Genomic DNA, 57,671 nt, shown 5'->3' with positions numbered 1-57,671 from the left:
GTAAATCATCCATCATCAGCTCGTAGGCCGGGAAATAGGTTATCCAATCATTCCATACAGTCAGTTCGTGCGAAATGACCCGAAGTATCGATTTGCTGACGTTGTTTAGTGGGAGCGTATCGCGAGTATGCCGAACGGGACTAACTGTCAGCAATACTTTCAATTTTGGATTGACTTTATGAAACGTTTTTAACAATCGAGTCATATCGTCGCGAAGGTGGTCAATCTGGTAGAGGTACTTTTCAAACAGCGCACCTGGCATTTTATGGCAATTGGCAACGACTTTCCCGGTTTCGATGTGTCGGTAAACCATGGCCGACCCAAGCGTAAGAAACAAGAAATCGGCCTTACGAATGGCTTCAGAAGTGTGCATTAAACACGCAATCAGTTTGTCGCGAAGTTCAGCCTGATTGTTCGCCCAGAGTGATGAATGGAAATCGTAGTGAAACCAAACGCCATCCCGTTCAAGGTAGCCATTTTCATCAGGAGAAGTTCCCGATAAAGCCATTGTTACCAGTTTTGAAATGGAGACTGGATTGAAGATAGTGCCAAATGGATTGTTTAGCACGCTTAATTTAGCATCGACTAATCGCTGCCCCATAACTTCGGCAAAACAGGAGCCAATGGTCACAATTTGGCTATTCAAGCCAATGCGATGGGGGAGTACTTCGGGCGAAAATTCGGTATGAAATTGCATACCTATTTAACAAGAAAACAGACCGATTAGGTCCGTTTTGATAGAAAAGTTTTCAGTGGTAAGTAGCTGATAACTAGGATGTAAAGTGCCTTATTTTTGGCGTAAATTTGCCACAGAAAGCATGAGATGAGAATTGTATTCAATAAAAAAAACCGACCAGATTCGCAAGGTAGCGAGCTGGTCGGTTTAATCTAAAATCGAGTAGCTTATTCAGCCGAAACGACTTCGAATTTCACTTTATGCTTAACATCCTTGTGAAGGTCAATTGACGCTTCGTAGGTGCCAAGAACTTTAACATCTTCAACCGTGATTTTCTTACGGTCAATGTCAAAGCCTTTCGTGCGTAGCGCATCAGCAACCTGCGTGTTGGTCACACGGCCGAAGATTTTGCCGCTGTCACCTGCTTTTGCTGGGATCGTCAACGTCATATCGCCGATACCGTCAGCGATAGCCTGCGCATCGTTTTTCAGTTTTTCAGCTTTGTGAGCTGCTTGGCGAATGTTTTCGGCAACGATCTTCTTATTGGAATCGGTCGCCATCATCGCAAATCCCTGGGGAATCAGGTAATTGCGGCCGTAACCAGGCTTCACCGTAACGGTGTCGTTCTTATAGCCCAGGCCGGCAATATCGGTTTTTAAAATGATATTCATTTTTTGAAAAGTTGTATGATTGTATAGTCATAGAGTTATATAGTTCAAGAATGCATTAGCAAACTTTATAACTATACAACCGTATAACTATACAACTCTATTTTAGAGAATCGCCTACGTATGGGAGGATGGCTAAATGACGAGCGCGTTTGACGGCCTGGGCCACTTTACGCTGGTTTTTAAGGCTTGTACCCGTTAACCGACGAGGTAAAATTTTACCTTGTTCGTTCAACAGTTTCAGCAGGAAGTTGCCATCCTTGTAATCGATATATTTAATGCCGGCTTTCTTGAAGCGGTCATACTTTTTGCGGTTCTCGCTTTTCGAAACTGATTCGTTTTGCAAACTCATGGTTACTGTGCCTAGGCGTTTTCGGTTTGTTTTTTCTTACCCACTAAGCCATTGCGTTTACGATCGTTGTAAGCAACAGCATGCTTATCGAGCGACACCGTCAAATGACGGATAATACGCTCGTCACGGAGATACTCAGTGTTGAGCTTCTCGATGATCGTGCCGGGGGCCTTAAACTCGAAGAGTTGGTAGTAACCCGTGTTCTTATGCTGAATTGGATAGGCTAGTTTGCGCAAGCCCATGTTGTCTTCGTGAACAAGCTCCGCACCGTTATCGGTCAGCACTTTACGGAACTTGTCAACGGCGTCCTTCATCTGAGCGTCAGATAAAACGGGAGTTAAAATGAACACCGTCTCGTAGTTATTAAGAAACATTTTTTTGAATTGGTTTGAAATTAGGGCGCAAAGGTAAGAAAAAAAAAAGCACGGTGCAAGGAGCAGGGAGCAAAAAATGCCTACCCTGCTCCATGCACCGTGCTTTTTCAGTGCTACCTACTACTTTATCGTAAACTCACCTTCGCCAATGCGGAAGCCTTCGCAGTAGATTTCAATTGTATATTTGCCTTCATTAAAGCGCTGACCGCCCCGGCCATAATAATAGTCGATGCGTTGGCGGCTATTGTCAAAAGTAAAGCGCTGCATGGCTGTATAAATCATGCCCTGACCGTTGTAAGTAAATTCGCCGGAACCCGTGGCTAAGTCGGAAACGACTGCCCCGTTAGGGTCCAGAATTCGCATGTAAAGTACTTTTTCGTCCTGTTTAGCCAGACCGTTTGGAGCCAGAAGAACCGATACATGCACTTTATCGACTTTCTTGGCTTTATAAGTACCGCCATCGGTTTCTTTTCCTTTTGCGTTAACGCCATTGACTGTAACGGCCTCAGCCCGGAGGGCAGCTGCTATCGTGACTTTTTCTTCCAGTTCCTTATTTTTGGACGTAACAGCCACAACCGAATCACTTAAGGTTTGTCGTTCGGCTTTCAGACCACTATTTTCCTGATTGAGGCTTGCATTTTGTTGCGTCAATACCCCATTTTCTTCTTTTAAACGGGCAATTTCCTGGTCTTTCTGAGCCAGAATTGTCTGATAATTACGGATTTTCTGGTCGTACTTTTTACTATCGAACGTCCCAACATTCTTCAATTCGCGTTTATCGACTTCCAATTGCGCTTTCACTTTCATGAGCGAGTCGATACTACCGCCTAATTGCTGTATTTCAGCAATTTTAGCATCTAACTGAGCTGAGATCGAATCGAGTTTCGTTTTGGCGACTAGTACCTCTTCCGTTTTAGCCGCAATGGTAGCATCTTTTGTTTTATTGTCCTGACGCTCCTGATAGTAGAAATACAGGAGAAGCACGTTGAGCGCTGCCAGAATTAATAAGGCGGCTAATAAATAACTACGGCTGTTATTATTGGGTTGAGGTCGGGGTTCCATTGGTGTCATAAATTGCGAGGATGGGTATTCATTTAATCGTTACCAAAACCAGAGTAGTCGCGAAATTATTGTGTTACTGTATGGTTTCCCATGAATTTTGGGCAAAAACTACGGGTTTCTGCGTAGTTCTCAAACCTATCTTTGCACAATATTAATAAACGGTTGCTTTTGACCACTATATTGAATAGTATGATTGCTGATACGATTCGCCTGATTGAGAATGAATTAGCGGGTAAAGCCAAACTAATTGCTGTAACCAAAACAAAACCTGTGCCTCTATTACAGGAAGCATATAATGCTGGCTGTAAACGCTTTGGCGAAAATAAAGTGCAGGAAATGGTTGATAAACAACCACAACTGCCTACCGATGTGGAATGGCATCTAATTGGTCATTTACAAACTAACAAAGTCAAATACATTGCCCCGTTTGTAACGCTTATCCATTCGGTCGATAGTTTAAAGTTAGTGCAGGAGATTAATAAACAGGCTGCCAAACAAGGACGCGTTATTGATTGCCTTTTACAGATTTATATTGCCAATGAGGAGACCAAGTTTGGTCTTTCGCCCGATGAAGCCGAAACGCTCCTTAACGCACCTGAATTGAACGATCTGGCTAATATACGCCTTATTGGTTTAATGGGATTGGCCACGAATACAGATGATGAAGGCCAGATCCGACAGGAGTTTCGGGGATTGAAACAGTTGTTTGATAAACTGGCCCAGATTCAGCATCCGCGTGTTCAGTTTAGTGAACTCTCGATGGGAATGAGTGGCGATTACCGTATTGCGCTTGAAGAGGGCAGTACCATGGTTCGGGTAGGGAGCGCTATTTTTGGGAGCCGTTTTTAACCGGGATTTTTGTGATTTTATTGATAGACTTTGATTTTGCTGCTAGTGCTTTACCAAAGTAGATTCTGTAGATTCCATCGTCAATATTCTACTGATAATCAGTATATAAGTCATCAATTAGAATCCCAAGAATCTCTAGAATCTAAATTGGACAAGTACTAGTGTAGTTAGAAACAGTACGATTCAGATAATCGCATAAAGAATAAAAGACTAATCAGTTACATCATAAGAATCACAGTTCAGATACTATGAAATTCTTTATTCAGGCAGGGGCCGCTTTAGGATTATTGGGCGTTGCTTTAGGCGCATTTGGAGCGCATGCATTACGGGCTATGCTTGAGGCTTCGGGCCGAACCGCAACCTTCGAAACGGCTGTTAAATATCAATTTTATCACGCATTAGGACTGGTGCTAGTGGGCTTACTGATGCACACTTTCGGCTCTAATGAGACAATTGTGAAGCTACTCAACTGGTCGGGGTATGCGTTTCTGGGGGGAGTACTTATTTTTTCCGGTTCACTCTATATCCTGTGCTTTACAGGCATTACCTGGCTCGGTGCCATCACGCCTATTGGTGGTCTCTGCATGATTGTAGGCTGGGCACTGCTATTGTGGGCGTTTTTGTAAAGCAGGGAGCATGGTGCGCGGAGCATGGGCAGGCTGACCCAGTCTAACATTCCCTGCTCCACACTCCCTACACCCTGCATTTTTTTTCGTATCTTTGTCGTCTGATTCTGAGAATAATGCAAACCAATATACAGGCTGAAACCGCTCGTCGGCGGACATTTGCCATCATTAGTCACCCCGATGCGGGGAAAACAACACTGACCGAAAAACTTCTCCTGTTTGGAGGAGCCATCCAGACTGCCGGAGCTGTTAAATCCAATAAGATTAAAAAAACAGCTACGTCAGATTTTATGGAAATTGAGAAGCAGCGGGGTATTTCCGTGGCTACCTCGGTGATGACTTTCGAGTACGACAATTTGAAGATCAATATCCTCGATACACCTGGTCACAAAGATTTTGCCGAAGATACCTACCGCACATTAACCGCCGTTGATAGTGTTATTCTGGTGATTGACTGTGTAAAAGGCGTAGAGGAACAGACTGAGCGGCTCATGGAAGTTTGCCGGATGCGCGACTCGCCGGTTATTATTTTTATCAATAAACTTGACCGCGAAGGCCGCAATCCGTTCGACTTGCTGGATGAGTTGGAAGAGAAACTAAATATACGGGTGCGGCCCATGACCTGGCCGGTCAATATGGGGTCAGATTTTAAAGGAGTTTATAGCCTGATCGAGAAAAAGTTATATTTCTTCAAAGTCAATAAGACCAAAGTCGAAGATGATGTCCTGGCTATTGATTTAGCCGATGATCTACTGGATCAGAAAGTAGGGGCTCGGGATGCGGCTCAACTTCGTGAAGATGTTGAATTGATTGAAGGCGTATACGACGATTTTGATCGGCAAGCGTATCTGGATGGGAAATTAGCGCCAGTATTCTTCGGTTCAGCCGTCAATAATTTTGGTGTTAAGGAGTTGCTCGAAGGGTTCTGCGATATTTCGCCGGAACCCATTGCTAGACCAACGGATAAACGGGAAGTCTTTCCAGATGAGAAAAACTTCAGCGGGTTTGTCTTTAAAATCCATGCCAACCTCGACCCGCGTCACCGCGATCGGATTGCCTTCCTGCGGATTTGTTCAGGGGTATTCGAACGGAATAAATTTTACCACCATACGCGCCTGGATAAAAACGTGCGTTTTGCCAGCCCATTTAGCTTTATGGCCGATAGCAAGAGCGTGGTGGAAGAAGGATTCCCTGGAGACGTAGTTGGGTTATACGACACAGGTACGTTCAAAATTGGCGATACGCTGACCGAGGGCGAAGAATTACAATTCCAGGGTATTCCGAGTTTCTCGCCCGAAATTTTTAAGGAGCTTGTCAACCTCGATCCAATGAAGTCGAAGCAATTGGATAAGGGGATTCAGCAGTTAACCGACGAGGGGGTAGCTCAGTTATTTACACTTGAGTTGGGTAACCGGAAAATTGTTGGCACCGTGGGTGAACTTCAGTTTGAGGTAATTCAATACCGATTAGAAAATGAATACGGAGCTAAATGTCGTTGGGTACACCTGAACTACACCAAAGCCTGCTGGATTACAGCGGAGAACCCGGTTAAACTGGCTGAATTTATCCGATTAAAAGGCAATCAGATTGCTTACGATAAGGATCAGAACCCTGTTTTTCTGGCCGAATCGGATTGGATGCTACGGATGAACCAGCAGAACAACCCCGATATTCAGTTCCATCTCACATCAGAATTCAAAGTGGCAGCCTAAATCGTTAGGCCCATACGCTTAGATTCTGACCTTCGAATAAAACTCATTTTGAGCGAGTGGGTTGTTATAGGTATTACTCACGTTAAAACGGATTATACTATGACACGCTCACTCGCAACCCTTGGTCTGGTGTTGCTACTTGCCGGGTCGGTCTCGGCTCAGGAAAAGCAACCGAAACGGTCTTCTGGTAAGAAATCGTCTGCAGGGACGGTATCAGCAACGGATGCGGCCCGTTCAAATCCATCAGCAGCTAATACACATGATGGTACCAACGGAGCATCTATTGGTGCCGGAACTGGTTTAACAAATGACCAGGCGCAGGCTTCACAAAATCCGACGAATAGTCCGGCAAAGGTGGATGCCAGTAGTAGCATTAAAACTGGCGCATCGTCCGTAAAAGGCCAAAAAAGATTGCCTAAGAAATCGAATTAGCAGATGGCTTTGTTTTCTATTATTTAATCGAGGTTTAATAACTATCTTGATCACGAGAGGTTCTATCTGGGTATTGTAAACTACTTAAACCAGATGGACTAATGAAAAAATTAATGATTGCCGCCATTGCAGTTTGCTTAATGTCGGGTGTTGCTTTGGCACAGGACGACATGAAAAAAGATCAGAAGAAAATGAAGCATGACGCTAAGGCAATGAAGCATGAGGCCAAAAAATCTGGCGACGACATGATGGCTGATTCGGCTAAAATGATGAAGAAAAACGCCAAAATGATGAAAAAGAAATCGAGCTAGTGCATACTCGCTACTACTTTTACCTTGAAATAGCCTCCTAACCGGGAGGCTATTTTTGTGTCTAGACAATTCAATCGCAGTAGAAAACATATAACTTTTTTGCCAATAGGTAGTTTATCTAAGTAATAGTCCCAATAATTTAACTACTAACGGTATGAAAAAGCTAATGATAGCCAGCGCAGTTGCACTGCTCATGGTAGGTTCTGCAGTTGCTCAGGACAACACGAAAAAAGAAGCTAAGATGGAGGCCAAAGAACTAAAGCATGATGCTAAAATGGCCAAGAAGGAAGCTAAATTAGAGAATGACCATTTGAAGGCAGATGCTGCGAAAGACCTGAAGCACGATGCTAAAATGCTGAAGAAAGACGCAAAAAAAGCACCTTCGAATTAATACATAACCGGTGTGTAAGCCTGAAAGCCTCTCATTTCGAGAGGCTTTTTTTGTGCCCTCTAAATAAATTTTGTTAAAAGCTTGACATGTAGCTAAAAAGATAACTACTATTGCAGTGTACTATTTAACTAATACACTAGAGCAATTGACGATTTATGATCAAGCTAAGTAATGTATCGTTTGGTTATCAACGAGGGAGGCCGCTTTATGAAGGCCTTGACTTAAGCCTGTCAACAGGGTCAATTTATGGATTACTAGGCCCTAACGGAGCCGGGAAATCGACCTTACTGCGTTTGGTATCCGGCTTATTGTACCCAAAATCAGGTACTATTCACGTTGGTGACTATGTACCCGGCAATCGGCAGCCAGCTTTTCTGGAAGATATGTTTCTGGTACCTGAAGAGTTCTATATGCCCTCGGTTCGCATTCGGCAGTTTGTTGATTCCAATGCACCATTCTACCCTCGTTTCGACCGAGAGCAAATGAAAAGCTATATTCAGGAGTTCGGTTTGACCGACAATCAGAAACTGGATGAACTCTCGTATGGGCAGAAGAAAAAAGTACTGATTGGATTCGGTTTAGCCACGAATACGGCCGTATTGCTGATGGATGAGCCAACCAATGGGCTTGACATTCCTTCAAAAAGTCAGTTTCGCCGGTTGGTTGCTGGAGCGGTTGATGAGCGTCGGACAGTAGTAATTTCAACCCACCAGGTTCGCGATCTCGAAACATTGATTGATCCGGTTGTGATTCTAGCCGAGAATTCCCGGTCGCACATGACAGTAGCGCTGAAAGCTAGCGTGGAGGAAATTACAGCAAAATTATGGTTCGGCATGGTTTCGGAATTGGATACAAACCGACCGATTTTGTACTCCGAACGAGCGATAGGCGGGTATGCCATTGTTGCCGAAAACCTAACGGGTGAGCCCAGTCGACTCGATTTGGAGCGGCTTTTCAATACGGTTCAGGCCGAACCACACCGAATTAACCAATTGTTTTCAGACACCTCAATTTATGCAACCCTATGAATCAGATTTTTTCTGCAAGCCGTTTTGGACGGTTGCTACGCAAATACTTTACAGATAACCGGGGGCAGTTGCTGGCTAATATGGGCTTACTCGTAGGCTGCTTACTCGTGTTGGGTATCATTGTATATAGAGGTTGGCCTTCAGAGGTGAAAGAAACGCGGACAATTCTGTTTTTTATGTTAGGCTGGCCCTGTTGGTATATTTTCACAGCACAGCAGATCACAATAATAAATCAGAAGGAGCGCGCGATAAATTATCTGATGCAGCCCGCTTCTCAGTTTGAGAAAATCGCTCTTGTTTGGCTTATCTCAGGCGTGGGATTTATACTGTGCTATGTACTGCTTTTCTTCTGTCTGGATACTGTAGGAGTATCGTTCGTTAATAATCGAAATTGGTCCCCAGTTCAACTCGGGATGATTCGAGACCAGGGCGGATTATTTAATATTACGTCTTTTTTTGATGACCTGAGTATTCGTGATGTTCGTAAGGAAATGTGGGTCTTTACGGCTTTACTGCATTCGTTCACAATGGCGTTCGCCCTTCTTATTCGGCGTTATACGTTACCACTTGTTGTGATTCTGGCGTTTGGGCTACTTTGGGTTGGTGTTATGTCCAACAATTTTCTATTACAAAGCCTTACTGGTTCTGACACTATCCGGAGTAGCTTCCCGTTTGCAGAGGGATTTGCTGAATCGCCTATTCAGAAGTATCAATATCGAAAAATACAACTCACCAGTTCAATAGGCAGTCAATTACGATATATAGTGGGTTTTACGGCAGTTGTTCTGCTGTACATAACGGCCTATGTTCGACTTAAAGAGCGGGAGGTATAGCGATGGATTTTCGAGACAAACAAGCCATTTATCTGCAAATTGCTGAGTATGTAAGCGAGCAGATACTGCTAGGCCGCTGGCCAGTGGGGGAGAAGATTCCGTCGGTTCGCGAGCTGGCTGCTGAATTGGAAGTAAACCCGAATACCGTTATGCGAACGTATGAGTTTTTAAGTCAGCTGGAGGTTATTGCGAACAAACGCGGCATCGGCTACTTTTCTGCCAACGATGCGCTGGACAAGATTCGCTCATTTCGCCGGGAACAGTTTCTGCAAAATGACCTGCCTCTGTTCTTTAAAAACCTAACTCTTTTGGGAATCAGCCTGCGTGAAATAGAAACACGCTACGATGAATACGTAAATGCAACCACTAACGCACAATGAAAACAAGTTATATTCTTTTGGCTGTTATTGCCTTCGTCACGTTAACCGGCATGGTCGCTACTGATGTATTGCTCAAGCAGCAATTCGAGAAAATCGACTGGAAAAATCCGTATCAGGAATTTGTCGTACAGCCGCTGCCAACGACTAAACACTGGGTAGTAGAAGGAACACCGAATGACGAAATCATCGTTTTAAAATCGACTGATAAATCTCAGGCATTAGTTGAGCCAGAACGAGCAAAATTCTACCGGGCTCGTCAGCAGGGCGATACTGTATTTGTGACATTCAAACCAGATTATAGCGGTTATCAGAATGAACCCAGGCAGGATGCTGGCTATGAATTAGCGGTTCGATTGGTTTTGCAATTGACTGACCCGCAATCGCTTCGAATTGAAAATGCCCGGTTGACGTTGCGTGAATTTACAACGGATAAACTAATGGTTTCACTGCAAAAAAGTCGTTTGCGAACGGTGAATCTGTCGGTTTCAGATTCACTTACGTTAGTAGCCAATCAAAATAGTTTCGCTGCCCTGGGTAATGATCAAGTTAAATCGTTACGAGCAATTGTACAGGATTCGAGTGGTATTGGTCTGAAAAACACGCAGATAAATGCGTTCAATATGCAGGCTTCGCCAAAGGCTCAACTAGATTTGCAAGGACAGGCGTTGAAATGGCTGAAGTGATTAGACTATTAGTGCTTTTTCAAAATAGATGCTATGCCCTTCTTTCGATTCTATTGGTTATCAGAAAAAAGAATCAAAAAATCTGATTTGGACAAACACTAGCTAGTTGTCTCCGATTGAGCGTGTTCGTCGGTAGAATAAGTGGCTTCCGGGAGCTTGGCTGAGCGATAGGGGATAGGCAGCGTTATCCAGAATTTAGTGCCTTTGCCAACAACCGACTCAACTTTGATAACCCCTCGATGGAGTTCGATAATTCGTTTAGTGAGGGCCAGACCAATACCGTGGCCTTTGATGGTCATGGTTGATTCGGAACGGTAGAAAGGCTCAAAAATGTGGGGTAAATCGGATTCTGGAATGCCATAACCCTGATCGGTAAACGTGAGTTGTACGAACCCTCGCTCAAACGAAATCCTAACGGACATACTCTCATCGGGCGAATACTTACAGCCGTTTTCCATCAGGTTCTGGAAGGCCGTCTGGAGTAGCGATTCTTCACCGTTGATAACGAGTTCCTCTTCCTGATTAGGTAAATTGTCGAAGTCAATGTCAATCTGGTAATCGGGCTTTGTATGGACCACGTGGCTCTGAGCTTGCCATAATAGTTCGTCAATACGCAACGGTTGATGATTTAACATGACTGCATCTGAACTGGCACGCGCCAGTTCAAGCAAACCATTTACGAGCCGAATCATACTTTTAACCTCATCAAGCAAAGCGTCCAGAGAAGACTCATATTCATCCGTCGAGCGCGCCATAAGTCGGGTTACCTCAACCTGCCCCATCATGACGGTTAAGGGCGTTCGTAACTCGTGAGATGCATGCGAAACGAAACTCTTTTGCAAGACGAAGGCTTCTTCGAGTCGGCTGAGTAGATCATTGAATGTATTCGCCAGGTCCGCTAATTCATCGCGTTGTCGTCCTACGCGTAATCGCTCATGGATGTTGGTCGCCGAAATTGCATTTACCTGGCCAATCAGCTCAGCAACGGGACGGAGGGCGTCAGTGGCAAATAAATAGCCAGCAATGCCGACGATCACCAGGCTCAATAACCAGCCAGAAAACAGAATTTCACGGAGTCGGTCGAGTTTGGTAAGACCATAGCGATCGTTACCCGATGCCACGATCAGCAGAATCTGTCCCTTTGAGTTCAGGTGCCGAACACCAACGGCTTCCAGATCGCCAATGCGGCTATACTGTGGGTGTTTAAATGTGATTTTGCTAAGGAAACTCGGTGTTACTGGAAAGTGTGGTCGTTGATTTCCCTGGTTGTACAGGACTGCGCCTTTAGAATTGTATACCGTTACTTGTTCATTGACCATGACAGGTAAATCGGCCTGAGGCACTTCGCCTACATCTTCACGAAGCCGTACTGTGGTAAACGCTTTTTCGGAGAGTCGTTGCTCAAATTCCTGTTGTCTGAACTGATCGTACAGATAGTAAACAGAAACCGTAAAAAGCAGCATGATCGAAGCGACCAGCAGTACAAAAAGTAGCGTTAGGCGAGTGCGGATATTCATTTTTTTAGGATCGAGGAGTGAGGAGTGCGTAATGAGAATGGCTGACGCGTCTATTTTTGCGTCAGCCATTCTCATTACGCACTCCTCACTCCTAATTACTCTTCCTTTAACATATATCCCATTCCAATTACGGTATGAATGAGTTTTTTCGGAAAATCTTTGTCAATTTTTTTGCGAAGGAAATTCACATAAACGTCAATGACATTGGTGCCTGTATCGAAATGAATATCCCAAACTTTCTCCGCAATATCGACACGGGAAACAACGCGACCGCGGTTACGCATCAGGTATTCGAGCAGGCCAAACTCTTTAGCCGTCAATTCGATTCGTTTATCGCTCCGACGGGCTATTTTTTCGTTCAGATCCAACTCAAGGTCGGCCACTTTCAGAACATTGGCCTGCATGCCTGCTTCACTGCTTCGCTTGGTGAGTGCACGTAGCCGCGCCATCAGTTCCCGAAACTCGAAGGGCTTAACCAGGTAATCATCGGCACCGGCTTCAAAACCGGTCAGTTTATCATCAACGGAGCCCATCGCCGTTAGCATGAGCACAGGCGTACGATTCTTTTCCTGACGAATGGCCTGAACCACATCGAAACCGTTCATTTTAGGCAAATTGATGTCCATAATAATCACATCATAGGGATTATTAAGGGCCATTGTTCGCCCAACCTGACCATCGAAAGCCACATCAACTTCGCAGGATTGTTCTTCCAGACCTTTCCTTACAAACGAGGCTAATTTGGGCTCGTCTTCTACCACCAGAATTTTCATATCGGCAACATACATAGCTATTGTCTGATTTAAAAACGACAGAATAAATTATTAGTTTACACTAGTAGCTATGCGTTCCGGCAAAAGTAATTTAAGGTGCATCCCTACTTCACTGCTCAAGGTCGCCTAGGTGAATTAAAAGGACTTGAAAACAGCATTAAAAGTAGGTTAAACCAGTTTGAGTGGTACTCGTTAGAAAACAAAAAAGCCGCTCCGAAAATCGGGGCGGCTTTCCGCTTCTATCCACACCATTTCAAGATCGACGACCGGGCGGCCGCCTGATCTTGATGTTCAACCTTCCCTTTGTAAAGGATTGTTATGCGAAACTACGCAATTTCTTTTATCAGCACAAAAAAGCTTTGTATTTGGGCCATATTACACCACAAATCTTATAAAATATTTCAATTTATAACGCGTTGCGATAGCTAAAATTACCTAACGCATATAAAATTCACCGAATCTTAATGGTCTACAGATTTCGCTCGATAGAACGCATAGAAGATCAGAGGAAAAATAAACAGGGTCAATAAAGTCGCTGTGATTAATCCGCCAATGACAACTATGGCCAGAGGTTTAGCCGTTTCGGAGCCTATACCATGAGAAACAGCCGCTGGAATTAAACCGATGCCTGCCATCATCGCCGTCATGACAACGGGTCTGATTCGAGAAACAACGCCTTCTCGAATTGCTTCGTTTAGTGGCAAACTATTCCGAAGATTCTTCTTAAAGACCGAAATCAAAATTACACCATTCTGAATACAAATACCAAACAAAGCAATGAAACCAATACCCGCCGAAATGCTAAAGTTAACGTGCGTAATCAGCAACGCTGCAATGCCACCAATGATAGCAAACGGTACATTAAACAGCACCAAACCGGCATCTTTAACATTGCCAAATAAGACAAACAGGATAAAGAAGATGGCCAGCAGGCTGATCGGTACTACCTGCGCCAGCCGAGCTGTTGCGCGCTGTTGGTTCTCAAAATCTCCTGCCCATTTTACCGTGTAGCCAGATGGTAATTTAACGTTGGCCAGGACTTTTTGTTGTGCTTCGGCAACAGCACTACCCATGTCTCGTCCGCGAACCGAGAATTTCACCGCTCCGTAGCGTTGACTGGCTTCCCGGAAAATTAATACTGGGCCCATTTGGGTGTATACCTTTGCAATTTCCTTAACCGGAATCATGCTACCCGTTTCGGTGGGTACCATTAACTGACTGATCTGTTGCTCATTCGAGCGGAATGGGCGGTCGTAGCGAATCCGTAAATCGAACTTCCGTTCTCCTTCATAAATTTGTGTAGCTGCTTTACCGCCAATAGCCATCTCAATTACAGCTTCGGCATCCGCTTTATTAACACCATATAAGGCCAGCTTTCGTTCGTCTAATTCGACCCGCATTTCGGGTTGGCCCGTCGTACGAATAACGCCTAAATCCTCAATGCCATGTACGGTTGCCAGTTGCTTCTGGATTTCGACCGCTTTAGTTTCCAGAATAGTTTGATCTGGACCATAAATTTTAACAGCGATAGAGCCTTTTACACCCGAAACGGCTTCCTCAACATTATCCATAATGGGTTGAGAAAAGTTGAAGTTTACGCCCGGAAATACAGCCAGCTTCTCCTGCATTTTATCGACCAGCTCTTCTTTCGTTAGCTTACTCTTCCAGTCATCCTGCGGATAAATGTCGACCAGGAATTCAATGTTATAAAAGCCGGTCGGATCGGTTCCATCGTTGGGGCGCCCTGTTTGCGAGATCACACCTTTTACTTCGGGAAACTGCTCGAAAATATGACGCATCTGGACCGTTTGTTTCACCGACTCAGGCAGCGAAATGCTCATCGGCATAGTGGCCCGTACATAGATAGAACCTTCGTTCAATTCAGGCAAAAACTCGGTTCCCAGCAAACTAAAACCTGATAAGCCAACGGCTACAATAATCGTTGTTACGAGTAAGCTCATTTTTTTGTGAGCAAACGTAAATCCAAATGCTTTCGTCGAATATTTCGTCACGACGTTGACAAAAGGGTTATGTTTTTCGCGAACGTTTTTCTTGAGCAGAATACTGGCTAATACAGGTACCAGGGTTAATGTGAAAATCAGCGCGCCGAGCAGCGCAAATCCGAGCGTCCAGGCTAACGGAGAAAACATCTTGCCTTCCACTTTTTGGAACGAGAAAATAGGTACCAGACAGGTAATGATGATCAGCTTGGAGAAGAAGATCGCCTTACCCATTTCGGTGCCTGTTTTCCGAAGCACCCCTAATTTGGCCAGTTTGTTAAACTTCGCCATGCCTTCTTTGTGAGCCAACTCGTCAAGCGTAACAAATATGCCTTCGACCATTACTACGGCTCCATCAACAATGATCCCAAAGTCGATAGCGCCCATCGACAGCAGGTTTGCCGACATACCTTTAAGGCGCAGGCAGATAAAGGCAAACAAGAGCGCTAGCGGAATAACAATCGATACCGTGACGGTGGTACGCCAGTCGGCCATGAAAATAAACACGATGACCGTTACAAAGATGATCCCTTCAATAAGGTTGTGCGTAACCGTATGCGTCGCAAAATTGATCAGCGTTTCGCGGTTGTAGAAGGTGTTAATCTGCACGTCGGAGGGCAAAATCCGGGTATTTAGATCGTTGATTTTATCCTTTACACGGGCAATAACTTCACTGGGATTTTCGCCCTTCCGCATAACGATGATACACTCAACAACGTCATCTTGCTTATCACGCCCCGCCTGACCAAGCCGAGGTAAAGCAGACTCCGATACTTGAGCCACATTGCGTACCATGATCGGCGTTCCCTTGATGTTCTTAACCGTGATATTCTGGATATCCTGCTGGTTTCGCAATAATCCAATACCACGTACCACGTAAGCCTCTGAGTTTTTCTCAATAACATCGCCCCCAACGTTCACATTGGAGTTGGCAACTGCCTGATACACCTGTAGTGGCGTGATATTATAATCCATCAGCCGGCGCGGATCGACCGAAATCTCGTAGGTTTTCACCTCGCCACCGAAGCTTACTACATCGGCTACACCCGGTACGCTTTTCAATTGGCGATCAATTACCCAGTCCTGAATGGTTTTCAGTTCACGGGCGGTGCGGGTTGGCGATTGAAGCGTGTACCGGAAAATCTCACCTGTGGGGCCGTATGGAGGTTGCACATCAGGACGAATACCTTCTGGTAGCTCAACACCACTCAACAGGTTATTGACTTGCTGCCGAGCGAATGTATCATCGACACCATCGTCAAAAAGTACTTTAATAACGGACAAACCAAACAGGGAGGTCGAACGGATATCAGTACGTTTTTGAACCGAGTTTAGCCCAATTTCAATAGGGATCGTAACGAACTTTTCAACCTCCTCTGCCGACCGACCAGGCCATTGGGTGATCAGCGTAATTTGTGTATTGGTAACGTCAGGAAAGGCTTCAATGGGGGTATTCTGGTAACTAATAACGCCGGCTACTACGGCTAAAGCTGTTAGAAAAAATATGAAAAATTTGTTCTTAAGCGAAAATGACAAAATACTCTTAATGAACTTATTCATGCCGGTGGTGTACAGCGCAGATATTGGTACAGTCACAAAAGTCCATTCTTAGACTTAAATCCAGCTTAATCTATTGTTAAAAAAAGGTTAAAACGTAAACTTATAAATTGGACTAATTTTATGAGAGATGCCCACAATTCTATAAGCATTCTGGCAGGTCTTGGGGTGATATTTGTTGAATAAACTTTGTTAGCCATTAAACGAAGAATCATAAAACTATGGAATCCCTAAAATTCAAAACCAATATTAAATGTGGCGGCTGTATAGCTGCTGTTACTCCTTTTCTGAACGAAGCTGTAGGTGAAGGCCATTGGCAGGTTGATGTTCAGACGCCTGATAAAGTATTGACCGCCGAGGCTAGTAACGCATCGATCGTTAAACAGGCCATTGAGAAAGCCGGCTACAAAGCCGAGCCGCTGAATTAATAGCTACGTCAATGACTACGAATACGATTGAGCAAAGTTCACTGCCCAAAGGGGCGAAGGCCACTGGCATTCGGAAAACCTTTCCGGTGCTTGAGATGAGCTGCGCGGCCTGTGCTGTCAGTGTAGAATCCATACTGAAAAGTACTCCAGGAGTGAGTGATGCGGGGGTAAACTACGCCAATCAATCTGCCTGGGTGCAGTTTGACCCCAAAGTCGTACCTGTAGAGGAGTTGCAAAAGGCAGTTCGCTCTATAGGTTACGATATCGTTATTGAATCTGAAGACCCCAACCAGGCCGACCCGCAACAGATACAGGCCGAAGCGCAAAAGCAACACTATCGTCAGCTAAAACAACGAACTAGCTGGGCGTTGATTCTATCATTACCGATTGTTGTTCTGGGCATGTTTTTCATGGACCAGCTTGAAGCCAACGGCTGGTCTACCTATGCCAATTACTTCATGATGGCGTTAGCGGCAACGGTTGTTTTTGGATTAGGCCGTTCCTTCTTTACAAATGCTTGGAAACAGGCTCGCCATGCCAGAGCGAACATGGACACATTGGTGGCGCTTAGTACAGGCATTGCTTTTTTGTTCAGTGCGTTTAATACGTTTTACCCTGAATTTTGGCATCAACGGGGGCAACATCCGCATGTTTATTTTGAAGCCGCATCGGTGGTGGTCGCGTTTATTTTGTTGGGCAAAGTGCTCGAAGAACGTGCCAAGTCAACTACCTCATCAGCTATTAAAAAGCTAATGGGTTTGCAACCTAAAACAGTTCGTCTGGTCGAAGGGAATACCGAACGCGAGATTCCCATTTCATCCGTAGAGGTTGGTCAACTGCTGCTCGTTCGCCCTGGGGAAAAAATTCCGGTTGACGGACAAGTCGAATCGGGACAGTCGTATGTCGACGAGAGTATGATCAGTGGCGAGTCAATACCTGTTGAGAAACAGAGCGGTGCCGACGTTTTTGCCGGAACGATCAATCAAAAGGGTAGTTTCCGATTTCGGGCGGAAAAAGTGGGTGCCGATACATTGTTAGCACAGATCATTCGTATGGTGCAGGATGCTCAAGGGAGCAAGGCGCCTGTACAACAGCTGGTTGATCGGATTGCTGGTATTTTTGTGCCTATAGTTCTTGGTATTGCCCTGCTGACGTTTGTGATCTGGCTGGCATTCGGACACTATCTGGCTCCTCATACCGATCCTTTTACAACAGCGTTACTGACCTCTGTAACGGTGCTGGTTATTGCTTGCCCCTGTGCGTTAGGACTGGCTACACCAACGGCCATTATGGTGGGTATTGGTAAGGGCGCGGAAAATAACATACTTATAAAAGATGCTGAAAGCCTTGAGATGGCTCATCGAGTCAATGCCATCGTTTTGGATAAAACAGGCACTATTACTCAGGGAAAGCCAGTCGTAACCGATTGGCAGTGGGTTATTTCCGGAAATGAGCTGATTCAGGCCCAACGCATAGTATATACGATAGAGTCTCAGTCCGAGCATCCGTTAGCGGAGGCCGTGACAACAAAACTAGCCAATACAGAATCAATCGTATTAGATTCTTTTGATAGTATAACGGGACGTGGGGTAAAGGCCTGCTATCAGAATGAAATCTATTTGGTAGGCAACCAGCGCCTGTTGGCTGATCATCAGATCGAATTGCCCGAAGCCTTTGCAAAACAGGCTACGGACTGGCAAAGTCTAGCTAAAACGGTTGTGTTCTTTGCCCGATGTAGTGTTGACGGAACGAAAAATGAACTATTAGCGATCATCGCCATTGCCGATCCCATTAAGGCCAGCTCGAAGCAAGCCATTGACTTGTTGCAAAACCGGGGCATCGCGGTCTATATGCTAACAGGCGATAATGTCCAGACGGCTACTGCTGTTGCAAAACAAGTAGGAGTAGAGCACTTTAAAGCGGATACAATGCCTAGCGATAAAGCCAATTTTGTCAAAGAATTACAGACTGAAGGGAAAATAGTAGCGATGGTTGGCGATGGAATTAACGACTCACAGGCAATGGCTCAGGCCGATGTGAGTATTGCCATGGGCAAAGGGTCTGATATTGCAATGGACGTAGCCCGAATGACGCTGATCACATCCGACCTTACCAGCATTCCTAAAGCATTACAGCTTTCGAAACAAACGGTTCAGGTTATTCGACAGAATCTGTTTTGGGCATTTATTTATAACATGATCGGTATTCCTGTAGCGGCTGGGTTGCTTTATCCTTCGTTTGGCTTTTTGTTAAACCCAATGGTGGCTGGCGCGGCTATGGCGCTGAGTTCGGTATCAGTTGTTACGAACAGTCTCCGTTTGCGAGGAATGAAGCTTTGATGGTTTAAATACTTAGATACTATTGATTCTTTGGATGCTATAGATGCTATTGTACTACGATTTATGAATCTATAGTATCTAAAGAATCTATAAAATCTAAAACTCCACTGTATGCCTACAAAAAATCCCCACCAGTTCTCTGGTGGGGATTTTTTGTAAATCTATTAGTATAAAAAGTTGGCAGTATACCAGATTTATTTGGCCGAAACCGAACCACGCAGTGCACGTGGAATTTCGATGCTAGCCACTGGGTTTGATGCCTGCTCGAGCATTTCGATGTTTTTTACAGCGATCTGACCAACACGAACAGATTTACCCAGATCAAGACCTGATACATCAACATCGATGAAATCAGGGATGTTTTCAACAGTACCTTTCACGCGTAATTTCCGAACCCGCGTAACAAGTTTACCACCTTTTTGTACACCTGGAGCTGAACCTACCAAACGAACGGGAACGGCAATTTTAATAGGCTTACTATCGGTTACCAACAGGAAGTCGGCGTGCAGGAGCACGTCACTTACTGGGTGGAATTGAGTTTCCTGAAGAATAGCCCGGTATTCAGCGCCTTCAATGTTGAGGGCAACTTCAAAAATATTGGGCGTATAAACTAAGTCGCGGAACAGAATTGCTGGTGCATAAAAATGCACTTGCTCTTCGCCACCATACAACACACACGGAACATTACCCTCGGCCCGAATCGCTTGTGACTCCGTGCGGCCGAGATTCGCTCGTTGATACCCTACAATCTCGATTTTTTTCATGATTTTGAAACTTTAAAGAGTGAAAGAGCGAGAGAGCGAAAGAGTGATTAGCTGTTGACGCTCTTTCACTCTTTCACTCTTTCGCTCTTCAATATTTTATAAACAATGAACTAATAGATTCGTGATCTCGAATACGGCCAATGGCTTTGGCAAATAACTCAGCCACCGATAGTACTCTAATTTTGTCGTTGACCTGCTTGAGTGGCAGCGTGTCAGAAACGACTAACTCTTCCAATACAGAGTTCGCAATGTTTTCGTGCGCTTTCCCCGACATAATTGGGTGCGTACAAACGGCCCGCACCGATTGAGCGCCCTTGTCCATGATAATCTGGGCCGCTTTCGCCATCGTGCCACCTGTGTCAATTAAATCATCGACCAGCACGACGTTGGCGCCTTCTACATCACCAATGACCTGCATCGAGGCAATTTCGTTGGCCCGCTTGCGGTGTTTATCACAGAGTACGATGTCGGCATTGAAATGCTTGGCGAACGTACGGGCACGATTGGCTCCACCCACGTCAGGCGAGGCAATGACCAGATTCTCTAGATTCAGGCTTTTAATGTAGGGTACAAACACGGATGTTCCCTCCAAATGATCGACCGGAAAATCGAAGAAACCCTGAATTTGCCCTGCGTGAAGGTCTAAAGTCATTAGTCGATCTGCTTTCGACGCGGCCAGCATGTTTGCCACCAATTTAGCGGCAATTGACACACGGGGTTTGTCTTTCCGATCCTGACGAGCATACCCAAAATAAGGAATGACAACCGTTACGTAGTGTGCTGAAGCCCGGCGAGCGGCATCGACCATGAGCAACAATTCAAGCAGGTTATCAGCGGGTGGGGGAGTTGACTGAATCAGAAATACATCGCAACCCCGAACCGATTCTTCAAAACTGGGCGACATTTCACCATCGCTAAACCGTCGGCAGGTGTACCCGCCCAGGTCTTTGCCGTAGTAATGCGCGATTTTTTCAGCTAAATACGTAGACTGACTTCCTGAAAAAATCTTAACCGGATTAAACGATGCCATGTGTGCCAGACAAATTTTCCGCAAAGGTACGGAAAAAATGGCCAGAATAGATGATAGGAGTAAAGTTTCTTTGTGAAAGCACTTATTTATAGTGCGACTAAGTATATCAATTCAAAGACCTAATAGTGATTGGCTTAGATAAAGCTATTGATGAAAGCTCACCATTTTCGGCGTAAACACTATCTTTGCGGTATCAGTAACTGATTATGACAGAGCAGAAAATTTCCCCGGCTACCTCCTTACAAGACATTATTGCCCACGCCAAAGAATATGGCTTCGTATTTCCATCGTCCGAAATTTACGACGGGCTACAGGCCGTGTATGACTATGGCCAGAATGGCGTTGAACTGAAAAATAACCTCAAAACGCTGTGGTGGAAGGCCATGACGCAACTCCACGACAATGTTGTTGGAATTGACGCGTCGATCTTCATGCACCCGCTGACGTGGAAAGCGTCGGGCCACGTTGACTCGTTCAATGATCCGATGATCGATAATAAAGACTCGAAGAAACGCTACCGCGCCGACCAATTGCTGGAGCTAAAAGCCGAAGCTTATGCCAACGCAGGCGACGAAGCGAAAAGTACAGCCTTGTTGCAGGAAATGGGACGCTTATTAGGTGACAATGACCTCGAAGGCGTTCGGAATTTAATTATTTCCGAAGGTATTAAAGATCCTGTTTCGGGTACTGATAACTGGACCGAAGTTCGCCAGTTTAATCTGATGTTCTCGACGCAAGTGGGTTCGTTGGCTGAAGACGCTAGTCTGATTTATCTGCGCCCTGAAACGGCACAGGGTATTTTCGTTAACTTCCTGAATGTGCAGAAAACAGGCCGGATGAAGGTTCCGTTTGGAATTGCCCAGATCGGTAAAGCATTTCGGAACGAGATCGTAGCCCGACAGTTTACGTTCCGGATGCGCGAATTCGAACAGATGGAAATGCAGTTTTTCGTGCGCCCTGGCACCGAAATGAAGTGGTACGAAACCTGGCGCGATACGCGGATGAAGTTCCACGAGGCCGTTGGATTACCCGCCGAAAAACTCAAATTCCACATTCACGAAAAACTGGCTCACTACGCCAACGCAGCGGTCGATATTGAATATAAATTTCCGTTCGGTTTCCGCGAAATGGAAGGGATTCACTCTCGTACCGATTTTGACCTGAAAGCACATCAGGAACTGAGCCGTAAAAAGCAGCAGTATTTCGACAATGATATCGATGAAGCAACCGGCAAACCTTACGGTAATTACATCCCGTATGTGGTTGAAACATCGGTTGGTGCCGATCGCTTGTTCTTAGCCGTTTTCTGCAATGCCTTTACTAAGGAGGTTGTGGGCGAGGGAGATCAGCAGAAAGAGCGGACCTATTTGAAACTGCATCCAGCATTGGCTCCTGTAAAAGCGGCTGTATTCCCGTTGGTTCGTAAAGATGGTCTACCCGAAAAAGCGGAAGAAATCGTGAAGAGCCTGCGTTCGGAGTTTAGAGTGGTTTATGAAGAGCGTGATGCGATTGGTAAACGCTATACTCGTCAGGATTTAATAGGAACGCCATTTTGCATCGCCGTCGATTACCAAACATTGGAAGATAACACTGTTACCATCCGCTACCGTGATACAACCGAACAAGTTCGTATTCCTATAAGCGAGTTAAAGGCTAAAATTGGTTACGAGGTTTCGATGGAACGAGTGCTGGAGAAAATGTAGAAAAATAAACTTTAGAAAATAGAAAAGCTCAGAAGTTGATTTCTGAGCTTTTCTATTTTCTAAAGAGTAATGATTATTAGACCAATAGTGTACGTAATGTAGTCACGTTCGCTGTTGCATCGAAGACTGCTTTCACAGGAATTGTAAAACCATCTAGATAAAGACTACTGACGGTTTCACCCATTCTAAATAAACCATTTAATGCATAAGCCTCTGTGTCTGAATCAAATGTGAAAAGCTCAATCGTTTGACGGGTTGGGTCAACGAGCCAATATTCAGTAACACCGTGTGCTGCGTAATCTTCAAACTTGATTTCCCGATCGTTCTTCTGCGTACTTTTTGATAATACTTCCACTACCAGATCAGGAGCTGGGTAATAAAGCAAATCAGGTTGAATACCTGCTGCTTTAGTTGACCCAAAATAGCAAATATCTGGCTCGTAACTGTTACGCGTCAGTTCAACCAATGCTTTTTCGACAAGCACAATGCCTAGCTGTCGCTTGCTGACAAAGGCATTTAATAGCGTACCAAGAAGCATAACGGCTGAATTGTGCCTGTGTAGAGCTGGCGAATGAACAACGATTTCGCCATTGATAAACTCGGCTTTCATGTCATCATTCAACCACTCATAAAATGCCTGTCTACGATTTTTTTCGTCGTTGAGAATCGCCTGTACTTGCTGAATAATCTGCGGAGCCTTGGGCGATTCAAGAAGTTGAGCAGCTAATTCGGTCATATAGTATCAGGTCTTTACTCAAATATACGAAAAAGGCCGTGTTGTTACGCTTCGCCTAGTAGCATCAATGCTCCTACCGTTACGTTCGATGTTTCGTCGATCAGGATTGCGCCACCCGAAGCACGGTTGGTTGCGTAGGGATCAAAACTGATAGGTTGGGCCGTTCGTAAAACAACTTTGGCCAGATCGTTTAACCGTAGCTGCTCTACACCTTCAATCTGTTCGTATGTATTGACGTTCAGTTGATAGGCAATCTCGCGAACGGAGCAACGAGTACGGAACGTCCCGACCTGTAACACGTATTTATTCCCTACCTTGAACTCCTTGGAATCCATCCAGCATAGCATCGCTTCAACCGTTTGGCTACTCAGTGGCTGGCTTTCTGAACGAACAATTAGGTCACCCCGACTAATGTCTACATCGGTTGCTAAATGCAGCACGACCGACATAGGTGTTGTTGCTTCCTCCAGGTGAGTTTCGGCGATTTCGATAGCATCGATGGTTGAGGTCTCGCCCGATGGGAATACCGTTATTGCATCACCTTTGCGGAACTGGCCACTGGTAATTTTTCCGGCATAACCCCGATAATCATGCAGTTCAGCGGTTTGCGGCCGAATGACGTATTGCACAGGAAAACGAGCCTGAGTCAAATTAATATCATCGTCAATCACAACTGTTTCCAGATGTTCCAACAATGTTTGCCCATCATACCACGGCATTGATTCTGAGCGATCAACCACGTTATCTCCGTTGAGGGCACTCATCGGGATATAAGTTACCTGCTTCACATTCAGGTTTTTGGCTAATTCGGCGTAGTGAATACAGATATCCGTGAATACATCCTGCGAATAACCAACCAAATCCATTTTATTGACAGCCACCACAATATGGGGAATGCCCAACAGCGACGCGATGAGTGAGTGACGTCGGGTTTGTTCAGCTACTCCATGTCGTGCATCAACCAATACAATAGCCAACTGACAGTTCGATGCCCCTGTAACCATGTTACGGGTATATTGAATGTGTCCTGGCGCATCGACAATGATAAACTTGCGGGCTGGCGTCTGAAAATAGCGATACGCTACGTCAATGGTGATGCCTTGTTCCCGTTCAGAACGGAGGCCATCTGTCAGCAGCGCGAGGTCAATTTCACCATCGTCACGGCTTTTGCTGGCGCGCTCAATAGCTTCCAGTTGATCGGCCAGAATGGATTTGGAATCGTAAAGAAGACGCCCAATGAGCGTACTTTTGCCGTCGTCGACCGAACCGGCAGTTATAAAGCGTAAGAGATCCATATTTTAAAGAGTGAAAGAGCGAAAGAGCGAAAGAGTGGCTAGCGCGTCATTTATCGCTCTTTCACTCTTTCGCTCTTTCGCCTTTTAAAAATACCCGCCTTTCTTGCGGTCTTCCATGGCAGCTTCGCTGAGTTGATCGTCCATGCGGGTTTCGCCCCGTTCGGAGATGCGCGTAGCCTGAATTTCGTCAATAACGGCGTCCAGCGTGTCGGCGCTTGATTCTGAGGCCGCTGTGCAGGAAATATCACCAACGGTACGGAAACGGACCCTACGCGTAACCAGTTGATCATCGGCTTCGGGCTTGATAACGCCACCGGCGGTAGCCATCAATTTGCCATCCCGGATGAGCAACTCGCGCTCATGGGCGAAATAAATGCTGGGGAGTTCAATTTTTTCGCGCCGGATGTAATTCCAGACGTCCAGTTCGGTCCAGTTCGAAATCGGGAATATGCGGACGTTTTCACCTTTGTGAATCCGGCCATTGTAGAGGTTCCAGAGTTCAGGGCGCTGGCGCTTGGGGTCCCAGGAGCCAAACTCATCACGGACCGAAAAGACACGTTCTTTTGCCCGTGCTTTTTCTTCATCTCGACGAGCACCACCAATGCAGGCATCGAACTCGAATTCTTCGATCGTATCGAGCAATGTGAATGTTTGCAGGCCATTCCGGGTTGCATTCCGGCCTGTTGGCTCCTTCAATTTCTTTTCCCGAATGGTGTCTTCTACATAGCGAACGATGAGTTTTTCACCGATCCGTTCAGCCAGATTATCACGGTAGTCGAGGGCTTCCTGAAAGTTGTGGCCCGTGTCGATATGTACGAGTGGAAACGGGAATTTACCTGGCCGAAACGCTTTCAATGCCAGGTGTACGAGGGTAATGGAATCTTTGCCACCTGAAAAAAGCAGCGCAGGCCGCTCAAATTGACCGGCTACCTCCCGCATAATGTGGATGGCTTCCGATTCGAGCTGATCTAAATAATCGAGTTTCATTTTTTAATGAGTGATTGAGCGAAAGAGTGAAAGAGCGAAAAAGGTAGGGTAACTTCTATTTGTTACAGCACTCATTCGCTCATTCACTCATTCACTCATTTAGCATGCAAACCACACTCTTTCTTGGAGTTATCTTCCCACCACCAGCGACCTGCCCGGAAATCTTCACCTTCCTGAATGGCGCGGGTGCAGGGCTGACAGCCGATGCTTACAAAACCACGGTCGTGGAGTGGGTTGTAAGGCACATGATGATCTTTTATGTATTGCTTTACCTCGTCGAATGTCCAGTCCATTAGTGGGTGGAACTTGAATAGGTCGTGCGAGGTATCCCATTCGAGTTGGGTCATACTCTGGCGGTTGGCCGATTGCTCAGCGCGAATACCCGTAATCCAGATTTTCTGACCCTTCAACGCCCGGTTTAAAGGCTCAACTTTCCGAATGCCACAGCATTCTTTCCGATTCTCCACAGAGTCGTAGAAACTATACGGCCCTTTGGTGGTCATTAACGTTTCTTCGGCGTTCCTGTCTGGAAAATAAGCTTCAATTTTGGTTGCGTATCGATCATTCGTCTTTTTCCAGACCGAATACGTTTCGGCAAACATTCGGCCTGTATCGAGTGTGAAAATTTTGATCGGAATGTTATTCGCCAGAATCAAGTCAGTAATAACCTGATCTTCATAACCCAGGCTGGTCGAAAAAATGACCTCGCCGGGAAACAATTCAGCTAGCGTACGTAAGGCGTCAACATTGCTTAGCCCTGACAATCGGTCAGTTAGGCCTTCAAGCGTGTATGAGGTGGACTCGGCAATCATGTTAGTTGGGCAATTTTATCGCCTTGCCGGTTTTGGTCAACTGCCGGGCAGCGTCCAGAATCTTCATGACGATGATCGTATTCTTTAATGACGTTAATCTGTCGGATTTAGTTTCGCCATACCGACTCAAGCGTTACCCCACATTTACCTTTAAAACCTCTGCCGATTTCGCTGCTGCCTGCGCAAAGTCTTCAATTAAATCCTCTACGGCTTCCAGACCTACCGAAATCCGAATCAGGCCCGGCGTGATGCCGAGTGCTGCCTTTTCTTCGGGTTTCAGTTTAGCATGAGTTGTTGTATTTGGGTTTGTCACAATGGTACGTGAATCGCCCAGATTAGAGGAAAGGGTAGGAATAGTTAACGCGTCAAAAAAAGCTTTTACCCGATCAAAGCCGCCTTCCAGTTCGATAGTGACAATAGCCCCGCCCGCGCTCATCTGCCGTTTTGCCAGATCATATTGCGGATGGGAGGGAAGGAACGGATATAATACACGCTCAACATCCGTATGAGCATCCAGCGCTTCGGCCAATTGCAGGGCGTTCCGGCAGTGGCGCTCCATGCGCAGGTCCAGCGTTTCCAGGCTTTTTGACAAAACCCAGGCATTGAAAGGCGATAAAGAAGGGCCGGTGTGACGGGCAAAGAATCGAATAGGCTGAATCAGATCGGCGCGACCTACTACAATGCCACCCAGTACCCGACCCTGTCCATCCATATATTTCGTTGCTGAATGCACCGACAAGTCTGCCCCAAAATCGATGGGTGTTTGCAGAATGGGCGTTGCAAAGCAGTTATCGACGTTCAGAATAAAGCCATACTTCGCCTTTAAGCGAGCCAGCATTCTGAGGTCAACTAACTCCAAACCAGGGTTCGATGGCGTTTCCAGATAAACCATGCGGGTGTTCGGCTGCATAGCAGCTTCCCACTCGGCTTCGGTGGCCGTTGCATCGACATACGTATGGGTGATGCCCCACTTGCTCAAAATTTGCGTAATGATCTGGTGTGCCGAACCGAACAACGCCCGGCAGGCAACCAAATGATCACCGGATTTCAATAAAGCCGCCATACTCGCAAAAACGGCCGCCATACCCGTTCCTGTGGCAATGCCATCTTCGGCATTTTCCAACATACAGACCTTCTCAACAAATTCCGTTACGTTAGGATTAGAGAAGCGCGAATAAATATTGCCCTCTTCAGTTTCTTCAAACAATGCTTTACCTTGTTCTGCACTTTCGAAGGTAAAACTTGAGGTCAGATACAGCGGTACAGAGTGTTCGCGGTTGAGCGATTGCTGTGTCTGAGTACGGATGGCTTTGGTTTGCTTTTGCATAGACTTATTTTGACAGGATTAACAAGATGTACAGGATTTCTCCTCAGCACTCTAAAATCCTGTACATCTTGTTAATCCTGTCAGAAAAACTTTATAATCTTCCGCAAACTTACGAGGATAACGACAATTCCGACGAGTATCATCATGGTTTTAACGGGTAGTTTTTGCGCCAGACGGGCAGCAATGGGTGCGGCAATCATTCCGCCCAGAATCAGACCGATGATTACCATACCATAGTTATCCAAACCAGCATATAAGGCGAATACAACAGAACTGGCAAAAGAGACAAAAAACTCCGCCAGATTGACCGAACCAATGGTATAACGAGGATGGCGGCCAGACGCAATAAGCGTTGAATTAACAATTGGGCCCCAGCCTCCACCACCAATGGCATCGACAAATCCACCAAACCAGGCTAGCAGGCCAATTTGGCGAACGGGCTTTTTCTTGGTCTGTTTCGCTAGCGCTTTTTTCAGAATCAAAATACCCAAAATAGCGGTGTAAACTGAAATCGCTGGTGATAAATAAGTTGCCACTACTTCCATATCGGCCAGCTTGGTAATTAAAAACGCCCCTAGTGCTGCGCCAATGACGCCCGGAATCAACACAATCTTGAACAGGCGACTGTTGACGTTGCCAAACTTCAAGTGCATATAGCCCGATACGCCCGATGTGAAAATTTCGGAGCTGTGTACACTGGCAGTAGCAAACAAAGGGCTAATGCCCACGCTGGTTAAAAAGGTAGTTGCTGTTACCCCATAAGCCATTCCCAATGCTCCATCGATCATTTGGGCAATAAATCCGGCCAAAATGAAGTAAAAAATATCGGGCGTGATATCAACTGTTTTAGCAATAACTGTCAGGCGATCCAACGTAAAATAGCTGAACAACAGGTGCCCGACGATCATCAAGGCCAGTGCCGAAAAAACATAAATAGCTATTTCGGTGCGATTCCTGCGTCGGAGCAGAGGGCGGGCCGAGCCTGTTTGCACGGTAGCGGTTGGAAAGGCAGCCTGCAAAGCTTTGGCTTGCTTCACTGCATTTTCTCCCTGAAGGCTGATCGTCAGTCCATTAAGGTCGATTTCTGGCTCTGCCAGACTAAGGGTAGTGTCTGCCGAATTGGTGGTAGAGGCTATCTGTTCATTCATACAGTATAATGCCTATCGAGTTAATGGAGTATTTTATTTATGAAAAACGGCACGTCAGCGTGCCGCATGTTTTAGACTATTTCAATCCAGCAGTGTGTAAACTGGCCTGAACGTGTCACAAAGATACGATAGGTAACTGGAAAGTTGCAAGAAAACCCGGCAAACTCCTTAAGATGGTGAGCAGGTCAAGGATATATGCCAGATACAATAAACAGTTATTCTCCCGCCATTGGATCAGGCGTTCCATCGGGATCGCCGGTTACTGTTCCGTGGGTCGGGAATGTATTGCCCCGGATGAACAGCAAACCTGCTACGTGGGGAGCTGCCATAGAGGTTCCGCTCAAGGTTGCATACTTACCTCCCATGTAGGTAGAGGTGATGCGCACGCCGTAAGCGCAGACATCGACGCTACTGCCAAAGTTTGAAAATGACGCAAACTGGTTTTTGCTGTCCATTGCCGATACAGTAAAGACATTGGCGTGATTTACGCGGGCTGGCGAGTAATTATCGCTGTTTTTGCTGTCGTTCCCTGCCGCGATAGCGAACAGTATACCCGCATTGGCAGCTTGAGTGATGGCCAAATCCAGCGTTGTTGAGGTACTTTCGCCCCCCAGGCTGAGATTCACAACATCACCCGCTTTCCCATTTGTCCGGACATAGTTTATAGCCTGAATAATTCCCGAAAGTCGTCCTTCACCTTCATCGTCCAGCACTCTTAGCGAAACCAGCGTTGCGCCCGAGGCAATACCCGTTACGCCAATGCTGTTGTTTAGCGCACCAATAATGCCTGCAACGTGTGTACCGTGCCCATTTTCATCATCGGCAGATGTGGTTCCGCTCACAAAAGATTTACTACGGCTGGCATCGACGTTGAGATCAGGGTGATCGAGGTCAATTCCCGTATCAATGATCCAGGCGGTTTTCGTCGTTTGTAAATCGCCCCGTCCGTAGCCTGTTTGGCTGATATTCCAGGGTAAGGTAGTTGACGTAGCAACGTCAACACAATTACACATCGACATAATCTGGTCGGGTTCGATCAGAAGGACAGAGGGGTCTGCTTTTAATTTTTCGGACTCGCTTTCGGTCAATTGAGCCAGAAAACTGGTTTGATCGCCTGTAGCCAGCACTTCGGCTTGTGCGTTAGTAATCTGGGCATCCGAAAGAAACTGTTCGGCCTGCGCTTCGGAGCTGGCAAGGCGAGCATTAGACGACGAAAGGGCGAGCGCTGGTCGGTAGGTAACAATATAGGAGCCCGCAATGGCAGTCCCATTTGTAGACGAAGCTTTGACCAGACAATCGGCAGCAATACTGGTTGCCTCTATACTATCGGTTTTACAGCCAAAGAGGCTAAAGCCAAGTAAGGCGACGTTGGTGAACGTCGCGAACGATAAAGAACGTCGCATGAGTACGTACGAAATAGATAGTTGGAAAGTATCAATCGTAAAAAGTCACGCCATGCGTTGTTGTGGAGTTGATTCAATCAAGTATACGCAGAAAGCCAGGAAGTCGTTGCGCGGGCTATATAATAACGATTGTACTAGCGTTTCAGTCTAAGGAATACCACTCGTCCGGCTGCGGGGAATTTCGTTTCGGCAATGGGTTGACCATAATGCTGGTAAAATAAGGCTACCTGTTGCGGAGAAAGTAAATCGAGATAGAGGTTAATGCCCGCAAAGTTGTTTTTGCGCAGAAATGTGTCTAAAAATTGCCAATCCTGTGCCGTGAATGCCCGACCCGGTGTTAATAATTGGGGCCAGCCATCGCGTAAAAAGGGCTGAATCTGGTCGGGATGCAATCGACCAAAATATTGCCCAACTCCACTTTTGTCATAAAATCGTCGGAAGGTAAAGACCGCGTTCTGTTGCGTGTAATAGGGGCAAAGCCCTTCCTTTGATCCAACACCATCACCCCCAATCGTACAGAATGGCCAGTCGAGCACAGCCGCGCCGGGTTGTTTTCGTACGATAGCACAATACGTTAGCAAGTTGTCTGATGCTACGTTCGCGGGGTAAATTATACGTTGAACATAGCCTGTATACCATTCCATACCCATTAACCCAAGTATAGCAAGGCCGAATAGTTGACCAGGTAGCCGACGAGGCCATTGAACAGGTAGTGCCAGTAACCCAAGCAACACCGGATAAATAAGGCTGGCCCGACCACCATGTCGGTTAAAGCTAAACCAGGGAAACAGTTTCAGGGTGGGCAGCACAACAGGATGATACAGCAGGCATACGGTCAGCATAAGCACAATGGGCAACCAAATGGATACTCGTCGGCGGAGTTGCCACCAGCCAATGCCGGCCAGCACGACCAGATACAAGCCTGGGCTACCCTGTCCGTAACTCTCAAAAGTGTCGCGCAGGTGAGGAGTGTAATCAAAATGATAGGTGTGCAAACCGGGCAGGTGTGGGATCAATAAGCGCAATGGGTGCGACCACGCGCGTAATTCTGGCACTGCACTAAAGTCGAACTTCCAGGCTGTAAAGGCAATTTGAAGCGTTAACGGCAAGTAGGCGTATAAACTGACCATCAACATCAACAGGCTAAGTAAGATGCCTACCTGATGATGGCTCCATTGTTCCTGTATATAACTGCGGATCAATGTAAACAAACTTTTCTGTTGATGCTGCACCGGGTTTAAACCCGGTGCAGCATCAACAGAATGTCGATACAGAATGACAACCAGAACTGGAAATGCGAGTGTCGTGAAGGTTAGCGCAAAACCGGCCACATAAGCCAGTTCCTGACTCAAGACCTGAACATGAAGCCACATCCAGATTAGTATATATATCAGTGAAATTGGTCGTTCAGTAGTTGCATCATACAGCAGCCGGTAGGTGGCTACGATACACAAAGTGGTCCAGTGCCCCACACAAACATTCATGTGAACGGGAAACTTATAAATGGCGTAAAAATTAAAAATCGAAACGATCAGCCCAAGGGTAACTGATTTTAACGGACCAAAGCGGGGGTGTAAAATAACGAACGTGCCGACTGATGCAATAACCAGGCTATACACATAATAATATTGTAAATATGGACCAGGGCCACCCAAGATTCGGTAACAGAACGTATACCAATAGTCGCGTTCGAAGCCCCAATCCAGAAAAACCTGATTCGTGCCATACGGGTAAAAGGTTTGCGTATTGAGTAGGTTGAGGTGAGGAAATGGGTTGAATAGTAGGTTTTTACTGAAAAAATAACCCACATACTCGAACTGATCGGTGTCGCCACCATCAGAGAGTGGATGCCGAAAGTCGCCCACAATCCAGCTACCTAGCAGCGCAGTCAGCAAGCCAAGCCCCGCTATCCAAAACCAATAAGAAAAGCGCATAGGTAGAATCGGCTGATCTGGGTTGAGTAAAAGAGTAGGGGAGCTGTCTTGATTCATTAGGTGTTTATACATTCATCGACCGGTCGATAGGCAAAAGTCTTTGTAATCGGCTATTTTTGCAAGATTAAAGAGTAACGCGGCTGGAAAGCCGCCCATTTTCCGAAATAGAAATAGAATTAGAATGCGGCTTTCCAGCCGCGTTACCCTTATGGCTGACTACAACCACCGCGAAACTGAACAGAAATGGCAACAGTTTTGGGACGATCACCACACCTACAAACCCGCAGAACAGACGACGAAGCCCAAGTATTATGTTCTCGATATGTTCCCATATCCATCGGGAGCAGGGCTACATGTTGGCCATCCACTGGGTTACATTGCCTCGGATATCGTATCGCGTTACAAGCGACTGAAAGGGTTTAATGTGTTGCATCCGATGGGTTTCGATTCATTCGGGCTTCCTGCCGAACAGTACGCTATCCAAACGGGTCAGCATCCGGCCATCACTACGGAAGAAAACCGGAAGCGATACATCGAGCAACTAAAAAATATTGGATTCAGCTACGACTGGACGCGCGAAGTTCGTACGTCCGATCCATCGTATTATAAATGGACGCAGTGGATTTTTATGGAGCTGTTCCGTTCGTGGTACAATAAAGATACCGACCGGGCCGAACCCATAGAAACATTGCTGCACAAGTTCTCTACGAACGGAACGACCGATGTGAATGCGGTCTGTGATGAAAATGCGCCAACCTTCACGGCTGCGGAATGGAACGCCCTGTCTACCCGTGAGTCGTACGAAATAACCTTAAAATATCGCCTGACGTATTTGGCCGATGCCGTTGTGAACTGGTGCCCGGCTCTTGGTACGGTTCTGGCAAATGACGAGGTGAAAGATGGGGTTTCAGAGCGGGGCGGTTATCCGGTTGAGCAGAAGTTGATGCGTCAGTGGATGATGCGCATTACGGCCTACGCCGACCGTTTGCTGACGGGCCTGGATACCGTCGACTGGACTGAATCGCTGAAAGAACAACAGCGTAACTGGATTGGGAAATCGGTGGGAGCTTCCGTCAAGTTTCAAGTTTCAGGTTTCAAGTTAAAAGATGGTGAATCTGGTAAACCTGAAACGTTTATCGAAGTCTTTACGACTCGCGTTGATACCATCTACGGTGTTTCGTTTATGGTGCTGGCTCCCGAACATGAATTGGCGGCTGAGTTGACAACGCCAGAGCAGCGGGAAGCGGTTGAAGCCTACGTCAATGCGGCTAAACTTCGTTCTGAGCGCGATCGTATGTCCGAAACGAAGGTTGTTTCCGGTGTATTTACGGGTAGCTACTGCGTCAATCCATTCAACAACGAACAAGTCCCGATTTTCCTGGCCGATTACGTATTGGCGGGTTATGGAACGGGGGCGGTTATGGCGGTACCTTCAGGTGACCAACGTGACTGGAACTTTGCCAAGCACTTCAACTTGCCGATCATCCCGATTCTGGATGCTCAGAAAGACGTTGACCAGCAGGCCGATAATACGAAAGAAGGCCACTATATCAATTCGGGTATTATCGATGGCATGACCTACAAGGAGGCCACTGCAACCCTGATTGCGTGGCTGGAGGAGCGAGGTCTGGGAAAAGGTAAAATCAACTACCGGATGCGCGATGCCGTATTTAGTCGCCAACGGTATTGGGGCGAACCAGTTCCAGTGTACTTTAAGGACGGTTTACCATATTTGATTGACGAAAGTGACTTGCCCCTGGAGTTACCAGCTATCGACAAATACCTGCCTACCGAAACCGGAGAGCCACCACTAGGTCGGGCTGAGGATTGGAAATACAAGGGAGAGTATGACTATGAACTCTCTACCATGCCCGGTTGGGCGGGTTCGTCGTGGTACTGGTACCGCTACATGGACCCAAACAACGACAACGAATTTGCCAGCAAAAATGCCATCAATTATTGGCAGAATGTTGACCTATATATCGGCGGCACTGAGCACGCAACGGGCCACTTGTTATACAGTCGTTTCTGGAACAAGTTCATGAAAGACCGCGGCTACGTACCGCAGGAAGAGCCATTCAAAAAGCTCATCAATCAGGGCATGATTCAGGGCCGGAGCAATTTTGTGTATCGGGTTGCAGGTACAGGACGAGAAGGCGTGCCCGCTGTATTTTTATCCCTGAACCAGATAAATGGTCGTGAAGTAACCCCACTTCATGTTGATGTTAACATTGTTGAAAACGACGTATTAGACATCGAAGCGTTCAGAAAACTTCGTCCAGATTTGGCCGAAAATGCTGAGTTTATCACCGAGTCAGACGGTCGTTATACCGTAGGTGTTGAGGTCGAAAAAATGTCAAAATCGAAGTTCAACGTCGTTAACCCTGATACGATTGTTGAGAAGTATGGCGCCGATGTATTGCGGCTTTATGAAATGTTCCTTGGGCCGTTAGAGCAGGCTAAACCCTGGAATACCAATGGCATCGACGGTGTATACCGCTTCATTCGTAAATTCTGGCGCTTGTTCTACAAAGACAACGCTGCCGGGGCATCGGATGCCGGAAGTAGCAGTTGGCTAGTAACGGATGAGCAACCTACACCTGCCGAACTGAAAATCTTGCACAAGACGATTCAGAAGGCGGGGAATGATATTGAAGCGTTCTCGTTCAATACGTCGGTCAGTTCATTCATGATCTGTGTGAATGAGTTGGCTACCCTGAACTGCCACAAACGGGCTATTTTGCAGGATTTGGTGCTGATTTTGTCGCCCTATGCGCCCCACATTACCGAAGAACTTTGGGCAGCTTTGGGTAACGAACCTGGCACAATTTCGAAAGCCGAGTTCCCTAAATTCAACCCAGCTTATCTGGTTGAAGACGCGTTTGAGTATCCGATCCAGATTAATGGGAAAGTACGTACAACGATCAGTTTCGCCATTGACCGCGCCCCAACCGAAATCGAAAAGGAAGTTCTGGCCGACGAGATCGTACAGAAGTGGCTGGAGGGTAAATCACCCAAAAAAGTGGTTGTCGTTCCAAAGCGGATTGTTAACGTGGTGATTTAAACACAGCAGGGCGCAGTTTGTATAAACTGCGCCCTGCTGTGTTTGGAAGTATAAACGTGTAGCCAAGTTCTGAACCTAACTGGAGAGCTTTCACTACTTTGTTTTCAGTCAAGACACCCCACCGTTTCCCCTTTTTCAGCTGCCAGCGCATCACGCACCTGTGCCGTTAGCGTAAGCGAATGTTTGCGGGCTTCGTGGTCATAAATAGGAGCCGTTAGAATCAATTCGTTAGCCTGCGTTTGGTCAATAATACTTGCCAATTGCCGTTGAATAGTTTTGGGTGAACCGACGGCCGAACAACGGAAAACAGAGTCGATACCAGCTAGTTCATACGCTGGAAAGAGTGCTTCCAGGTCATCAACAGGAGGCTGCATTTTTCGCGCCTTCCCACGTCGGATGTACAGAAACTGCTGCTGAACGGATGTAAATAAACGCTCTGCTTCCTGATCCGTGTCGGCCGCAATTACGTTAGCCGCTACCATAGCATAAGGCTCTTTTAAGTGATCAGACGGTTTAAATTGAGTTCGGTATACATGCAGAGCACGCATCAATTCGGCAGGAGCAAAATGCGATGCAAAGGCATAAGGGAGGCCAAGTATAGCGGCTAATTGGGCCCCAAATAAGCTTGAACCCAGTATCCAGATCGGTATGTCCAGGCCATTTCCTGGTACAGCCTGAACAAATTGGTTGGACTCGTCGGGTTGAAAATAGCGCTGTAGCTCAATTACATCCTGCGGAAAGGTATCGGGCCCTGTAGCATCGCGACGAAGGGCCCGCGCCGTTGCCTGATCTGAGCCGGGAGCCCGACCTAGTCCAAGATCAATTCGACCGGGATATAACGATTCGAGCGTACCGAATTGTTCGGCAATAACCAGGGGTGAGTGATTCGGAAGCATAATACCTCCCGAACCCACTCGTATGGTTTTGGTGCCACCAGCTACATAGCCGATGACAACGGATGTAGCAGCACTGGCAATACCCGGCATATTATGGTGTTCGGCCAGCCAGTACCGATTATAGCCCAATGCCTCAGCGTGTTGGGCAAGGTTAAGCGTATTGCGAAGTGCCTGAGGAGCAGTGCTACCTTCTACAATAGGCGATAAATCCAAAATTGAAAAGGGAATCATACGACGTTGTTAGAACAGCTTGCCTTATTTTTACGGCGAATAGAACGCAGATTGTCATAATCTATATGATCGGAAAAATCATTTTGATCATAAAATCCTGCGTACTATCAACAATACGCTTTATCAGATCGGTTCCAGAATATGGACCTGATAATTTCTTGCCAGCCCAAATGACTGCTAAACATTTTTTAGTACTTGCCCTCAGTGTCAGCCTGTTTGCCTGCTCGCCTAAAACGTATATCAAAATTCCGGCGGGTAAGGCAGATGATTTTTTTCGATACAAGCCTGGCCAGCCAACCAAAATTCAGGTGCATCGCGGTGGGGGCGATCTGAAAGGGTATCCTGAAAACTGCATCGAATCGTTTGCGTATCTGGCTAAACAACTCTCGGTTGTCATAGAATGCGATATCGACCTGACCAAAGACAGTATTATGGTGATGATGCACGACGCCAGTCTGGATCGAACAACGACTGGAACGGGAAAACTCATCGATAAAACCTATGCCGAACTGAGTCCGTATCGATTAGAGGATAACATGGGGAACCTGACGCCCTATAAAATCCCGACACTGGAAGAGATTTTGCGTTGGGGTAAAAATAAAGTCGTGTTTGCGCTGGATGTCAAGCGGAATGTCTCGTTTGCGAAGGTGGTGGACATGATACATAAAACAGGAGCTGGCAATTATGCGACGGTGATCACGTATACCGTTCCGGATGCAGTTAAAGTCAATCAACTCGATCCCAATCTGATGATTTCAGTGACGATCCGAAACCACGCCGAATACGATCGGTTGCACGAAGCAGGCGTTCCTGATAATCGGATGATGGCGTTTGTGGGTATTAAAGAACCAGAGCCGGAACTCTATAAATTTCTACATGATAAAGGCATTCTGTGCACGCTCGGAACCCTTGGAAATTTAGACAAACAGGCTGATGCCAAAGGATATCAGGTCTACAAAACATTCGTTGAACACGGGGCCGATATGATGTCGACGGATAGACCGCTGGAAATGGCGAAAGTCCTGCATAAATAAAAAATAGTAGGTGCTTGACTGTGGCTGCTTTTTCAGTAGCGTGGGCGGAAGCCCGCGTAGCCGTAAGGCTAATTTGCAGATAAACTGATTAACCTTGCGGCTACGCGGGCTTCCGCCCACGCTACACAAAACTCCCTTACAATTGGCTTTCACGACTACGAATTACCGGTGGCGGATCATCGCGCTATTGTTTCTGGCGACGACGATTAATTATGTGGATCGGCAGGCTCTGTCATTCGTGATGACAGATGCTGGCTTTAAACGAACAATCCTGGGTTTAGCTCCTGATATGCTGCTGACGGACGAACACCTGAAGCAGTTTCGGATTCAAATGGGACTTGTCGATTCGGCCTTTAAAGCAACGTATGCCATTGGTTTTCTGCTGATTGGATGGCTAATTGATCGGGTTGGCACCAAAAAAGGATTTACGATTGGCATCGCTGTCTGGAGTGTTGCCAGCATTGCGTCTGGCTTTGTTTCGACAGTGGGTCAGTTTGCGGTTGTGCGGGCGGTTCTGGGTCTTGGCGAAGCCGCCAATTTTCCCTCGGCTATGAAAGCAATTGCCGAATGGTTTCCTAAACACGAACGCTCAACGGCTACGGGTATTCTGAATGCGGGTTCAAACATGGGCGTTATAACCACAGCGCTACTCGTGCCTTTTCTGATGGTACAATTTGGCTGGCGAGGGGCTTTTCTGATTTCGGCAGTTCTGGGTGTATTGATGCTCGTAATCTGGTGGGTAAGTTATTCCAAACCCGAAGTAACGCCCTCTCTCTCCAGGACAGAATATCAATACATTACCGAAGCCAGAGAGATAACAGGTACGTCCGATCATAAAACACAGTTTTCCTGGCTTCAACTAAGTCGGTATAAGCAAACCTGGGCATTCTGTTTCGGAAAAATCTTTGCTGACCCTGTCTGGTTTTTTTACCTCACCTGGCTTCCTGATTTTCTGCTGACCAATAACCAGCTTGATCAGAAACTGGACCTTAAAAACTTTGGTATTCCATTCCTAATCATTTACGTCGTGTCAGACATCGGCAGTATTTTCTTTGGTTGGTTAGCGACGAATCTGATGAAAAACGGTTGGACCGAAAATAAGGCCAGGAAACTAACAATGTTGATTTGTGCACTCTCTGTTACACCCATTTATCTGATTCCATCTATCCATAGTTTTGCTGGGGTAGTGGCTCTACTAGCCCTGGCTACGGCAGCGCATCAGGGATGGTCAACGAATGTGTATGCCATGTCGACCATCTTGTTTCCGGGTGGTTCTGTCGCTACCGCTACGGGTATGGGTGGTTTTCTGGGCGGTACGATTAGTATGATTGTCGCTGCGGCAACAGGGTATATCGTCGCGAATTTTGGCTACAAACCCATGTTTATTTTTGCGAGTAGCTCTTATCTGATTGGTCTACTGGTTATTCATGTGGTTTTACCAGCTTTACGACCCATTGAGCTGGTCAATGAACAGGCAAGTGTAGCGATCGATGAATAGAATGTAATGAGTACTCTAGCAACTACGATGAAGGCCGGTGTATTGACTGCCATCCGATCTATTGAGCATCAGCAGTGTCCCATTCCTGAACCGGGTACTGGCGAGGTTCGTATAAAAATGAAATCGGTTGGCATCTGTGGCTCCGATGTGTCCATTTATCAAGGACACCGCCCCGATTTGACATTCCCACTGGTTATTGGCCACGAAGGCATCGGTCACGTCGATAAACTTGGCGATGGTGTGAATCAACTTCAACTCGGTGACCGTGTGGTAATTGAACCGAATTACCCTTGCGGTCATTGTGACTATTGCTGGCAGGGACGCGGCAATATTTGTGTAAATAAGCGCATTATTGGTGTACTGGAAACGGGCTGTTTTGCCGAATACGCCGTAGTGCCTGCAAACTTTGCCTGGCAGGTTCCTGCTTCGATTAGCGATGAGGATGCCGTTGTGATTGAGCCAACAGCGGTTGCTTTACATACAATCTATTCGTCGCCAGCTCGTCCGGGCGATGCAGTGGCCGTTGTCGGCTTAGGCGCTATCGGCCTGTTGGTGGCCCATTTAGCACACAAAATGGGCTACACCGTTTTGGCATATGACCGCGTTCAGGAAAAAGTTGATCTGGCCGCTGGCTTCGGTGCTGTTCCTGTTCCCACTGATGCGAATACCGCTCAGATTGCTACCATCTGGAAAGAAGCCAGAGTACACACCGTTTTCGAATGCTCTGGGGCTGCCCCAGCCTTCACGATGGCCGTTGAGGCCGCTCCCCGTGGTGCTTATGTGGTTGTGGCTGGTTTATCCGATAAGCCCAGCGCGATTACCGAATTCGGGATAACCAGACAGGGTATCAGCATTATTACGTCCATTATTTACCAGCATCCCGTTGATTTTCGACGAACGATTGGCTTGATCGAAAGTGGGTTTATACAACCCGGCCGTATCATCTCTGCGCGTGAATCATTTGATAACCTGGCGTCGGGGCTGGAAATGGCCTGTGCTGGTAAGCATGCTAAGATTGTGCTGAAAATCTAAACCCTATAAGGTTTTGGAAACCTTATAGGGTTGTTGTAAATGAGTTAATAACCCAGCGTAAACCGTTTCTGGATAAACTGTGGTTTCTCAATTTCATCAAGAACCGCTACTGCCAGATCAGTCACTGAAATCGTACTTTCACCTTTTTCGTTAAAAACGGGTTGATCGGTACCTATCCGGAATGTACCTGTGCGATCGCCCGGAACCAGCATAATGGCCGGACTTAAGAAGGTCCAATCAAGCGTAGTGTTCTCACGAAGTGCATTGAGGTAATCACGAGCAGCTGTGGCACCTGCTTTCCACTCAGCCGGAAATTGGGGTGTATCAACTAGTTGAACACCCGGAGCCACTTCCAGACTACCAGCACCACCAACCACAAGCAGTCGTTTAACACCTGATTGCTGCGTTCCTTTTTCAATGGCTTTTGAACCTGCCAGAAAATCATCGTACAGGTTCGGATTGGTCCAGCCTGCGTTGTACGCACTCAAAACGGCATCATGACCCGCTACGAGTTGTGCCACCTGATCGGCATCTTCGGCATCTCCCTGTTTTACGGTCAGCTTTGTATCGGTAACCGTAATTTTTTCCGGATGGCGAACAATAGCCGTTACGTCATGACCACGTTGTAAGGATTCGCTGAGGAGAGCTGAGCCAACAAAGCCCGAGGCTCCAATAATTGCCAGTTTCATAGAGTTATTGATTAATTAAATTTATTGTAATGAAATTTGTTACAGTTTTGGGTAAAAAAATTAGTCGAATCGACGACTAAAATCGGCCAACGTACTATCGCCTAATTGTTGAATTAATGCATTTTCCGCTTCAACGTAAAGATCATCTAAATGCTTGTTTATCTGTTTGCCGACAGGACAGGCCGGATTGGGCGTATTACGGGCTGTGCCTAGAAAAGCACCCTGACGGGTTGCCAGGAATACATCCGATACCCGAATCTGACTGGCGGGTTTGGCAAGCCTACTACCCCCATTTTTCCCTTCGCGACTGATGACTAGCCCGTTGTTGCGCAAATTGCTGAGTTCCTTTCGGACGAGAACCGGATTGATGTTAATACTACCCGCCAGTAAATCAGACGTAACCCATTCATCGCTGGCCTGAGCCAGTAACGTTAGAATGTGCATCGATATGGCAAAGCGTCCGTTCATAACTGTTCTATTTATTGTTACAGATTTGTTGGCTAAATAATTCCTTGAAGTGCCAAAATAATTTGTAGAGACAACCTTTCCTGCTAAACTTGTTTTTGTTTTCCCACCTGATGAATGTTAATCATGCACGTCAATCGCAACCGAATGGTGTATGGATCTCTGACCTTAAGTATCCTACTTTTGGGTCTGGCGTCAAGGCGATTTATGGGTGATGTTTCCTTCGTAAAAGATTACGTTGGCGATGGGCTATGGGTACTGATGGTTTATTTTGGTTTTACAACTCTCTTTAACCAATGGACGGCAAGGACAGTTGGGCTGGCAACACTACTGTTTTCTTTTGGGATTGAAATTACTCAGATCTATCATGCGCCCTGGCTCGACGCTATCAGAGCTACTCGCTTAGGAGGTCTGGTACTGGGCTTTACGTTTTTGTGGAGCGATTTGCTTTGTTACGCCATTGGCGTTGGAGTCGGTTGGTTAGTCGAAGCCTATCTGATTCCTGCCCGTTACCAATACCTTTCCTCCTATAAACTATAAAATGGTTATCAGTCTTAAGCCTGAAAAACCTTACTACGCAATCCTCTCCATGCAAAAGACTTCCTTTCAAGACGAGCTAACCATTTCTGCTACACAGCAACGAAATGGAACCGCGAATACCAAAAAAGATGTCCAGAAAATTCAATCCTGGCTGACCTTATTCTCTATGGCTAACCCAGCCGTGGCAACGGCGACTGGTATTGATGGCGATTTTGGAAAGGCGACCGAGCAGGCGGTTAAAAATTTTCAGAAAGCAAAAAAAGTAACTCCGACAGGTGTTGTCGATCAGCCAACATTTGAGTTACTAACCGCACCGATGCGAACTGCTTTCCTGACAGATAGCGCTGGAAGTGGTTTACGGAAACTAATCGTAAACACGGCTAAAAAACACCTGTTAAATCGCCCATTTGAATTGATAATCGACCAGCAGCCAAATTCAGGTCCTTGGGTTCGGGCCTACATGGATGGTAATGAAGGTGCAGAGTGGCTCTGGTGTATGGGATTTGTACAGACAATTATTGATCAGGCGGCTTCTGTATTAGGAAAAAACTTTACCGATTTAATGCCGCTGACCTATAGTTGTGATACGGTAGGGACGACAGGTTTACAAAAAGACATTCTGTTCAGATACTCAGAAATACGGAACAAGCCATCGCTAGTGAAACCGGGCGATATTTTTCTCCTTCAAAAAGCGCCTAACGATTGGGTACATGCCGGAATAATTACGGATATCGGCGATGATTTTTTTGAAACGATTGAAGGAAATACCAACGAGGGCGGGTCTAACAACGGAAATGCTGTACTGAAGCGGGTACGTAATTTCAGAAAGTCGAAACTCGATGTGTTTTCAATTGAAAGTCTGGTGTAAATCTGCCTCGTTGGGCAAGCCAACTTAGTTTATCCAGCAAGGCCCTTCTGATGCCTGAGCTTCGCCGGTTACGAGATTAATTCTGCCAAAAACGCAACGATTCGCGGTTGAGTCGATTGTTCCCGCACTAAACAAATAGGGTTCGTTGGAAGGGATGGTTTGAAGGGGGGTAGGTGTGTAAAACCTAACCTCACCGGGTTTAAGTACAGGATATTTTGTTTTTGTTTTCAATGCCTGACAAGCGTCGGCACAGGATGAAAAGGCTAGTTTAGCGCCAACCTGAATGGGCTGAACATTATCCCAGGGTTGCCGAAAGAGAATCTGCGATTCAGTTAAATAAACACCACGGGGCACATCAACGGCATAGGCTTTGGTCGTTTCGGGATCATAGTTTACCCGAAATTGCTCACTATATCGAATCCTGAGCCAATCCTGTTCATACACAAAGTCGACCCGAAAGGAAACCCCTTCCCGCCAGGGTTGCAGCGCCCCACTGACGTATTTAATCAGGGTGTTGAAGCGAGATTCATTGAGTCCGTTTCGCTCCATAAATTTATGCTTCCAGACCGCCAGGTAATACGTTGTCAACGAGTCAGGGGTTTCGTTAACGGTATAGGTTGGTTGTCCACTGATGAATGGACAATCGCACGGAGCATCTTTAAGAACAATAGGCGTCGGTTGGGAAGATTGACGCTGACAGCTACAAATTCCGATTAGAAAAAATAGAGCGATAAGACGGGGGAGTGACATGGCTAGTTAAGAGTATACATAACTAGACTCTACTAACCGGAAAAGGGTTGGAATCAATCAGTAGCGTGGACTTCCAGTCCGCGTAGCCGAAGGCTAATTGGTGGCTAAAATTTAGCCTTCGGCTACGCGGACTGGAAGTCCACGCTACACTAAAAAAAGCCCTAAACTTAAATCTAGGGCTTTTTTACTAAGAACTCAAGGTAAACTAACTAGCCACTACGATTACGGGTGGAACGCGTTCAGGATCGTTATCTGATGACTCTTTTTTGAGTTTATCGAGGCTTTTATTCAGCGCCTTTTTTGCCGCTTTCTTCAGGCCAACATCGTATAAATCTGTCCGGCGATCTTTCAACACTTGTACCGAACCGTGTTCATGAAGCTCTTTCAATAAACTCAAATCCACATCGGCAATGAGTACCATTTCGGTATTGGCTGTGGCCTCGGCTTTTACCGCATTCGTCGGGAACTGGAAGTCGGAAGGGGTAAACACTGCCGATTGAGCATAGTTAATGTCCATATTCTGCACACGCGGCAGATTGCCCACGCAGCCCGAAATAGCCACATAACATTCGTTCTCAATGGCTCTGGCCTGAGCGCACAGACGTACCCGCGAATAGCCATTTTGCGTATCGGTCAGGAAGGGAACAAACAAAATCTGGATGCCTTGCTGCGCCAGAATTCGCCCTAGCTCGGGGAATTCTACGTCGTAGCAAATGAGCATGCCCACTTTACCACAGTCGGTATCGAATGCCCGAATTTCGTGACCACCCACCATGCCATAGTGCTTGACTTCGTTGGGAGTAATATGAATTTTTCGGTATTCTTCAAACGAGCCGTCGCGTCGACATAAATAGGCCACGTTGTAAAGCTTACCATCCTCATCGACCAGTGGCATGCTGCCGCCTACGATGTTAACGTTGTACGAAATGGCCAGCTCGCAAAGTTTTTCGCGGACGGGAATGGTGAAATCAGCTAGTTTTCGAATAGCAACCGGCTCGGGCAGATCGTTGAAATCGGCCATGAGTGGGGTATTGAAAAACTCGGGCAACACCATGAAATCGGCCCGATAATCGCTGACTGCATTGACGAAGAATTCGACCTGATCCAGAAATGCGTTTAGATTTTTAAACAAGCGCATCTGCCACTGAATTACCCCAAGCCGGATAATGGAGTCGGTATGCGGGCGCTTGTCTTTCTCCGCCACATAGTAGATGTTGATCCACTCCAGCAGGGTTGCATACTCCTTCGACTCCGTGTCGCCGGGCAGGTAGCCACGGAGTACTTTCCTGACGTGGAAGTCATTCGAAAGTTGAAAGGTCAGCGTAGGATCATATATCTCCTTCTGCTTTACTTTGGTAATGTACTCCCGTGGGGTTAGGTCATCAGCAAATTTGTTGTAGTTTGGAATACGGCCTCCAGCGAGAATTCCCTTCAGATTCAATTGTTCGCAAAGCTCTTTACGAGCATCGTACAGTCGCCGACCCAGCCGCAAATCGCGAAAGTCGGGGTGCACAAATACCTCAATACCGTACAGGTAATCGCCCTCGTCGTTGTGGGTTTTAAACGTATAGCCACCCGTGATCTGGAAGTAGGTATGATTGTCGCCAAAGTCATCGTACTTCACCCGAATTGCCAGGGCGCTAGCTACCACTTTTCCATCGACCTCCACACAAAACTGGCCTTCAGGGAAGATACTGAGAAGCTTATTGATTGAACTCTTCGGCCAATAATCGCCCCCAATGCCACTATATACTTCAATCATGGTCTCTTTCAGATCATGATAGTCTTCTTTCTGTAATGTTCTGGTTTGTATATGCACGTATTGATTTACGTTTTTTGATTTACGAATTACGATTTCCTTCTCACGAGCCTTTACGTCGTAATTCGACCATCGTCATTCGTAAATCGTTTGTCCATTTCCGCTACCATCTCATCGGTGAAATCCAAGTGCGTGACAAAGCGCACCAAATGTTTCCCGAACGTGATGGCGCGAATACCTTTTGTTTCTAACTGTTGAACATAATCGGTGGCTAAGATGGTTTCGGGCAGCCTGAAAATGACGATGTTCGTATCGATAGGTAGAATCTCAACGACCTCGGGTAGTTTTTCGAGTATGGCTCCAATTTTTCGGGCGCGGGCGTGGTCCTGTTTCAACCGATCTACGTGGTGATCGAGCGCGTAGATGCCTGCAGCAGCCAGAAATCCCGCCTGACGCCAACCGCCACCCATCAGCTTACGGAACCGACGCGCCTGCCGAATAAAGTCGGCCTTGCCGAGTAGGAGTGACCCTACCGGACAACCAAGCCCTTTTGAAAGGCAAATGCTAATGGAGTCGAACAACTGACCGTAAGCAGTGGTCGGTTCGCCCGTTTCGACCAACGCATTGAACAGGCGGGCACCATCTAAGTGCAAAATCAGGCCATTTTCGGTACAGACTTGCCGAATAGCAGCAATTTCGGGAATCGTATAATAACAGCCTCCACCTTTGTTTACAGTATTTTCCAGGACAACCAGCCGGGAAAGAGGTTTGTGTGAATCGGCCGGGTTATAAATATACTCACGGATCAGCTCGGGGGTGAGCTTGCCCCGCTCGCCGTGTGCCAGACTTACCGAAGCCAGCGCGTTTACCGAAATGCCTCCGCCTTCGTACTGATACACATGTGATAGGTAATCACAGATTACATCGTCGCCGGGGCGCGTGTGCGTGCGAATGGCAAGCTGGTTAGTCATGGTACCCGACGCGCAGAATAGGGCGGCTTCCATTCCGAACAACGAAGCTGCCTTAGCTTCAAGAGCATTCACGGTTGGGTCATCGCCGAACACATCATCGCCGAGGGGCGCAGTAAACATAGCCTCACGCATGGCAGGAGTGGGCTGAGTAACGGTATCGCTACGAAGATCAATAAGCATTTTACAGAATTCAATAACCAGGTTGATGCAGTTTAACCCTTAAAATTGATGAATTACCAACAAAGTTGAAACTCTAAATTGAACGCCAGAATGAAATTGCCGAGGAAGTTTATATGAATTTTTGCCAAAATTGTTGATAGTCTTGCATTTATAGCACTTGCATGTATTTTTGAGCAACCTTTTCCGGTCAATTCCGTCTCAATACGGATTCCGAAACACGGTATCTGTAAAACTCCTACCTTTTATGCTCACAAACAAAGCTCCCTGGATCATCTTACTTGTGCTCTGGATGGCAGGCTCTACCTGGTGGCATGTCTGCAAAATCAAGCAACTATGCGGTGATGATGTAAACCCGTCTGCAGTAGCGACAGAAGCAGATATAGAAACAACACCACCGGGTGCCGATGGCTTTACGATCGCCGATGGAAATCTGTTCCGGCTGGATTTGCCTGGAGATTTTAGTTTTGCTAAATCGGGCGCTAATGCAAATATGAATAGCCTGGGTGGATCACTGGAGTCGATGATTACCTATCTGAAGGCGAACCCTGACCGTGCCCTTGAGATTACAGGCTACTATTCACCCGGTGAAACCAATTCGACTTCTTTCCCAAACCTGGGTCTGGCTCGGGCCGAAGGTATCAAACAATATCTGATCCAGCAAGGTATTCCAGCCGATTTGCTGACAACCAAAGCCGAAGAGCGAAATCTGCCATTTACAGCGGCTGGCGACTCGCTGCGCGGGGGGCTTTACTTTGCTTTCGGTGGTGCTGCTAAGCCAATTGAAGAGCCGAAACCAGAAGAAACAACAGTTGAAAAGCCAGCCGAACCGATTAAGATAACGGAACCTGTCACGGAAAAAGCACTGGCCGAAGCCGAGAAGTTTAGCTCAGTTTTCAAACCTATTGACCTTTATTTCCAACTAGGCGAAGCGAACTACATTAAAACGGACGAAACGAAGAAGTTCTTTGAGGAAGCGATCAAATACTTGTCTACTCACAAGGATAAAAAGCTGCTGCTAACAGGGCATACCGATAATTCCGGACCCGAAGATGTGAATATGCAGCTCTCGCGTGATCGGGCCAATGATGTGAAGTTGAAATTGCGTAAAGCGGGAATCGACTCTGACCAGATTCAGGTGAAAGCTAAAGGTGAAACGGAGCCTAAAGCCGACAACAGCACGATGTCGGGCCGGAAAGCCAATCGGCGTGTAACCGTCGTTGTTCAATAAAATTTGTTTTAAACGATCTCAGGTTTCATTTTTTCACTCAGTGTTACAAAATGGCGCTGGTAAGTGATTAGAACTTGAAACCTGCGACCAATAAACAGCCAAGATATATGTTTAACATGAACCCCCTCAACCTGGCCGATGCTCAGATGCAGCTATGGATTATGCTGCTGGTGTCGGGTATACTGGGTTTTATTATCGGCTATATTTCGCGTCAGCGAACCATTCGGGAGTTGGAAGGTGAACTAGCCAGTACTGAGCGTGCTGTAGACGATTGTCTGAAAATGCCTGCCGCTGTGGTTGCTGCCGCCGATGGCGAAACTCTTGTTCTTAATCGGATTCGGGCGAGAGCCAACGAGATTAATTTTGCCCGGATTGGGGTCGCTTCGGCAGCCAATGCCGATGACCTGAAAGTAATTGTGGGCGTAGGGCCGTTTCTGGAAAAGAAACTGCATGCCATTGGGATTTACACATTCCGCCAGATTGCCAATTTTACGCAGGAAGACATCGATAAAGTCAACGACATTATTGAATTTTTCCCTGGTCGTATCGAGCGTGACAATTGGGTGGGGCAGGCGGCTGAGTTAGCTGTAAAGAAATGATTTTTATAGTTCACGTTTCACGTTGAAGAGGCCATGTTTTATTGCTGGTTAACCATAACCTTGACGCTGAAACATGGAAGCTGAAACCTGAAACAAACTTCTCATTTAAAATTCAATCCCATTATGTTTGGATTAGATCCCTTTAGCCGCCCGGTGGCTATCTCTGAAATAGTACTCTTACTAGCATTTGCTGCATTTATTGGCTGGCTGCTGGGCCGACTGATACCTGCCGGTCGGATTCGGTCGCTTCGTGAATCAATTGATAACAAAGAAGCTGAGTTGGAAGTGTGTCGCCGATCGAAATCGCTTGGGAAAACGACGGTGCCAGCGCCAGTCCGTACACAGCCCGTTGTCGAAACACCGCCTGCGTTTGTGCATGCCGATCCATTACTTCCCGCTTTCACCTTCGATGATACGCCCGACCCAATTAATGTGGATACCGTCTCTCCGGTTAACACAGTACCAGTTGTCGCCCCGCCTGTTGTTGTTCCGGTTGTAGAAGTGCCGCCTAGTAAGCCACCAGTTCCGGCCAATGTTCCGGCACCAATCATAACGGGTAACTCCGAGGCCGCTGTACTCAATCGAATTGCCGCGCGAGCCAGTGAGATCAACTTCGACCGAATTGGCCGAGCCGTTGCATCTGAAGCCGACGATTTGAAAGATATCGTTGGCATTGGTCCATTTTTAGAACGCAAACTCCATAGTCTGGGTATCTATACGTTCCGGCAGGTTGCTAATTTTACGAAAGAAGATATCGACAAGGTGAACGAAATTATTGAGTTCTTCCCCGGTCGTATTGAGCGAGATAACTGGGTAGAGCAGTCAAAAGAATTCTACACCCGGAAGTACGGGTCAAAAAGTTAATTTTTACAAATTTGCCTGATCGTCAATGCCCTGTTCATCTGAATGAACAGGGCGTTTTTATGTTCGACTATGTGAGTGCTTAAGCAAGTAAGCAGATCAGGAATCTAGAGCTTTCTTCTTTCGGACGGGTGTGCTACTCAACAAGGTCATTCGGCCTGCGTGGTAGAAATCGCACATAGACTGTAAAACGCAATCGGTACATTTGGGGTCATACCAGGTGCAAATGCGCTGACCATGCCAGTAAAAATGCTTGTGGAAATTAAACAGAACCAGAGCGTCTTTAGGAAGATAAGCCAGCAGAACCGTATGCGCCTTTTCGGCACTTACTTTCGGGCCAATTAACCCCAATCGTTGGGTGACCCGATGTACATGCGTATCAACAGGCAATACGGGTTTGTGAAAGGTGAACAGCAGTAAAATTGTTGCCGTTTTGAAGCCAATACCAGGCAGCGCAGTTAACCAGTTCATAGCCGCTTCGGTAGATAAGTCACCCAGAAAGTCAATATTAGCGGCACCTGTTTCCCGAAAGAGGTGGATCAGCAAATTCTGGATATAAGGCGCTTTAAGCTCAGGGTAATTTGCGGTTTGAATGGCGTCAATCAAATCGGGGAGCGGAGCATCGCGAACTTGTTCCCAGGTTGGAAATCGTTCACGCATGGTTCGGTAAGCAATGACTTCATTTGCATGCGTAGTTCGGTGGGATAAAATTGTGCCGATTAGCTCATGCATGGGGTCTGGGTATCCTCGAACTGCCTGAATACCATATACTTCGTTCAGTCGTTCATGGGCGTCGCGTGTTTTGGCAGCTAAGTCTGGACTAGTGTTCATGTAAACAGGCTGAGTTCAAAGTACATGTGTGCCTGTTTGAACTCAGCCTGGGCTATAATGTTTGTTGGATGCACGAAAGGCCTTTTTACTGGTAAAATCGCCTATTGGGGTAGCTGTTCCAGCGCCATAGCCAATTCGAGTGAGCCACTTATAGGCCCGTGTGATGCATACCTGGTTGACTGGAATGAAAAGATGATTGACTAGTCGGGCTGCCCAATTTATCTAACTGCTCCACGACGGTTACCACCCGGCGTCTGGATATAGGTAGACTGGTTTTATTCTGCATGATCAGGTAGCTGGGAGTGCGTAAATTAGGGGCCAGCTTAATATGCTGAACGTAATCCAGATTCACCAGGGCATGTTTGTGAACGCGCACAAAAGATGGCCACAGACGGGCGAACCATTTTAGGGTTCGGGCCGAGAGAACTACCTCGCCATTACGCAGGTGGACATAGCTGTAGTTAACATCCCCTATCAGATAAAGGACGTTTTGCGGATCGAATGTGTTGACGGTCCATTTTCTAAGCTGTGGATTATTCATATTGTTGAGATTAAAATGACACTCACACGGATAGATAATTCGGTACTCTCCATTTTTGTTTTCTGATCCGGTTTGATTGCAGAGCGCTGTTGCTGAACCGGATCAAGCTTTACAATCCATTTATAATTCGGGCGTAGCCATTGTTGGATAGATTGCTATCAATAGGCAATTGAGTTAGGGATAAAAGAAGTAAAAATGTTAGAGCCTTAAAGTAACTAGTAGACTTGAGAATGGACGAAGTAGCCTGTAGAGGTGTATGCATATTATTAATTGAAAAGAAGAAAGGTTGAGTAAAAAAAGAGGAAGGTTGAACAGACTGTATTTAGTCCAGGAGTGGTTGAATTAGGACACTAAGTACCGCCATTTATGGTGTGCAGGCTACCACATATGTTACAATCATTACCACATATGTTTCATTTTTACCATCACGAACTTATTTTGTAGGCGAATAGTGTACGTTGATCCGACTAATGGTCAATCTGATCACCAATTAGGATGCAAGTTCTGCCGTACCGATTCAGGACGCTACCACATATGTTTCATTCTGTTACATGCTATCAAAAAAGCCCAAAATGTGGGCTTTCTGGCTTCCTATGGGACGTATTGGTGGGCTAACTGGGCTGGGGAGCTGATTTGCCGTATTGAGAAGGCAATACACCATAGCGCTCCTGAAATACTTTGGCAAAGTAAGATAGATTGTCGAAACCAACGGCGTAAGCAGTCTGAGTTACACTCAACTGACCTGCATTGAGCAGTTCAGTTGCTTTCCTCAGTCGAATATCCCGGATAAAGGTAGTAGCAGAGGTATTTGCCAACGCTTTAAGTTTGCGATGGAGTTGTGCCCGACTCAGGTTTGCCGCTTCGGCCAGATCTTCAACGGTAAACTGCGTATCGTCCAGATGCTGAATCACCAGAGCCGACAGTCGCTCGATAAACTGTTGTTCGGCAGTAAATGGCGTTGGTAGCTGTAGGTGATCCGTCGATTCGGGCCAGTTCGTGGAAAACCAGGTTTGCAAACGCTGACGTTGCTCAATCAGATTTCGTACCCTAACCTGAATTTCGGCCCGATTAAAGGGCTTTGTCAGGTAGTCATCGGCTCCGAGTTCGAACCCTTCAATACGATCTTCAACGGTGGCTTTGGCTGTCAGCATCACAACCGGAATATGGCTGGTGGCTAGCTGGGTTTTCAACGTTCGGCAGAAACCAAATCCATCGAGCCGGGGCATCATCAAATCGCAGATGACAATATTGGGGAGGAAAGCCGTGGCTTTTTCCAGCCCGTCCTGTCCATCGACAGCCTCAATGACGTGATAGTCGGTTTCAAAAATGCTGCGAACATATGCCCGGATATCGGCATTATCATCGATAACCAACAGGATGTTTTCGGAGACGGGTACTAGCGTTTTAACCTCCTCGGCCTGTGTCGCCACAGGTCGCTGGTGGAAGTGTGTGATTAAATCGGTCTGTGTCCTAGCAGACCGGGGTGATGGACCTTCCGATGCGACTACTAGTAGGGGCAAGGTAACTGTAAAAGTCGTCCCTATTCCCTCCGTGCTGGTTACCTGAATCGTTCCCCCCAGCATTTTTACCAATTCGTTGACCAGCGCCAGCCCGATACCCGTGCCTTCATAGAGACGGGCTGGCTCTTCTGGAACCGCAACGGTGGACCGCACAGCGACAGGTTGCGCGTCAGCAGATCGTTGATAGAAGCGTTCGAAAATATGGGGCAGGTCCTTTTCGTTGATGCCAATACCTGTATCCTCAACACTAAATAGCAACGTACTTGTTGTGGCTGAATCGGGATAGTGAACCTGCATACGCACTTCCTTGCCCATAGGGGTGAACTTAAAGGCGTTGGCCAGGAGATTAGTTACTATTTTCTCAAGCTTGTCGCGATCAAAACTGGCCCACTGCTCCGATTTATTCTGCGAGAATGTAAATGAAATCTGCCGACTCTCGGCCAGTGAACTAAACGAACTGGCGAGCATTTGAAAAAAGGATGCCACATCGCCCGATTTGGGTTCGGGCTTTAGCTGACCCGCTTCCAGCTTACTCAGATCAAGGAGCTGGTTGATCAGGCTCAATAACCGATTGCCGTTGCGCTCCATCAAACCCAACACCGTTTCGGTTGGGAAACGCTGTTTCAGGTCGGCCAGTGGTCCCAGAATCAGGGTGAGTGGTGTTCGGAATTCGTGCGAGATATTGGCAAAAAACTTGGTTTTCAAACCATCGAGTTCGGCTAGGCGACTAGCTTCCTGTTGCTCAAAAATAACTTGTTGCTGAAGCAGCCACCGTTGTTTCTGAAAAGCATACAACTGCCAGCTAATAATAATCAGAACAAGGGTGTAAAGAAGATAGGCCCACCAGGTGCGATAAAAAGGCGGATGAATGCGTATGTGCAGGTCGACCGGTTTACTCCATACCTCGCCATCGGGCGAACCCATCATTTGAAGTGTGTAGTTGCCTGCCGGGAGTTGAGCATAGTTAGCGAAACGGTTGGTACCTGCCTCTACCCAGATCTTATCAATACCATCCAGCCGATAGCGATAGCGATTCTTGGCCGAATTGGTATAATCCATCACGCCAAATTCGAATGTCAGGAGGTTTTGGTTATGCGACAAATCAAGCGCTTGGGTGTATTCGATACCCTGAGCTAGAATGCCGTCGGGAGCCCTTACCTTTATCGTTTCATTATTGACTTTCAGGTCAATGATATTCGCAAGAGGCTGTGGCCCGATGAGCGGTTTTACCTCCGAGGGTTTAAAAATTGTAAGTCCGTTAACTCCGCCAAAAAGTAGTTCACCCGAAGCCGATTTAAAAAAGGAACCCGTGTTGAATTCGTCATCCTGAAGCCCGTCTTCCTTGGTGTAATTATGAAATTGATGCGTTTTGATATTGAACTGAGCCAGCCCTCGGTTGGTGCTTAGCCAGAGATTTCGGAACTCATCGGCCAGAATTCCATAGACGACTTTATTCGGTAAGCCCTGTGCCTCGGTAAAATGCTCAAACTGACCAGTCTGTTTGTCTAAGCGATCCAGCCCGCCACCTTTGGTGCCCACCCAGAGATAGCGATTGGGTTGATAAGGGTCGTCGAGCAGACTGGAAACCATATCATTACTCAGACTCTGAGCATTGGTCGCATTATTTTTGTACTGCGAAAAGACGGGATTAGTTTGTAGATGAACGGCCCGGATCAGTCCGTTGGTTGTGCCAATCCAGAGCGTACCCGACTGATCGAGATAGAGCGTTTGGGTGTCGATTTCCGCTCCTTTCTGGGGCAAAAGCCTTTGGAAAGAGAAAGTCCGAAATGTTTCTGTTTTGGGATCAAACTGGAGGAGTATGCCGTTGAGGGCTGCAATCCATAACGTACCATTTTTGTCCTCGATGGTCTGATTGGTATAGAAACCAAACGATGTGTTGGTGGGTAGTGGGTACTTTTTGAGCAGCTTCCAATCCGCTGAAAACTTGAACAAATGCATGTCATGCGTCTGGAAATTGGTATTCGATACCCAGAATGTGCCCTGACGATCCTGCATCAGATACCGCTGTCGTTTATCGGCAGGCGGCAATTCGTTGGGTAAAAATGGCTTTAGCCGATTGGTCGATCGGTCGAGTTGTGCGTAGGCGAATTCATGGCGCACGTAAGTTCGGCCCTGCTGATCAACATACAGAAACGAGAGCGTTGTATTGGGAAGTGAAGAATGGAATTGCCGGATTTTAGGGTTGAATTTTCGAAGCCCATAGCCACTGGTGCCTGCCCAGATGTTTCCTGTCTGGTCCTTTAGCAAATCGGTAATTGCATAGACTGCTGGAGGCATTGCAACAAACGCATTGCGAGCCGTCAGGCTGTCCTGCTTTTCCAGTTCGCTGGGTGGCATTACCCACAGAAAATCAGTTGTTGTAATGGCCAGCGTGTTGGCGTCGATCGCTTTTAGATAAACGCTTGAGTAGCCTTTTCTGGGTAAAGGTATTACCTTACTATTACCCTGTTTCAGGCAAATGATCTGATCGGATGTACTGGCAATCCAGCAGTCATGTTGCGCGTCATAATAGGTAGAAAAGAATTCGGTGAATTTTTCTGCGACCTGGATGACTCTCGTTGCTTCTCGGGGTCGATGCCAGTTGAGCGTATACAGGTTAAACGAACTCCCAATCAGGGCTTGCCCGCCTGGTTGAAAACTGATGTGGTTAATAGCACCGGTAACTCCTATCAGGGGAATCGTAATCAGTTGAGACTGGACCTGATCGGTAAAATCAGCTTTATCCGGGAAGTCCGTTTTTAGTGAGTCCGGTAAGGTGATTTTAACCAGCTTGCCCTGATTCGTACTTACCCAAATATTGCCCTGAGGGTCCTCCGTCAGCTGTTGAATCTCATAGTTCCCAGCGTTAACGGTTGCCTGACCGTGGATACTGATGTGATAAAAGCGTTGCGTTCGGTCGTCGAGAAGATTTAACCCATTATTGAGGGTGCCTATCCAGAGTCGTCCTCGTTTGTCGACTAGAAGTGCTGAGCAATAATTGGCGGAGAGACTGTATTCGTTTGCCGGGTCGTGGGTAAATACCGTGAAATTATGGCCATCGTAGCGGTTGAGACCGTCTTTAGTAGCTACCCAGATAAAGCCTTTCTTATCCTGTTTCAGCCCGAAGATCATGCCCTGCGAGAGGCCATCGGAAATGGTAATTTCCTGCCAGCCCTTCTGCTGGGCAGCCAGTGTAATTGGTAGAAGACTAACGAAGAGTAGGAAGAGGAATCGCATTCGGGCAAACCATTAGTTAGCTAACTACGGAAAATCAGATTCTTTCGATTGATTTATAGCTGCAAATCCTTGGTCTGTCAAATATAGAGATAGTTTTCTTGATATATGACACTAAATGAATGTCTGAAACGAGCTAAATCGTAACTGAGTTAACACCTTTATTTAGAGCTACTAAGGTCCTGTTTAAGCTTTTCTATTTTGGCTCAAACTGACTTGTATCTTATATATAGAGTTTTTCATACTTACCGGGTTAAAACCCAGCGCAGTTTATCTATTCTGTTTTTTGCGCTGGGTTTTAACCCGGTGAGTATGAAAAAAAGATGTTTTCAAGTCAATCAGTGTTGGCTAGTCTTTCCGTCGAAGGTAAATATTATTGCTGATCGACTCCAGCCGTACGTTTGGCCCACCACCGTTGACGACTCCTTCCAATTGGTAACCAACAATCGGGTTCTTTTCCTTCTTATTTTTGAAGCTAATATCCATATCAGAATAGACTTCGCCCGTGATGGTTTTCATCGCTACGTTTGCCCCTTTCGATTTGGGCCAGCTCATGTCCACGAAACCGCTGATGGTTTTGGCAAAAACGGGTCCGTTTGCTCCCTGAATATCAATATTGCCATTGATGGTTTCGAGCTTCAATTGAGCCTGTCGGGGTACGAATATCTGATAGTTGAGTGTGCTACAGACGTAATACCGATGGCCATCTTTGTCGGAACTCCAGGAGTGACGACGGTCGGGACAATCTTCGGCTTTACCTTGCTTCAACATCTCCTGATCGAAATCAGTCTTGACACTGACTTCCTGGCTCGTTGATCCTGTTGTCACCTGAAAGGCATCATTTAGTTTTCCTCCGTTGATGGTTACCTCAATTCGGACTGATACCGTTGGTTTGTCCCAATAACGAACTTTGATGCTGTCGGCAAATTTCAGGTTGAGGTTAACCGTTTGATCGGTAGTGACTGGCAGCGTTTTTTCAATGATTTTCTGGGCGAAAATAGGCTGGATAAGGAAGCTAAGTAAGCCCAGAACTAGGAGGAATAAGGGATTTTTCATTTGAGTAAGGGAGGTTAATGGGACTTACTTTTGTTTGCGGACATAGATGTTGCTGTTGATGGTTTTGAGTTGCACCTCAACGCCACCCCCATTGATGCTGCCGTCGATGTTGTTGCCACCCCCAACTCTAGGCATACCCTCCTTGGATGCTTTCATACCCAGATCAAAGTCCGTATACATTTCTCCCTGGATCGACCGTAGTTTCAAATTGGCTTTAGAAGCGGTAGGCATAGTGATATCAATAGCCCCGTTGATGGTCGATATAGCTGTTGGTTTCTCTTGGCTCAGACTCGAATACACCACTTTTACTTCGCCATTGGTGGTATTGGCTACAATGGGGCCTGTTACGTTCGTCAGTTCAATGGAGGCATTATTGGTTTTTACCTCCAGATCGCCATCCATATTACTGATGTTTACGTCGGCACTCTGCCAGTTGGTTTGCGTATAGAGAATAGCCACTTTACGCGGAAGTTTAATGGTATATTTGATAGCTTTCCGAGTCGCCTTTTCAATTTTCAAGCCGCCATTTTCGGGGGTTACGGCCAAACCAATGCCTGAGTTATCGACGGCCTGATAATACAGTGGTTTCAGACCTTTAGCCCGTTCGGGTGGCGCTTCGTAGCCTGATGAAGCCTGAATAAGTACTTCGTCGCTATTGTGTCCTTCAATCTTGATATCGCCAGCATCGATTTCAAGCGTCACTTTGTGATCTTTAGAATTCGTTAGTTTGGTTTTGTATTCCTGAGCTTGTGCGTTCAGTAAAAGGCATAGGAATCCTGCACTCGTTAAAAGGAGCTTTTTCATAGTAGTCCGCCAAGGCGGTTGTTTAAGGTAATTGAATTGTATTTGTGTACTGATTGAGGCTTTAGATGCTATTGATTCTGTGGATTTAAAGAGATTCTGTTGATTCTTGGATTCTAGATGGATTCTACCCAGGGCAGATGCACTAGTACTCGTCCAATTTAGTTTCTATAGATTCTTTTGGTTCTATCTCTTTGATTATCAGTACAATACGGATAAAAGAATCTATAGAATCCCCCAGAATCTAGTTTGCCAAAGCACTAGTACTGGTCCCATTTAGTTTCTACCGATTTTTCGGATTCTATTTCTTTGATAACCAAGGCTCATTAAATCGATAGAATCTCTTAGAATCAACAGAGTCCACAGAATTAAGTCGCTAAGAAGGTGTATTAGCTTCGTGAGTTAATTGGTTAATGCCCTCTTCGGCTTTCTGGCGTACGATATCCAGCACTTTTTGATCCTGTACAAGTCGCTGGATTTCGTCGACGGCTCGTTTTTCTTTAATGGCTACCAGAGCGTCAATTAGCGTGATCTGAATATTGGGATCAGTCTGGATTTTAAGCGATTGAATCAGCGCTTCGCGTACATCAGGTTCGTTTTCGAAGCGAACCAGTGCCTGGCAAGCGGCCAGACGTACATTAACATTGGCATCGAAGTTCAGGGTATTGATCAGGAGTTGGGTAATTTCCTGATCGACCTGGGTGAGTTCGTAACTCTGGTTAACGGCCTGAATTCGTTCGCTGGCTGACGTTTTGGCGAGTTGCTCGAAAGTCAGCACTTTTTTCATTGCCAGAGCAGGCTCAGCATCAGTCGAGGCTGCTGCCAGCTCGTTTGTGCCATGCCGCCAACTTGTATAAAACAGCCCGGCACCAAAACCAAGAATAAGCAGTGCC

The 57,671-nt window shown here is 46.5% G+C and carries 53 protein-coding genes (2 of these 53 running past the window's edge); 23 read left to right on the top strand and 30 right to left on the bottom strand.

Translation table 11 applies throughout. From position 1 onward, the window contains the following. The 5 genes from ACYVGR_RS03595 to ACYVGR_RS03575 form a co-directional block, all read right to left on the bottom strand. Positions 1 to 697, bottom strand: partial view of a GSCFA domain-containing protein gene (locus ACYVGR_RS03595; RefSeq protein WP_460953908.1) — the 5' portion only. It extends 302 nt beyond the left edge of the window; the window shows 697 of its 999 coding nt (coding positions 1-697); it begins with the start codon at positions 695 to 697; the stop codon falls past the left edge of the window. 206 nt (positions 698 to 903) lie between these two features. Then, complete coding sequence (rplI, locus tag ACYVGR_RS03590; protein WP_460953907.1) at positions 904 to 1,347, bottom strand: 50S ribosomal protein L9; 444 nt, start codon at positions 1,345 to 1,347, stop codon at positions 904 to 906. 97 nt (positions 1,348 to 1,444) lie between these two features. Continuing rightward, on the bottom strand, positions 1,445 to 1,696 hold the full coding sequence (rpsR, locus tag ACYVGR_RS03585) for a 30S ribosomal protein S18 (protein ID WP_182462397.1): 252 nt from the start codon (positions 1,694 to 1,696) through the stop codon (positions 1,445 to 1,447). An 11-nt stretch (positions 1,697 to 1,707) separates the two neighbouring features. Continuing rightward, complete coding sequence (gene rpsF / locus ACYVGR_RS03580; protein ID WP_182462398.1) at positions 1,708 to 2,070, bottom strand: 30S ribosomal protein S6; 363 nt, start codon at positions 2,068 to 2,070, stop codon at positions 1,708 to 1,710. Positions 2,071 to 2,190: 120 nt separating this feature from the next. Further along, entirely contained in the window at positions 2,191 to 3,132 is a 942-nt protein-coding gene (locus ACYVGR_RS03575) for a hypothetical protein (RefSeq protein WP_460953906.1), read from the bottom strand. Between the two features lie 189 nt (positions 3,133 to 3,321). Here ACYVGR_RS03575 and ACYVGR_RS03570 point away from each other — a divergent pair, with 189 nt between their 5' ends. From ACYVGR_RS03570 to ACYVGR_RS03525, 10 genes are all read left to right on the top strand, one after another. After that, positions 3,322 to 3,981: a YggS family pyridoxal phosphate-dependent enzyme gene (locus tag ACYVGR_RS03570; RefSeq protein ID WP_460953905.1), complete on the top strand. Its 660-nt coding sequence runs from the start codon at positions 3,322 to 3,324 to the stop codon at positions 3,979 to 3,981. A gap of 248 nt (positions 3,982 to 4,229) precedes the next feature. Continuing rightward, positions 4,230 to 4,607 carry a DUF423 domain-containing protein gene (locus ACYVGR_RS03565; protein WP_460953904.1) on the top strand — a complete coding sequence of 126 codons (378 nt, stop codon included), beginning with the start codon at positions 4,230 to 4,232 and terminating at the stop codon, positions 4,605 to 4,607. A 116-nt stretch (positions 4,608 to 4,723) separates the two neighbouring features. Continuing rightward, positions 4,724 to 6,319: a peptide chain release factor 3 gene (locus ACYVGR_RS03560; RefSeq protein WP_460953903.1), complete on the top strand. Its 1,596-nt coding sequence runs from the start codon at positions 4,724 to 4,726 to the stop codon at positions 6,317 to 6,319. Positions 6,320 to 6,418: 99 nt separating this feature from the next. Further along, the gene (locus ACYVGR_RS03555; RefSeq protein WP_460953902.1) at positions 6,419 to 6,751 is read left to right on the top strand and encodes a hypothetical protein; all 333 of its coding nucleotides are present in this window, start codon (positions 6,419 to 6,421) and stop codon (positions 6,749 to 6,751) included. A gap of 101 nt (positions 6,752 to 6,852) precedes the next feature. After that, positions 6,853 to 7,062 carry a hypothetical protein gene (locus ACYVGR_RS03550; RefSeq protein ID WP_460953901.1) on the top strand — a complete coding sequence of 70 codons (210 nt, stop codon included), beginning with the start codon at positions 6,853 to 6,855 and terminating at the stop codon, positions 7,060 to 7,062. A gap of 154 nt (positions 7,063 to 7,216) precedes the next feature. Next, on the top strand, positions 7,217 to 7,453 hold the full coding sequence (locus ACYVGR_RS03545) for a hypothetical protein (RefSeq protein ID WP_460953900.1): 237 nt from the start codon (positions 7,217 to 7,219) through the stop codon (positions 7,451 to 7,453). 155 nt (positions 7,454 to 7,608) lie between these two features. Beyond that, a complete protein-coding gene (locus ACYVGR_RS03540) occupies positions 7,609 to 8,481 on the top strand; it encodes an ABC transporter ATP-binding protein (protein WP_460953899.1) in 873 nt (290 codons plus the stop codon). Continuing rightward, on the top strand, positions 8,478 to 9,314 hold the full coding sequence (locus ACYVGR_RS03535) for a hypothetical protein (RefSeq protein WP_460953898.1): 837 nt from the start codon (positions 8,478 to 8,480) through the stop codon (positions 9,312 to 9,314). Before ACYVGR_RS03540 ends, ACYVGR_RS03535 begins: the two co-directional genes overlap by 4 nt. A 2-nt stretch (positions 9,315 to 9,316) precedes the next feature. Then, positions 9,317 to 9,694, top strand: a complete 378-nt coding sequence (locus tag ACYVGR_RS03530; protein WP_460953897.1) for a GntR family transcriptional regulator — start codon at positions 9,317 to 9,319, stop codon at positions 9,692 to 9,694. Further along, on the top strand, positions 9,691 to 10,377 hold the full coding sequence (locus ACYVGR_RS03525) for a hypothetical protein (RefSeq protein WP_460953896.1): 687 nt from the start codon (positions 9,691 to 9,693) through the stop codon (positions 10,375 to 10,377). Before ACYVGR_RS03530 ends, ACYVGR_RS03525 begins: the two co-directional genes overlap by 4 nt. A gap of 98 nt (positions 10,378 to 10,475) precedes the next feature. Here the strand turns inward: ACYVGR_RS03525 and ACYVGR_RS03520 are convergent, their stop codons facing one another. Both ACYVGR_RS03520 and ACYVGR_RS03515 read right to left on the bottom strand, forming a co-directional pair. Continuing rightward, positions 10,476 to 11,894 carry a sensor histidine kinase gene (locus tag ACYVGR_RS03520; protein WP_460953895.1) on the bottom strand — a complete coding sequence of 473 codons (1,419 nt, stop codon included), beginning with the start codon at positions 11,892 to 11,894 and terminating at the stop codon, positions 10,476 to 10,478. A gap of 95 nt (positions 11,895 to 11,989) precedes the next feature. Beyond that, on the bottom strand, positions 11,990 to 12,667 hold the full coding sequence (locus ACYVGR_RS03515) for a response regulator (protein ID WP_182464294.1): 678 nt from the start codon (positions 12,665 to 12,667) through the stop codon (positions 11,990 to 11,992). 96 nt (positions 12,668 to 12,763) lie between these two features. Here ACYVGR_RS03515 and ACYVGR_RS03510 point away from each other — a divergent pair, with 96 nt between their 5' ends. After that, positions 12,764 to 12,949 (top strand): hypothetical protein, encoded by a 186-nt coding sequence (locus ACYVGR_RS03510; RefSeq protein ID WP_460953894.1) that lies wholly within the window; start codon positions 12,764 to 12,766, stop codon positions 12,947 to 12,949. A 179-nt stretch (positions 12,950 to 13,128) separates the two neighbouring features. On the opposite strand, the gene ACYVGR_RS03505 is transcribed toward ACYVGR_RS03510, so the two are convergent. After that, positions 13,129 to 16,227, bottom strand: a complete 3,099-nt coding sequence (locus ACYVGR_RS03505) for an efflux RND transporter permease subunit (RefSeq protein ID WP_460953893.1) — start codon at positions 16,225 to 16,227, stop codon at positions 13,129 to 13,131. Between the two features lie 218 nt (positions 16,228 to 16,445). On the opposite strand from ACYVGR_RS03505, the gene ACYVGR_RS03500 reads away from it, so the two are divergent. Together ACYVGR_RS03500 and ACYVGR_RS03495 are read left to right on the top strand one after the other, a co-directional pair. Next, positions 16,446 to 16,652, top strand: a complete 207-nt coding sequence (locus ACYVGR_RS03500; protein ID WP_460953892.1) for a heavy-metal-associated domain-containing protein — start codon at positions 16,446 to 16,448, stop codon at positions 16,650 to 16,652. A gap of 11 nt (positions 16,653 to 16,663) precedes the next feature. Continuing rightward, a complete protein-coding gene (locus tag ACYVGR_RS03495) occupies positions 16,664 to 18,991 on the top strand; it encodes a heavy metal translocating P-type ATPase (RefSeq protein ID WP_460953891.1) in 2,328 nt (775 codons plus the stop codon). Positions 18,992 to 19,185: 194 nt separating this feature from the next. Here the strand turns inward: ACYVGR_RS03495 and ACYVGR_RS03490 are convergent, their stop codons facing one another. Next, the gene (locus ACYVGR_RS03490) at positions 19,186 to 19,755 is read right to left on the bottom strand and encodes a 50S ribosomal protein L25/general stress protein Ctc (protein WP_460953890.1); all 570 of its coding nucleotides are present in this window, start codon (positions 19,753 to 19,755) and stop codon (positions 19,186 to 19,188) included. An 88-nt stretch (positions 19,756 to 19,843) separates the two neighbouring features. Beyond that, positions 19,844 to 20,785, bottom strand: coding sequence for a ribose-phosphate pyrophosphokinase (locus tag ACYVGR_RS03485; protein WP_460953889.1), 942 nt, complete (start codon positions 20,783 to 20,785; stop codon positions 19,844 to 19,846). A 206-nt stretch (positions 20,786 to 20,991) separates the two neighbouring features. Between ACYVGR_RS03485 and ACYVGR_RS03480 the strand changes: the two genes are divergently transcribed. Then, the gene (locus tag ACYVGR_RS03480; RefSeq protein ID WP_460953888.1) at positions 20,992 to 22,488 is read left to right on the top strand and encodes a glycine--tRNA ligase; all 1,497 of its coding nucleotides are present in this window, start codon (positions 20,992 to 20,994) and stop codon (positions 22,486 to 22,488) included. Between the two features lie 76 nt (positions 22,489 to 22,564). On the opposite strand, the gene ACYVGR_RS03475 is transcribed toward ACYVGR_RS03480, so the two are convergent. The 8 genes from ACYVGR_RS03475 to ACYVGR_RS03440 form a co-directional block, all read right to left on the bottom strand. Beyond that, entirely contained in the window at positions 22,565 to 23,224 is a 660-nt protein-coding gene (locus ACYVGR_RS03475) for a Uma2 family endonuclease (RefSeq protein WP_460953887.1), read from the bottom strand. A 44-nt stretch (positions 23,225 to 23,268) separates the two neighbouring features. Next, the gene (locus tag ACYVGR_RS03470) at positions 23,269 to 24,519 is read right to left on the bottom strand and encodes a sulfate adenylyltransferase subunit 1 (RefSeq protein ID WP_460953886.1); all 1,251 of its coding nucleotides are present in this window, start codon (positions 24,517 to 24,519) and stop codon (positions 23,269 to 23,271) included. An 84-nt stretch (positions 24,520 to 24,603) separates the two neighbouring features. Beyond that, complete coding sequence (cysD, locus tag ACYVGR_RS03465; RefSeq protein ID WP_460953885.1) at positions 24,604 to 25,506, bottom strand: sulfate adenylyltransferase subunit CysD; 903 nt, start codon at positions 25,504 to 25,506, stop codon at positions 24,604 to 24,606. 95 nt (positions 25,507 to 25,601) lie between these two features. Beyond that, positions 25,602 to 26,318 (bottom strand): phosphoadenylyl-sulfate reductase, encoded by a 717-nt coding sequence (locus tag ACYVGR_RS03460; RefSeq protein WP_460953884.1) that lies wholly within the window; start codon positions 26,316 to 26,318, stop codon positions 25,602 to 25,604. A gap of 133 nt (positions 26,319 to 26,451) precedes the next feature. Beyond that, the gene (locus ACYVGR_RS03455) at positions 26,452 to 27,645 is read right to left on the bottom strand and encodes a trans-sulfuration enzyme family protein (protein ID WP_182462424.1); all 1,194 of its coding nucleotides are present in this window, start codon (positions 27,643 to 27,645) and stop codon (positions 26,452 to 26,454) included. Between the two features lie 80 nt (positions 27,646 to 27,725). After that, on the bottom strand, positions 27,726 to 28,793 hold the full coding sequence (locus ACYVGR_RS03450) for a sulfite exporter TauE/SafE family protein (RefSeq protein ID WP_460953883.1): 1,068 nt from the start codon (positions 28,791 to 28,793) through the stop codon (positions 27,726 to 27,728). 215 nt (positions 28,794 to 29,008) lie between these two features. Next, the gene (locus ACYVGR_RS03445) at positions 29,009 to 30,196 is read right to left on the bottom strand and encodes a S8 family peptidase (protein ID WP_460953882.1); all 1,188 of its coding nucleotides are present in this window, start codon (positions 30,194 to 30,196) and stop codon (positions 29,009 to 29,011) included. A gap of 134 nt (positions 30,197 to 30,330) precedes the next feature. Beyond that, a complete protein-coding gene (locus tag ACYVGR_RS03440) occupies positions 30,331 to 32,130 on the bottom strand; it encodes a hypothetical protein (RefSeq protein ID WP_460953881.1) in 1,800 nt (599 codons plus the stop codon). Between the two features lie 208 nt (positions 32,131 to 32,338). Here ACYVGR_RS03440 and leuS point away from each other — a divergent pair, with 208 nt between their 5' ends. Then, positions 32,339 to 35,194: a leucine--tRNA ligase gene (gene leuS / locus ACYVGR_RS03435; protein WP_460953880.1), complete on the top strand. Its 2,856-nt coding sequence runs from the start codon at positions 32,339 to 32,341 to the stop codon at positions 35,192 to 35,194. A 104-nt stretch (positions 35,195 to 35,298) separates the two neighbouring features. Here the strand turns inward: leuS and ACYVGR_RS03430 are convergent, their stop codons facing one another. Continuing rightward, positions 35,299 to 36,321, bottom strand: a complete 1,023-nt coding sequence (locus tag ACYVGR_RS03430; protein WP_460953879.1) for an LLM class flavin-dependent oxidoreductase — start codon at positions 36,319 to 36,321, stop codon at positions 35,299 to 35,301. Positions 36,322 to 36,491: 170 nt separating this feature from the next. On the opposite strand from ACYVGR_RS03430, the gene ACYVGR_RS03425 reads away from it, so the two are divergent. The 3 genes from ACYVGR_RS03425 to ACYVGR_RS03415 all read left to right on the top strand — a co-directional run bounded on the left by ACYVGR_RS03425 (position 36,492) and on the right by ACYVGR_RS03415 (position 39,885). Beyond that, positions 36,492 to 37,355: a glycerophosphodiester phosphodiesterase family protein gene (locus ACYVGR_RS03425; protein WP_460953878.1), complete on the top strand. Its 864-nt coding sequence runs from the start codon at positions 36,492 to 36,494 to the stop codon at positions 37,353 to 37,355. A gap of 142 nt (positions 37,356 to 37,497) precedes the next feature. Next, on the top strand, positions 37,498 to 38,853 hold the full coding sequence (locus ACYVGR_RS03420; RefSeq protein ID WP_460953877.1) for an MFS transporter: 1,356 nt from the start codon (positions 37,498 to 37,500) through the stop codon (positions 38,851 to 38,853). Positions 38,854 to 38,859: 6 nt separating this feature from the next. Next, positions 38,860 to 39,885 (top strand): zinc-dependent alcohol dehydrogenase, encoded by a 1,026-nt coding sequence (locus ACYVGR_RS03415; protein ID WP_460953876.1) that lies wholly within the window; start codon positions 38,860 to 38,862, stop codon positions 39,883 to 39,885. 44 nt (positions 39,886 to 39,929) lie between these two features. Here ACYVGR_RS03415 and ACYVGR_RS03410 read toward each other — a convergent pair whose 3' ends face one another. Both ACYVGR_RS03410 and ACYVGR_RS03405 read right to left on the bottom strand, forming a co-directional pair. Further along, entirely contained in the window at positions 39,930 to 40,574 is a 645-nt protein-coding gene (locus ACYVGR_RS03410) for an NAD(P)-dependent oxidoreductase (RefSeq protein ID WP_460953875.1), read from the bottom strand. A 60-nt stretch (positions 40,575 to 40,634) separates the two neighbouring features. Then, positions 40,635 to 41,042, bottom strand: a complete 408-nt coding sequence (locus ACYVGR_RS03405; RefSeq protein WP_460953874.1) for an RrF2 family transcriptional regulator — start codon at positions 41,040 to 41,042, stop codon at positions 40,635 to 40,637. Positions 41,043 to 41,165: 123 nt separating this feature from the next. On the opposite strand from ACYVGR_RS03405, the gene ACYVGR_RS03400 reads away from it, so the two are divergent. Both ACYVGR_RS03400 and ACYVGR_RS03395 read left to right on the top strand, forming a co-directional pair. Beyond that, positions 41,166 to 41,579, top strand: coding sequence for a ribosomal maturation YjgA family protein (locus ACYVGR_RS03400; RefSeq protein ID WP_460953873.1), 414 nt, complete (start codon positions 41,166 to 41,168; stop codon positions 41,577 to 41,579). Between the two features lie 49 nt (positions 41,580 to 41,628). Beyond that, complete coding sequence (locus ACYVGR_RS03395; RefSeq protein WP_460953872.1) at positions 41,629 to 42,447, top strand: peptidoglycan-binding domain-containing protein; 819 nt, start codon at positions 41,629 to 41,631, stop codon at positions 42,445 to 42,447. 24 nt (positions 42,448 to 42,471) lie between these two features. Here the strand turns inward: ACYVGR_RS03395 and ACYVGR_RS03390 are convergent, their stop codons facing one another. The 3 genes from ACYVGR_RS03390 to ACYVGR_RS03380 form a co-directional block, all read right to left on the bottom strand. Further along, complete coding sequence (locus ACYVGR_RS03390; RefSeq protein WP_460953871.1) at positions 42,472 to 43,197, bottom strand: hypothetical protein; 726 nt, start codon at positions 43,195 to 43,197, stop codon at positions 42,472 to 42,474. 205 nt (positions 43,198 to 43,402) lie between these two features. Next, on the bottom strand, positions 43,403 to 45,016 hold the full coding sequence (locus ACYVGR_RS03385; RefSeq protein WP_460953870.1) for a GNAT family N-acetyltransferase: 1,614 nt from the start codon (positions 45,014 to 45,016) through the stop codon (positions 43,403 to 43,405). A 53-nt stretch (positions 45,017 to 45,069) separates the two neighbouring features. Further along, the gene (locus tag ACYVGR_RS03380) at positions 45,070 to 46,107 is read right to left on the bottom strand and encodes a threonine aldolase family protein (RefSeq protein WP_460953869.1); all 1,038 of its coding nucleotides are present in this window, start codon (positions 46,105 to 46,107) and stop codon (positions 45,070 to 45,072) included. 244 nt (positions 46,108 to 46,351) lie between these two features. Between ACYVGR_RS03380 and ACYVGR_RS03375 the strand changes: the two genes are divergently transcribed. From ACYVGR_RS03375 to ACYVGR_RS03365, 3 genes are all read left to right on the top strand, one after another. Next, a complete protein-coding gene (locus ACYVGR_RS03375; protein ID WP_460953868.1) occupies positions 46,352 to 47,335 on the top strand; it encodes an OmpA family protein in 984 nt (327 codons plus the stop codon). Positions 47,336 to 47,442: 107 nt separating this feature from the next. Then, positions 47,443 to 47,934, top strand: a complete 492-nt coding sequence (locus ACYVGR_RS03370) for a hypothetical protein (protein ID WP_460953867.1) — start codon at positions 47,443 to 47,445, stop codon at positions 47,932 to 47,934. Positions 47,935 to 48,057: 123 nt separating this feature from the next. After that, positions 48,058 to 48,798 (top strand): hypothetical protein, encoded by a 741-nt coding sequence (locus ACYVGR_RS03365; RefSeq protein WP_460953866.1) that lies wholly within the window; start codon positions 48,058 to 48,060, stop codon positions 48,796 to 48,798. 96 nt (positions 48,799 to 48,894) lie between these two features. On the opposite strand, the gene ACYVGR_RS03360 is transcribed toward ACYVGR_RS03365, so the two are convergent. The 6 genes from ACYVGR_RS03360 to ACYVGR_RS03335 form a co-directional block, all read right to left on the bottom strand. After that, positions 48,895 to 49,626, bottom strand: a complete 732-nt coding sequence (locus tag ACYVGR_RS03360; protein ID WP_460953865.1) for an endonuclease III domain-containing protein — start codon at positions 49,624 to 49,626, stop codon at positions 48,895 to 48,897. A gap of 148 nt (positions 49,627 to 49,774) precedes the next feature. Further along, positions 49,775 to 50,167 carry a LytR/AlgR family response regulator transcription factor gene (locus tag ACYVGR_RS03355; RefSeq protein WP_460953864.1) on the bottom strand — a complete coding sequence of 131 codons (393 nt, stop codon included), beginning with the start codon at positions 50,165 to 50,167 and terminating at the stop codon, positions 49,775 to 49,777. Positions 50,168 to 50,778: 611 nt separating this feature from the next. Further along, positions 50,779 to 54,924: a hybrid sensor histidine kinase/response regulator transcription factor gene (locus ACYVGR_RS03350; protein ID WP_460953863.1), complete on the bottom strand. Its 4,146-nt coding sequence runs from the start codon at positions 54,922 to 54,924 to the stop codon at positions 50,779 to 50,781. A 345-nt stretch (positions 54,925 to 55,269) separates the two neighbouring features. Continuing rightward, the gene (locus ACYVGR_RS03345; protein ID WP_460953862.1) at positions 55,270 to 55,977 is read right to left on the bottom strand and encodes a DUF4097 family beta strand repeat-containing protein; all 708 of its coding nucleotides are present in this window, start codon (positions 55,975 to 55,977) and stop codon (positions 55,270 to 55,272) included. A gap of 24 nt (positions 55,978 to 56,001) precedes the next feature. After that, the gene (locus ACYVGR_RS03340) at positions 56,002 to 56,781 is read right to left on the bottom strand and encodes a DUF4097 family beta strand repeat-containing protein (protein WP_460953861.1); all 780 of its coding nucleotides are present in this window, start codon (positions 56,779 to 56,781) and stop codon (positions 56,002 to 56,004) included. A 373-nt stretch (positions 56,782 to 57,154) separates the two neighbouring features. Continuing rightward, on the bottom strand, positions 57,155 to 57,671 hold the 3' portion of the coding sequence (locus ACYVGR_RS03335) for a HEAT repeat domain-containing protein (RefSeq protein ID WP_460953860.1). It continues 269 nt past the right edge of the window; 517 of the gene's 786 nt are visible here — the last part of the coding sequence; its start codon lies off the right edge, out of view; the stop codon is at positions 57,155 to 57,157.

The organism is Spirosoma litoris (assembly GCF_054776755.1).
The sequence above is the reverse complement of the archived record's forward strand: the minus strand, read 5'-3'. Positions and strand labels throughout refer to the sequence as shown.

Excerpts from the sequence above, each read along its gene's own strand:
- ACYVGR_RS03350 (WP_460953863.1), bottom strand. The coding sequence starts at position 54,924 with ATGCGATTCCTCTTCCTACTCTTCGTTAGTCTTCTACCAATTACACTG.
- ACYVGR_RS03455 (WP_182462424.1), bottom strand. The coding sequence starts at position 27,645 with ATGCAAAAGCAAACCAAAGCCATCCGTACTCAGACACAGCAATCGCTC.
- ACYVGR_RS03485 (WP_460953889.1), bottom strand. The coding sequence starts at position 20,785 with ATGGCATCGTTTAATCCGGTTAAGATTTTTTCAGGAAGTCAGTCTACG.
- ACYVGR_RS03410 (WP_460953875.1), bottom strand. The coding sequence starts at position 40,574 with ATGAAACTGGCAATTATTGGAGCCTCGGGCTTTGTTGGCTCAGCTCTC.
- cysD (WP_460953885.1), bottom strand. The coding sequence starts at position 25,506 with ATGAAACTCGATTATTTAGATCAGCTCGAATCGGAAGCCATCCACATT.
- ACYVGR_RS03505 (WP_460953893.1), bottom strand. The coding sequence starts at position 16,227 with ATGAATAAGTTCATTAAGAGTATTTTGTCATTTTCGCTTAAGAACAAA.
- ACYVGR_RS03560 (WP_460953903.1), top strand. The coding sequence starts at position 4,724 with ATGCAAACCAATATACAGGCTGAAACCGCTCGTCGGCGGACATTTGCC.
- ACYVGR_RS03375 (WP_460953868.1), top strand. The coding sequence starts at position 46,352 with ATGCTCACAAACAAAGCTCCCTGGATCATCTTACTTGTGCTCTGGATG.
- ACYVGR_RS03405 (WP_460953874.1), bottom strand. The coding sequence starts at position 41,042 with ATGAACGGACGCTTTGCCATATCGATGCACATTCTAACGTTACTGGCT.
- ACYVGR_RS03515 (WP_182464294.1), bottom strand. The coding sequence starts at position 12,667 with ATGAAAATTCTGGTGGTAGAAGACGAGCCCAAATTAGCCTCGTTTGTA.
- ACYVGR_RS03530 (WP_460953897.1), top strand. The coding sequence starts at position 9,317 with ATGGATTTTCGAGACAAACAAGCCATTTATCTGCAAATTGCTGAGTAT.
- ACYVGR_RS03550 (WP_460953901.1), top strand. The coding sequence starts at position 6,853 with ATGAAAAAATTAATGATTGCCGCCATTGCAGTTTGCTTAATGTCGGGT.
- ACYVGR_RS03355 (WP_460953864.1), bottom strand. The coding sequence starts at position 50,167 with ATGAATAATCCACAGCTTAGAAAATGGACCGTCAACACATTCGATCCG.
- ACYVGR_RS03480 (WP_460953888.1), top strand. The coding sequence starts at position 20,992 with ATGACAGAGCAGAAAATTTCCCCGGCTACCTCCTTACAAGACATTATT.
- ACYVGR_RS03380 (WP_460953869.1), bottom strand. The coding sequence starts at position 46,107 with ATGCTTATTGATCTTCGTAGCGATACCGTTACTCAGCCCACTCCTGCC.
- ACYVGR_RS03520 (WP_460953895.1), bottom strand. The coding sequence starts at position 11,894 with ATGAATATCCGCACTCGCCTAACGCTACTTTTTGTACTGCTGGTCGCT.
- ACYVGR_RS03570 (WP_460953905.1), top strand. The coding sequence starts at position 3,322 with ATGATTGCTGATACGATTCGCCTGATTGAGAATGAATTAGCGGGTAAA.
- ACYVGR_RS03540 (WP_460953899.1), top strand. The coding sequence starts at position 7,609 with ATGATCAAGCTAAGTAATGTATCGTTTGGTTATCAACGAGGGAGGCCG.
- ACYVGR_RS03495 (WP_460953891.1), top strand. The coding sequence starts at position 16,664 with ATGACTACGAATACGATTGAGCAAAGTTCACTGCCCAAAGGGGCGAAG.
- ACYVGR_RS03425 (WP_460953878.1), top strand. The coding sequence starts at position 36,492 with ATGACTGCTAAACATTTTTTAGTACTTGCCCTCAGTGTCAGCCTGTTT.
- ACYVGR_RS03500 (WP_460953892.1), top strand. The coding sequence starts at position 16,446 with ATGGAATCCCTAAAATTCAAAACCAATATTAAATGTGGCGGCTGTATA.
- ACYVGR_RS03415 (WP_460953876.1), top strand. The coding sequence starts at position 38,860 with ATGAGTACTCTAGCAACTACGATGAAGGCCGGTGTATTGACTGCCATC.
- rplI (WP_460953907.1), bottom strand. The coding sequence starts at position 1,347 with ATGAATATCATTTTAAAAACCGATATTGCCGGCCTGGGCTATAAGAAC.
- ACYVGR_RS03400 (WP_460953873.1), top strand. The coding sequence starts at position 41,166 with ATGCACGTCAATCGCAACCGAATGGTGTATGGATCTCTGACCTTAAGT.
- ACYVGR_RS03390 (WP_460953871.1), bottom strand. The coding sequence starts at position 43,197 with ATGTCACTCCCCCGTCTTATCGCTCTATTTTTTCTAATCGGAATTTGT.
- ACYVGR_RS03490 (WP_460953890.1), bottom strand. The coding sequence starts at position 19,755 with ATGAAAAAAATCGAGATTGTAGGGTATCAACGAGCGAATCTCGGCCGC.
- ACYVGR_RS03545 (WP_460953900.1), top strand. The coding sequence starts at position 7,217 with ATGAAAAAGCTAATGATAGCCAGCGCAGTTGCACTGCTCATGGTAGGT.
- ACYVGR_RS03345 (WP_460953862.1), bottom strand. The coding sequence starts at position 55,977 with ATGAAAAATCCCTTATTCCTCCTAGTTCTGGGCTTACTTAGCTTCCTT.
- rpsR (WP_182462397.1), bottom strand. The coding sequence starts at position 1,696 with ATGAGTTTGCAAAACGAATCAGTTTCGAAAAGCGAGAACCGCAAAAAG.
- ACYVGR_RS03340 (WP_460953861.1), bottom strand. The coding sequence starts at position 56,781 with ATGAAAAAGCTCCTTTTAACGAGTGCAGGATTCCTATGCCTTTTACTG.
- ACYVGR_RS03450 (WP_460953883.1), bottom strand. The coding sequence starts at position 28,793 with ATGAATGAACAGATAGCCTCTACCACCAATTCGGCAGACACTACCCTT.
- ACYVGR_RS03445 (WP_460953882.1), bottom strand. The coding sequence starts at position 30,196 with ATGCGACGTTCTTTATCGTTCGCGACGTTCACCAACGTCGCCTTACTT.
- ACYVGR_RS03365 (WP_460953866.1), top strand. The coding sequence starts at position 48,058 with ATGTTTGGATTAGATCCCTTTAGCCGCCCGGTGGCTATCTCTGAAATA.
- ACYVGR_RS03430 (WP_460953879.1), bottom strand. The coding sequence starts at position 36,321 with ATGATTCCCTTTTCAATTTTGGATTTATCGCCTATTGTAGAAGGTAGC.
- ACYVGR_RS03470 (WP_460953886.1), bottom strand. The coding sequence starts at position 24,519 with ATGGATCTCTTACGCTTTATAACTGCCGGTTCGGTCGACGACGGCAAA.
- ACYVGR_RS03440 (WP_460953881.1), bottom strand. The coding sequence starts at position 32,130 with ATGCGCTTTTCTTATTGGTTTTGGATAGCGGGGCTTGGCTTGCTGACT.
- ACYVGR_RS03460 (WP_460953884.1), bottom strand. The coding sequence starts at position 26,318 with ATGATTGCCGAGTCCACCTCATACACGCTTGAAGGCCTAACTGACCGA.
- ACYVGR_RS03565 (WP_460953904.1), top strand. The coding sequence starts at position 4,230 with ATGAAATTCTTTATTCAGGCAGGGGCCGCTTTAGGATTATTGGGCGTT.
- ACYVGR_RS03360 (WP_460953865.1), bottom strand. The coding sequence starts at position 49,626 with ATGAACACTAGTCCAGACTTAGCTGCCAAAACACGCGACGCCCATGAA.
- ACYVGR_RS03555 (WP_460953902.1), top strand. The coding sequence starts at position 6,419 with ATGACACGCTCACTCGCAACCCTTGGTCTGGTGTTGCTACTTGCCGGG.
- ACYVGR_RS03535 (WP_460953898.1), top strand. The coding sequence starts at position 8,478 with ATGAATCAGATTTTTTCTGCAAGCCGTTTTGGACGGTTGCTACGCAAA.
- ACYVGR_RS03575 (WP_460953906.1), bottom strand. The coding sequence starts at position 3,132 with ATGGAACCCCGACCTCAACCCAATAATAACAGCCGTAGTTATTTATTA.
- ACYVGR_RS03475 (WP_460953887.1), bottom strand. The coding sequence starts at position 23,224 with ATGACCGAATTAGCTGCTCAACTTCTTGAATCGCCCAAGGCTCCGCAG.
- ACYVGR_RS03395 (WP_460953872.1), top strand. The coding sequence starts at position 41,629 with ATGCAAAAGACTTCCTTTCAAGACGAGCTAACCATTTCTGCTACACAG.
- leuS (WP_460953880.1), top strand. The coding sequence starts at position 32,339 with ATGGCTGACTACAACCACCGCGAAACTGAACAGAAATGGCAACAGTTT.
- rpsF (WP_182462398.1), bottom strand. The coding sequence starts at position 2,070 with ATGTTTCTTAATAACTACGAGACGGTGTTCATTTTAACTCCCGTTTTA.
- ACYVGR_RS03525 (WP_460953896.1), top strand. The coding sequence starts at position 9,691 with ATGAAAACAAGTTATATTCTTTTGGCTGTTATTGCCTTCGTCACGTTA.
- ACYVGR_RS03370 (WP_460953867.1), top strand. The coding sequence starts at position 47,443 with ATGTTTAACATGAACCCCCTCAACCTGGCCGATGCTCAGATGCAGCTA.